Below are 57671 nucleotides of genomic sequence, written 5' to 3'. Positions count from 1 at the left end.
CGAAGGCCTTCCCGATCATCCCCTGCAACTTGTGCGGTTCGCAGGAGAACATGCAGCGCAAGGTGGTCAAACGCATGCTCGCCGATTGGGAGAAATCCCATCCGGGTCGCAGCGAGACCATGTTCCGCGCGCTGGGCAACATTGCGCCCACACAGCTGATGGATCGCAACCTGTTCGATTTCGCGGGACTTGGCGCCCGCGAAGGCGCGGTACGCGCCGACACCCATGCATGGCTCGGCGGTAGCGATACCGCTGACGATAACGACTGACCCTTTCCCTTCCACCGTTTCAAGGCCTGACGATCATGACCCTGTTCTCCGCTGTCGAACTCGCCCCGCGCGATCCGATCCTTGGCCTTAACGAAGCCTTTGGCGCCGATACCCGCGCGGACAAAGTGAACCTGGGCGTGGGCGTGTACTACGACGCCAATGGCCACGTGCCGCTGCTGCGCGCCGTGCGTGAAGCTGAGAAAGCGCGCCTGGAAGCGCAGCTGCCGCGCGGTTACCTGCCCATCGATGGCATCGCCCTGTACGACAGCGCCGTGCAGAAGCTGCTGTTCGGCGCCGAATCGCCGCTGCTGGCCGATCGCCGCGTGGTCACCGCGCAGGCGCTTGGCGGCACGGGCGCACTGAAGGTCGGCGCCGATTTCCTCAAGCGCCTGAACCCGGATGTGCCGGTCGCGATCAGCAACCCCAGCTGGGAGAACCACCGCGCGCTGTTCGAATCGGCAGGCTTCAACGTCGTCGATTACCCCTACTACGATGCCGCCACGCACGGCGTGGATGTGGAAGGCATGCTGGCTGGCCTGGCGAAGCTGCCGAAGGGCTCGGTCGTGGTGCTGCACGCGTGCTGCCACAACCCGACGGGCGTGGACCTGGCCGAAGCCGACTGGAAGCGCGTGATCGAAGCCGTGCGCACGCATGGCCTCGTGCCCTTCCTCGATATCGCCTACCAGGGTTTTGGTGACGGCATCGAAGCCGACGCCGTGGCGGTGCGCCTGTTCGCGCAGGCCGATGTACCGTTCTTTGTTGCCAGCTCGTTCTCGAAGTCGTTCTCGCTGTACGGCGAGCGCGTCGGTGCACTGTCGATCGTCACCGGCTCGCACGACGAAGCCGTGCGCGTGCAGTCGCAGCTCAAGCGCGTCATCCGCACCAACTACTCGAACCCGCCGACCCATGGCGCGGCCGTCGTCTCAGCGGTGTTGAACCACGAGGCGCTTCGTGCGACGTGGGAAACCGAGCTAGGCGAAATGCGTGAGCGCATCCGCGCCATGCGTCGTGGCCTCGTGGAGCGCCTCGCCAAGGCAGGCGATTTCGGTTTCATTCAACAGCAGCGCGGCATGTTCTCCTACTCCGGGCTTAGCAGCGCACAGGTCGATCGCCTGCGCGAAGAGTTTGGTATCTATGCCGTGGGCACGGGCCGCATCTGCGTCGCCGCGCTGAACGACAAGAACATCGATCGCGTCGCCGACGCGATCGCGAAGGTCGTCTGAGTTATCCCACGTGTTATCGCCGGCGGGCGCATGGCGCCCGCCACGGCTCATCCTTTGCATGAGAATCACCGATAGATGTTCTTTCGCAACCTGACGCTTTTTCGTTTTTCCGAATCCGTCGCTACCGATCTTGACCGCCTGGACGAAGCGTTGCCCGAGCATCGCCTGCGCCCGGTCGGGCCCATGGAGCTTTCCGCCCGCGGTTTCGTCTCGCCGCTGGGCCGCAACGAGGAGGGCCTCACCCACAACGTGGCCCGCAACACCATGGTCACCGTGGGCAGCGAAGATAAGCTCCTCCCGTCGTCGGTCATCAATGACGAGGTGGCCAACCGCGTGCAGAAGATCGCCGAGGAAGAAGGCCGCAAGGTGGGTGGACGCGAGCGCAAGAAGATCAAGGACGACGTGATGAACGAACTCGTCCCGCGCGCATTCGTGCGTAGCTCGCGCATGAAGGCCTACGCTGATAAGAAAAACGGCTGGTTCGTGCTGGATACCTCCAGTCGCAAATCCGCTGAGAACACCCTTAGCCAGGTGCGTGAGGCGCTGGGCAGCTTTCCGGCGGTGCCGCTGGCGCCCGAGGAATCGCCCCGGATCCTCATGACCCATTGGGTGGCCACGGGCGAACTTCCGGGTGGCCTGGCCCTGGGTGACGAGTGCGAGCTGCGTGATCCGGCCACGGCCTCGGGCGCCATTGCCCGTTGCCGCCGCCAGGATCTCGATACGGATGAGATTCGCGAGCACCTGCGCACCGGGAAACAGGTGTTCCAGCTTGGTTTGGTGTTCGATGACCGCATCTCTTTCGTGCTTGGCGAAGACCTGATCCTGCGTAAAATCAAGTTCACGGACGTGGTGCTGGATGAACAGGCGGATAGCCACGAGAATGCCGCCGCCGAAATGGACGCCACCTTCGCCCTGATGGCGCTGGAATACGAGCGCCTGCTGGGCAAGCTCGAAGAGTGGTTCAAGCTGCCGCGCCCGGAGTGATCCGCCGGGCCGGTCGCATCGGTTGATACCGCGGGATGGGATGTTTGTCGGGATCGGTTCGGGACTGGCAACATGACATTGGAACAAGGCGACTGGCTGGAACTCTCCACCCCGACCGGGGGCACCATCCGCGTGCTCAAGTCGGCGCATCCGCGCGCGCGCCGGCTTCGCCTGACGGTGACACCGAAGGGCGCACGCCTGACCTATCCCAACGGTACGCATGTGGCGCAGATGACGGCCTTCCTGCGCCACCACGCCGATTGGCTGGAACAGAAGCTCGGCGAATTCCACATGGATGCCGAGCCGCTGCCCGCGCTGCGCGTGGGTGTGCCAACCACGTTCCCGTTTCGGGGCGAAGAGATTACGCTTGATTGGGCAGAAGGCCCGTATCCGCGCGTGCAGCATGACGAGGGCAGCATCACGCTGATCATCCCCGGCCCACATCATCGTGAGCTGCTGGTGGCACGTGGCCTGCTTGCCACGTTCTTCGAGGCGCAGATTCGCCGCGATGTGTCGCGCTGGTTGCCGGGCTACATTCCGCAGATCAACGCGGCGCCTACGGCCTTGCGCATCCGGCCGCTAAAGAGTTTGTGGGGCAGCCTGGACACGCGCGATCGCATCAACCTGGATCTCGCGCTGGCGCTCGCGCCGCCGGCCGCGTTGCGCTATGTGTTGGTGCATGAGCTCTGCCACCTTAAGGTGCGCAACCATTCGCCGAAGTTCTGGCATTGGGTGGAGAGCATCCTGCCGGAGCATAAGGAGCAGCGTACGTGGCTGCGTGCGCACGGCAGTGCGCTGAAGGCGCAACTGGATCGGCTTATTGCTGATGTAGCGGATTGAGGGTAGCTGTCGCTTCTTCGCTTCGTCGGCTTATCGCGCGCAAGCGCGCCCCTACAAGTTCACAGCGTCCGTGGCCGTCACAGCGTCAGTGGTCGTCACAGCGTCAGTGGCCGTCACAGCGTCCGTGACCGTCACGGCAGAATTGTAGGAGCGCGCTTGCGCGCGAAAAACCAACAGGGCGGTGATGCCGCCTGCTTAATGCGCCAGCGCAAACCCGGTAATGATCCGCGCCGTTTCTTCCGGCTTCTCCAGCATCGGCATGTGATTGCAACCGTTCATCACGGTCGCGCCGATCGAGGGGGAGCTCTTCAGGCCATCGCGCAGCGTATCCAGCGCCGATACATCGATGATCTTGTCATCGTGGCACCAGATGCCGAGCACCGGCATTTGCAGCTTGCCGATCACCGGATCCAGTGCGTACGCCTGCTCGGGCTGCTTGAGCTCGGCGAACGTACGCTCGATGAACGCGCGATCCTTTTCGTTGCGATTGATCAGTGCATCTTCAATACGGCCAGGCAGGTGCGGCGGCTTGATGAAGATGCGTGCCAGCAAGGCTTCCAGCTGCTCGCGATCGCTATAGATGAACGGGTTCTTGCCGGCTTTCACGTCGCGGACGAAATCGTTGTCCTTGAACGTCAGGCCCAGCGAGCTCATCAGGCCGAGTGCGGCGACGCGCTCCGGGTGGTCGGCGGCATACACACCGGCGATCGCGCCGCCCATGGACTGGCCGACCAGCAGGAAATGCTGCAGGCCGGTGGCCTTGGCGAAATCCTCCAGCCGCGCGGCCTGAGCCGGGATGCCGTAATCGCCATTATCGTTGCGCGAGGACTCACCCCAGCCGGGCAGATCGGGAATCACGACGTGGAAATGGTCGGTGAGGCCCTTGGCCATCTCCAGCCAGGTTTCCTTGTTGGCCGCGAATCCGTGCAACAGCACGATCGTCGGGCCCTGGCCGCCTTCGTAATACGACCACGTGGTATCGCCGGCAACGACGGTTTGTTTATCGACATGAGCCTGCATGGCCATGCGCGCCGCATCTGCCCTTACAAGCAGTTGCGGCGCGACAAAGTAGACCAGGCCCGCACCGACACCGAGCACCACGGCCACCACCACGAGGAACTTCAGCCGGCGCAGCAGCAGGCGCTGCCACAGCGGGCGGGCGGTAGTGGCATTCACGGGAGCAGGGGACTTAGCCATATCACTTCTTCTTCGACTTGCCGGCGAGGATGCCTTCCACCGCCTGCTGGGTCATCGGATGGTAGCCAGCCTTCGCCTTCGCATAGGTTTCCTTCGCGAACGCCAGGCCTTCCGGCGTGCGCGCGAAGGCCTTGTACACCGGGGTGGTGAGGTACAGGCGGCCGATACGGGTCATGTGCTCGGCGGCCGCCGTCCACACATCCTTGTCGCCGGCGGCGATGGCGTGCGCGTACCAGCGCATGCCGATTTCCGCATTCGGCGTACCGGTGAGGTGCCAGGCGCTATCAAGGGCCTTCATCTTGTCCAGCGGCGGCACATCCGGCATGCGATCCAGGAAGTACATCCACTCCTGGGTGTTCCATGTCTTTGCATCGAGCTTCGTGGCATCAAGCTTGCCGGCGAGGAATTCGCCGCGCTGCTTGTCGATGCTGTCGAAGCGTGCCGACGTCGGCAGCGGCGCATCCTTCGGGATGCCCGGCTGCCAGATCCATGCGCGTGCTTCCGCCTCGGTCATCTTGCCCGGGTACTTATCGAGCAGGTTGGCCTTGAGGTAGACGAACATCGTGTCGGTATCGATGCTCTGGAACGCGAAGTGGGCAAAGTAGCCCTTGAGGTACGCATCGAACGTTTCGCGGCCGAAGCGCTGCTCCAGCGTGCGCAAGAACCACGATCCCTTGTCATAGGCCACCGACGAGAGCGAATCATCCGCGCCCACGCCACGCGCATCCGGGGTCAGCTTCTGCGTGTTCGCCGGCATGTCGCCGATCGTCTTCTGCAGCTCGCGCGCCGAGAGGAGGGCTTCTTCGTCCGCCAGCGACTTGCCGTACACGGCCTCGGTGATGCGGCCCTGCACGTAGGTGGTGAAGCCTTCGTTGAGCCAGATATCGCGCCAGGCGGCACTGGTCACCAGGTTGCCCGACCAGGAGTGAGCGAGCTCATGCGACACCAGCGAGACCAGGCTCTTGTCGCCGACCAGCACGGTGGGCGTCGCGAACGTCATGTTCGGGTTTTCCATACCGCCGAATGGGAACGAAGGCGGCAGCACAAGGATGTCGTAACGACCCCAGGCATACGGGCCATACAGCTGCTCGGTCGTAGCGATGAGCTTCTCGGTGTCTTCGAACTCGTGCGCGGCCTTGCCAACGACGCTCGGTTCCGCATACACGGCGCTTCGCGGGCCGGTTTCCTTTACCGCGATATCGCCGGCGGCGATCGCCAGCAGGTACGACGGGATCGGGTGCGGCTGGTCAAACGTGAAATCGCCATCGAGCGGGTGCTTCGCATCGTTGATCGCGCTCATCACCACGCGCACATCCTTCGGCGCGGTCACGTGCGCATCGTAGGTGAAGCGAATGGCGGGCGAATCCTGTAGCGGCACCCACGAACGGGCGTGGATGGATTCGGATTGCGAGAACATGAAGGGCTGCTTCTTGTCCGCGGTCTGCTCCGGTGTAAGCCACTGCAGGCCCGAGGCCTCGGGCACCGTGGTGTACGTGATGCGAACGCTGCCCGGGTGGGCCGGCGCCTGGATGGTGAGCTTGGAGCCCAGCTCCTTGTCACGCGGGGCGAGTGCGAACTTCAGCGGCGAGGCCTTGCCGCCGGCGTCCACGGCATCGACGCTGGCGATTTTCAGGTCGCGGGTATCGAGCACGAGATCGTTGCTCTTGCCGGCCTTCCAGTCGAGCTTGAGCGTGGCGTTACCGGCCAGTTCGCGCTTCGCGAAATCAACCTTCAGGTCGAGGTCTAGGTGGGTGACCTTGACCACGTCCGGTTGGGCGTAGGAATGCGGATCGGCCGCGAAGGCCACGACGGGGAAGGCCATGGTCAGGGCCGCGAAAGGAAGCAGGCGCATGAAGCGATTTCCGTGGGAGGGAAGCCCCCAGTATGCCACTGCTGGCCCCGGGGGCTTCCCCGGCCTTATGGCACGGCTGGCTGGCCCACGGTGAACTGGCCTGGGCGCAGAACCAGAAAGGTCCCTCCCTCTCCGGCTGATCGCAGGAGGTAGCGGGGGTCCGCAGTGGTGTCGTCAACGAACACATGCACCGCGGGGCCCCGGCCCGCGGTGCCGCGCAGGCGCTCCAGGTGGACGTGTACCCAGCGCGGCGGCGCCACACCCAGCCGCGCCTGTCGAAGGGCCGGGTCAAGCGGCGACGCAACGAGGCCCGAGATGCCCGAGCCACGCACGCGCACGACGGGCAGGTAAACCGTGGGGTGATCCAGCGCGCCGACAAACCCGGGTGGGTAGTACCAGACGGAGTCCGGCCATTGTTCGGGGGGGAGCAGTCGCCACGGTGGCCGTACGATCAGGGGTGGCGCCACGCGGGGCGGAGGTGCCACCCGCGGTGCGCGGCGCGCCGCTTCCAGCGCATCGTTCCACGCGTTCCAGCGGGTGGGTCCCACGGGTAAGGCCAGTCCGTCTGCCATCAATACGTCAATATGCAGGTCATCCGCGGCCTGCCCACCGAGACGTTGCCTGAGTGTTCGCAGGAACTGGCCACGCTGGTTGGCCGTCAGCCCGGCCAGATCCGCCTCGGCCACGTTACGGACGGTGGGCCCCCGGCCAGGAGATGGTAACTCAAGGGTGCGTCGCCCCCCTCGCAACCCCACATCGGTACGAAGCCGCCAGCCATCGGGCGCCCAGCGGATGGCTGGCCCGGTATACACGCTATCCGCGGCGCCCTGCCGGGCCAGCCGCCACGTGGCATTGGTGGCATCAAAGCGCACCTCGTAAGGCACTCCCGACGAGACGATGTATCGGCGGTTTCCGACGCTGTGCACGCCGCGGACATCGGGGCGCACACCCAAAAGGTTCGCGTTTGCCGCGGTGTAGCGCGTATCAAGGCGGGCGGGCGGCCGCGCCAACGGCTCGGCCATGCCCAGCGTGGATGCATGGCCGGAACGCCGCAGATAGAACATGGGGCGTACCATCCCGTGTGCTACTGGCGCCAGGTCCAGCAGGTTTACGTAGGCTTCCGTGGCATCGACGAAGGCCCGGGCATAATCCCCTGCGCGCAGCGCATCCTCCACGCGCCACAGGGCGCGCATGCCACGGCCAACACCCTCGAATACTTCCCTTACGATGCGCGGTCCCGGAGACAGGGCGTCGTTGATAACGCCGGCGAACCATCGCGTACGGGCTGCCTGGTGCTCGCGCAGGCTTCCTGCCAGTTCAGACATATCAAGCACCATGCGCGAGACGACGGACGCATAAGTAGCCTCGAATGCATTGCCCCGGACCTCCCGCTCACCGAACGCCTCAGCAGTCGCGGTAAATGTTCGGCCGTCTGAATTGCCAACGATCCAACTCGTGCGTCGACTCCGCTCGGGGATCGAAAAATGCCGAGCTCCATGGATATCAGTGGTGGCGTGCGACGCGGGCAAACGATCAAGTAGCCACGATTCAAAACGAGGGTTATACAAAAACTCGCGCGCGGCTGCGGCCGCATCTTCGAACTCACGGACGCTACGGCCATCGGGCGCATCTGGCGTGTACAGAACCACGCGCGCTGCGCTACCTCGATTTCGTGCGCCAACTGCCAGCAGGTCGCCAACGACCGCGCCGCGATACGTGAACTGATGCACGACGATGTCGTGTCCCTCGATCGTTTGTCTTTCCGCCGCGGCGGGCGCATCGAGCACGGCGCGCATCCATCGGAAGCCACGTTCGTTATGGTCGTCAAGGAAGCCGGACGGATCGTTAGCAAGGTAATAGTCAAGCCGGGCATCGGCAACGGCAAGGGCCATGCGTGCGCGCATGAGGCGTGCGGCGACATGGCGCCGCACGCGCCCTTGCTGGCGTGAATCGAAGGCTCTTAGCAAGCTGTCACGGTACGCAAGCACCGCGTCAGCGTCGTTCATGTTATCGGGCGGCATGATGGCATCGGCCACACCGTTCGCTTCGAGCTCTCGGAGGCCTTCGACGCTTTCCGTACGGACCTCGCTGGCGGCACGTAACCAATAATCACGTACAGGCGCAGGGACGCCGGCGAGTCTAGACGAAAGGTGCGCGGCCAGCAGACGCCGCTGCCGGTCCATATGCATCGCCTCGATATCCAGTTTGCCATGCAGGTCGAGCGCGGCACGCACTGCATCGGCCACACTGGCGGGCGTGTCGCCCCGTGCGAGCCCATCCCATGCATCGCTGACCTGCGCACGCTGCATCAATGCAATACGCCGCGCCATGCCCGCGAAGATATCGGTCCCGGCGGGTTGCGAGTCGACGAATGACGCCGCCCTCACCATGCGATCCACCTCCGCGACACGCAGCCCCGGCAGCGTGTCGCGGAGCAAAAGTTCGTGCCGTGTACGGTCTTCCAGTTCCTCGTGCAGGCTCTCAAGTGATTCGTAGCGTTCCCAGCCGCGATCCGGCATGAACAGAAGTGCCGGGCCATTTGCCTGGGTGTCCGCGAGGATCAGGGCGCCCGGGTAGGGCTCGCCACTGAACAATACATCGCGCAGCAGCGTACCCGGCGGTGCCACATGCCCCTGCATTCGCACTACGGCGGTGATCTTTTCGACATCCTCGTGTCCAAGGGTGCCGTCAAGTCCGCGTAGCATCGCATCGTCGCGCATCGTCGTGGCGATACGCGTGGCGATGGCCTGCTCCAGGGAGCTGGAGCCAGTACCATCGACGCGCTCCAACCACCACGAATCCACCTGGGCAGTGAACGCGTGAAGGTCCTGGGTAGAAAGCTGGTCGGGTACCAGCGGGGCACGCGCCTGCATGGCCGCGATCCACGCGCGGGTCTGCTCCAGGCGATGGATGACATCGGCGGCATTCTCCGCCAGAGGTTGTGACTGCGCCGGTGGTGTTTGTGGGGGGTAAGTATCCATTGGCTCTCCTTGCCACTGGTGTGTTCAGGGTTGCTGCGCGGATGTGCGCGTGTACGCGACCGGCAAGCGAAGGTCGTTTCCCCACGTGTGCAGTGTGTAGGCGTACTCGCCGTCAGGTAGCAAGCGGCGAGCGAGCGCATGATTGGGCCGGCGGAATGCATCGACCATGTAGCGGGTATCGACCTGCACCCAGTGGGCGAGCGGGTCGCGCCCCGCCAGTCGGTGTGCTGGTGTTACGCCCAGCACTTCATCCAGCCGGGCCGCCGGCGTGCCGGGAGGCAACGTCGTCGCCTGGAAATTGTGCGCGGCGTGCAATGAGCCATCGTTACCGCCGCGCACGACCAGCTCGTTGCCCTCGCGCCCCATGCGGCGAACTGGCGGATGATCGACATAAATCCACAACTGCCGCGGCCACTCATCGGGCTCAAGCACCTCGGCCTCGCCGCGCAAGGCGGCGTTATACGTGCGGGGTGCAGCACCGGGCACGGTATCGGCCGCGTCACCATGGGCACGTGCCGCCGCTACGGCTTCATCCCACCGCCTGTGCTGGTCAGGCGAGAGGGCATCGGCAGCGGCTGTTGGCGTATCGCGACTTGAAGATATCGCAGGATCCTGACCGTCATCGCCACGCCAGCGATGGTGGTCCGCAGATGGCAATCGATGGCCATCACGTGCCCACCCACGTTCGGCCAGGACCTGCCCGCGTTCGGTGGTTTCGGGGAAACGTGCTTCCAGTTCATGCATGAACTGCCGGCGTTGCGCGGCGCTGAGTGCGCGAAGATCCGCCGCAACCCCGTCCTCATAGAGGATGGCGCTGCGCGAGGGCATCTCCAGGCGCACATGTAACGAGTCGTTGCTCCCGCGGCGAGTGAGCAGGTTCGCCCCCGGGTTATCGCGCAACACGGCTTCGAATTCAGCGCGTCGCGGTTCAAGTTCGGCGGGAAGGCGCACCGCCAGTGGCGGCTCTAGTGGGCCCGCGGCCGGGCCAGGCGGGTTGGCGGCACCTTGCACCTGTGGCGCGCCGCCTGCCTCGTCGCCCAGATGCAACAGGCGCCGGAAACGATCGCGCAAGCGGCGGCCGGCACCGCCGGCGAGCCCTACGTTGTTGTATACCCACAGGCCAGCATCACCGTGCCTGATCGCCGGTCCCCATGCCACGGCACTACCATTCTGGGGTTGCAGCCGCCAGGTATCGAATGCCTCGTCATAGCGAACCGGATATACCTTGCCGTCCTGACGGATGTAGCGGCGCCCCGCCACGGTATAGACGTCGTTCGCATCCGGCACGCCGCGCAACACCACGCCGGATGCCTCGAAGCGAGATTCGAACGTCTGCGCCGGCATGGCAAGTTCAAAGGTAGCGCGTCGCGGTGGCTTGCCCATGGAGGGGCGGATCAATGGCGCGCGAGCTTTTCCAGCCAGCCACGGAGGCGTGACGATATCGAGGGCGCTGGTGTATGCCTCCGTGAACGCGAGGTAGGCTTCGATGTGATCACCGGCCTTCACGTTTTCGTAGAAGCGATCCAGCGCCTGGCGTGCTCGCATCGGCGCGCGCAGCGTTTCCCAGGCGGCATCCGCCAGGAGCCCGCCGAGCGGGTGGGTGGCGACAGCATTGAACGCCCAGCGGCGCGCATCTCGCTGGAGCGAATGTGCATCGTGGACTCGTTGATCTACCTTGGCATCATAGCCGGCGGCAATGAAGTCGCCACGCAGGTCACGCTCTTCGAAAGGTTCGGCGGTTTGCGTGTACGGATCCGTGCTTGCGCTGCCAAGCACCCAATGGGCCAGGCGGTCACCGGCGAAGCGACGTGTCACGCCGTTTGCATCATGCTCCGCGAAGGCGGCCGGCAGGCGATCAAGCAAGTACTCACGGAACGCGGGTGCATAAAGGAATTCGCGAGCCGCAGCCTGTCGGTCATCGAATTCCCGGAATGCCCGCCCATCGGGTGCATCCGGGGTATAGAGAACAACCGTCGGTACGCTGAGTGGCTGGCGAACACCGAACAGGAAGACATCGCGAACGGGTATTCCTTTGTAGGTGAGCTGCCTTACCACGATCTCGTGGTTTTCCACTTTCGCGGGTTGGGTGCCGCTCCGCGCGTCGAGCGCGGCGCTTACCCAACGGAAGCCGCGTTCCGCGTGGTCGTCGCGGAATGTGCGAGGCTCGCCAGCGAGGTAATACGAGAGCCTGGCCTCGGCAGCGTCCGCCCGCATCCGCGCGGCGTCCACTTCGACATCGATGGCTTTCGCCAGGCTGCCGCGCGGCTTATCCCGCAGGCTTTCCTCAAGATGCTTACGGTAGCGGTCGGGTACGTTCGCTTCGCGTATCAGCGTCGTGATCGAGGTGGTGGAAAGCGGCGTCGATACCGCTTCGCCGTCACTGCGCGACATGCGTAGCCGAACAGGATCGACCGCCGTCAGGCCGCGCCATGCAAGCTCGCGTAGTGTCTGGCGTATCGTGGTCTCACCGCCGACAAGCTCTTTCAGGTGCTCGTAGGAGCCTGGTGTGGTGTCGTGGGTGATCTCGACGACCAGATCGGCCGGGGTGTCTTTCACATCCAGCGCGTGCAACCGCGTTGAAAGCTCGCGATCGGTGAAAGTGCTCACGGATTCGATACCGGCCGCGCCGACGGCCGTACGTAGCGCGGCAGCATCCAGGGTCAGGCGAGCGTAATGATCCCAGGCATCGCGCCACCCGCGAGCGACGGCGGGGGGGGCGCGATCGAGCCGCTCCGCCTGCGCCAGGTGGTGAAGCCGACTCTCTCGGGCCTGCAGGATCTGCGGCACGCCAATGCGCTGGGCGAGGTCAAGGTACGCCTGGGCGCGGTCGGCGAAGCGCGATAGGGCCTCCGGGAGGTCCGCGTCCAGCGTGTAATCATCCCAGGCTTGCGACAGCTGCTCCCGCTGCACTGCGAGCACGCGTTCGGCCAGCGCTGTGAAGGTGTCGGCGTCCACTCTCCTCAGGCCCACCGCATCGTTTTGGCGCGCCTGGACAAACTCATCCGGCGGCAAACCATACACGGCATCCGCGCTGATGGCCTGCTCAAAGAATCGGCGTCGCGTGTCCTCGGTCAACACGTCCAGCGACGGGTATGTCTCCCATCCGAGGCCCGGAAGAAAGAGCAGGTAATGGCCCGGCGTGTCATCGGCATGCGCCACAAGTGCCGCGCCGAGCGCGTGGTCGCCAAGCATCACTTCGTACCGATGCACGTCGGGAGCCGCCGTCGTGCCCGCCCTTTCCGTCGCTCGCCGGGCGACGCTGGCATCTGCCGGGTCGAGCGTCCCGTCGACGGCTCTCAGTGCGGCCTCGTCGCGCATGACATCGGCAATGGCCTGGCCAAGCTCGGCCTTGCGACCGGACCAGAAATGGTCGGTTTCGGCCATGAAGGCATTCAGCGAGCCAGGGACCTCACCGGGTTGGCGGGGCGCAAGCGCACGCCATTCGACCAGCTTGTTATGGGTGGATGCCAGGCGGCGCAATGCACCGCCAGCAATATCCGCTTCGCGCGTGACACCGTGCTGGCCCGTGGCCGGCATGTCGGGGGGAAGCATATCCATGCGTTGTGCTCCTTCAGAAAATTACCGGGGTTCACGGCCGAGCGGCACGGCTTGCTGATTGGTGCCAAGGCGCAGGAAGTTCTCTCCCGCGAGTGGGCGCAGGTAGTAGCGCGTCCCGGTCGCGCCTTCGATGGCGATGAGTTCCGCGCTCGGGCCACTTATCCCGTTCGCGAGCAAGCCGCGTGGCTGGATGCGTACGCCGAACGTCGACCACCGCGCGAGGCTGCGATTGCCCATGGCGGCACGGATATCGCTGATCGGCGCATTTGGCCGTACGGTGGTGACCGGTATGGCGACCAGATCCTGGCCCAACCGCTCGCCGTGCAGGTGCGCCCAGTCCGTGTTGTAGCCACCGAGGCCCAGTTGGCGCTGGAACGCGCTCGTGCCGTACGGCAGGCTGCCGTAGTAGTACAGTTCATCGGGCACGAGCGAAGGCTGGATCCGGCGAAATGGCGGTGAAAGTACCGGTAGAGGCGGCACCACTGGGCGTGCCACCACCAGGCTTTCGGCAACGGTCTGCGGCGGCCCCGCCCAATGCGTGCGCCAGTCAGCGTAACCCTGGGCGGACATGGCGTTTGACCTAGCCTCGATCCAGCGTGCCCGCTGGATCAGGTTGATCTGTGCGTTGGACGGCACGCCAAGGGTCTCGGCTTCCATCGTGCGGGTCACAAGTTCGCGTTCAAAAGGGTCCGGGAACGCGCGTTCGACGGCGTCCACGTAGTGGCTGAACCAGTCGTCCGCCGTGGAATGTCGCCATGAGGTGCTGCGAACGGCTCTTCCCGAGCCCCCGCGCAGGCCGATGACGTTGTAGGCCCACGCGGCGGACTCAGTGCGCTGGATGGCGGGGCCCCACGAAAGGTCGTTACCTCCGTGCGGCTTCAGGCGCCACGTGTCGAAGGTGGTATCGCGCCGTACGGCGTAAAGCTTTCCGTTCTGCTCGATATAGCGCTGGCCTTCGATCACGAAAAAGCCATCGGCATCGGGCGTGCCGCGGCGAACGACGCCTGCCGCTTCGTAGCGCGGCTCGAAGGTTGTTGTATGCACTTTTGCCGGCGCGCCACTAACCAGTCGTGCGCCTTGGCGAAAGTTGGCGGCAACAACGGCACGCGCTGAGCCACCGATCACGCCTGGTGCGGCGGCGCCGAGGGAGGCGACGTAGAAATCAGTGAAATCGAGGTAGGCCTGGGTGGTATCGCCGGACTTGATGCTGTCGTACAGGCGCCATGACGCCTGGGCAGCATGCATCGGCGCATTGGCAAGCCCTTTCACCGCACTCGCAACGAGGTTATTCAGCAACAGCCGGCGCGGCCAGTCGATAAGCCACGCCCAGTTGGCATCGCTTGCACTTCGGCTGAAGGCAACGACGTCGCGAAGTGCAAGTTGAACGCCGGTCTCATAACTCGCATCGAGAAAGTTGCCGTCGACACGGCGCTCGTCGAACGGTTCGGCGGTCCATGTGTAGTCAGCGCCGCCTTCGCTACCGAACACCCAGTGCGCAACACGGCCGCCTGCGAACTGGCGTTCGCTACGTCCTGGTGTTGCCGTCGCGTAATCCACGGGCAGGCGGTCCAGCAGGTATTCGCGGAACGCTGGCTGGTAGATGAAGCGGCGCGCGGCGTCGGCTCGGTCGTCGAACTCGCGGAACGTGATGCCATCGGGTGCGTCGGGCGTGTAATAGACCACTGTGGGCACGGCGCCTGATTGCCTCACGGTAAACACCAGGATGTCCTTCAACGGGGTGCCACGGTAGGTAAGCTGGCTCACGACCACGTCGTGCCCATCGATCTTGCGTCGCTCAACCGTGCCCGGCGAATCGAGGGCGGCCTTGACCCAATGAAACCCGCGTTCGGCGTGATCGTCGCGGAATGAGCGGGGCTCGTTGCGCAGGTAGTACGACAGCCGCGCATCGGCCGCCTGCAGGTGGATACGGGCAGCGAGGGCTACCATCGCGGCTTCCTTTCGGGCTGCCGCACCTTCTCCATCGCGATATACCGTGGTGAGGTACGTCTGGTACCCGGTGGCGAGGTCAAGCTCGCGTACGAGCGAGCGAAGCGCGCTGTCATCCAGTGCGGCGATCGGGGCACCCTCCCCATCGAATGCTGACAGATGTACCGGATCGAAAGCGGCGACGTTCTGGTACGCAAGGTCGAGCAGTGCGATGCGCGCAGGAGCGGTGCCCTCGAAAAGGGTCTGGAGTGACTGCGCGCGTGCCGCGGCATCGCGGTTGTAGTCGAGCTGAACGTGGATGTCGGCGGGGTCCAGGGTTACGCCAAGCGTGGTCAGGCGGGCCGCCACGGCATCTGACGCATAGTTCGCGAGCGACTTCACGGGCACGTCGTGCGGCGCGAAAGCATCCAGCGCCGTCGCATACGCATCGGCCGCAGCGCGCCAGCCGGTGGCAACATGATCCGGCACACCAGCCAGGCGTTCCTCGCTAAGGGTTTCGACCAGCCTGGCGTGCCGCGTGGACAGCAGGCTGGCCATATCGAGCGCGGGAATCGTGGCGAGGAGGCTGGTGAGCGTATCGGCGAGCACCGTGTCGCGCTCAGCCCGGTCCTCCGCGACGGCCCAGCCGAGCCACGCTTCCTCAAGCTTTTCGCGGTGCACGGCGATCGCACGATCGACGTATCCGGCGAGTGCATCGCCTGCGGTCAGGCGTGAAGAGATACCTTCCGTGCCGACATTGCCCAGGGCGCGGCGCCCTGTGCCGGGCAAAGAGCCGCCTTCGCCCAGGTGGCGGCGGATGCGATGCTCCACCGCAGCGTGCAGCGCATCCAGATCCGGGAAGGCCTCCCAGCCCCTGTCAGCCGTAAAGAGCAGCGCGGCGCCGTCCGGGCTGCCGTCGGTGACCGCCAGGGCGCCGGCGAGCACGACGGGGCCGAACAGCAGCTCGCGTATGACCGGGCCGGAAGGCTCGGCGGTGTCGGGCCGCGCGATGGCTGCTCGCGCCATGGCCACGCTGCCTGTGGCGAGCGTGCGGTCGTCCTGGCCCAACTGCGCGAGATCGCGCATGGCGTCGGCGACGCGGACGGCGAGTTCGGCACGACGCGGCGGATTCCAGAACCGGTCGAAAGCCGCCAGGAAGGCTTCGCGTCGTTCACGGTCCGGCGCTTCGGGTGCAACCGGCAGGGTAGCGGCTTGTGCGGCCAGCCAGTCACTCGTGGCGGTGAGCCGGCCGTATGCGGCTGCGGCCGCCGCGTGGGCAGGTACTTCGATGGCAGGCGGCGCCTGCGGCGGGGTCATGTCCATGACAGTCCTTTGCGTGGGAAATCCTTCCGCAAAAGTGTATGGACGAGGAACCTTAGCGTATGTCGGGGTGCCTCAACTACTTCGTGTAGGCGAAGCACCCGGAGCTATGTCAGCTGAGTTCCCGCGCCTGGGCTAGGGCGTCGCCTTACAGCTTGTAACCGCGATGGATGGCGACAATGCCGTTGGTGAGGTTGCGAACCTCGACGTGACCAAAGCCAGCGGCAAGCATCATGTCCTTCAGGGTCGCCTGGTCCGGGTGTTTGCGGATTGATTCGGCGAGGTACCTATAGCTGTCCGAATCGTTTGCGAACAGGCGCCCAAGGCGCGGCAGGATCTGGAACGAATGGATGTCGTACAGCTTCGAAAGCAGCGGGCTCTGTACCTTCGAGAACTCGAGTACCAGCAAGCGTCCGCCCGGCTTGAGGATGCGCTGCATGTCGGCAAGCGCCTTGTCCTTGTCGGTGACGTTGCGCAGGCCAAAGGCGATGGTAACCGCGTCGAAGCTGTTGTCCGGGAAAGGTAGGGCCTCGGCGTTCATCTGCGCCCAGCGCAGGCCGGATACAAGCCCGCGATCCGTCAGGCGGTCGCGACCCACGCCCAGCATCGCGGCGTTGATATCACCGACCACTACCTCGCCCTCGTCGCCAACCACAGGCTTGAGCAGCGCAGCGATGTCGCCGGTGCCACCGGCGAGGTCGAGCACGCGATCGCCGCGGCGCACGCCACTGACGGCGACGAAGTGACGCTTCCACAGCCGGTGCACGCCGAACGACATCAGGTCGTTCATCAGGTCGTAGTTGCCGGCCACCGAGGTGAATACCTGGCCGACGAGCTTCTGCTTGTCGCCGACGGGCACGTCGCGAAAGCCGAAATGGGTGGTCTTGTTTTCCATGCCGCGCTGTACCTCAGTGTTCTTCGTGGTGGCGCTGCTTTTCGTTCGCCACATGGCGATCGTGCAGCGACTCTGCCGTGGTTTCGCCGGGATCGCTCGGCGGGCGGGCGTCCAGGTCGCGTTCGTTGTCGCCGCCCGGGGTGATCTTCAGGATCGAGTGGCGGACTTCGCGAGCCAGGATGACACGCGCATCGCGCACCATGTCTTCCAGGGCATCGCTGAAATCAAGCTTGCCGTTTGCATCGGTCCATACGACCTTGGCTTCGCGCAACTTCTGGATGAAGCCGCGGAACAGGGCTTTGTCGAAGAACTCCGGCGCAGAGAGTTCGTTGAGCATCCCAAGGCGCTGCGCGGTAAGCGTACAGGCGGTCTCGAGCTCACCGGACGACATGGTGTGCGGGCCGTTCTTCACCAGCGCCGCGATAGCGATGTAGTAGCGTTCGAACGCCTGAAGCATGCTGCGGGCGATGACGCGGAGCTGGTAGGCGCCATCGTCCTGGCCAGGCCCACGCTCAAGCACGCGCCCTTCGGACGAGGACTCGAGGATGCCGCGGCGGACGAAGAACTCGATGGTGTCCTGCACCTGCTTCGCGAAGCCTTCGTCATCCCATGGCAGGAACAGCTCACCCTGGATGAACGGGTAGATGATCTTGCCCAGGCGCAGCACCGAGGAGCGCGACATGCGCCGGTTGTTAAGGAAGCACGCGGCCACCCACGCGGCCGCGGCGTTCAGGTGCAGCACGTTATTGCGGAAGTAGGACAACAGCACCGCCTGCTCACCCTCGGTGACCAGCACGTCGCCAAGTGGATGGCGTACGCGGCGGATCCAGCCCATCTGTTCACCGTAGGCAATGATGCCCTGCGGGTTCATGGGCGTGATGGTCACGCGATCGGAGTAGGGCAGCTCCTGGAACAACGCCTTGGTCAGCTCCAGCTGCGCCAGCAGATCGTTCTCCGCCATCGCGTGCTTGGGCGTGGCCAGCAGCGCCAGCGCCAGCAGGTTGATGGGGTTCACGTCCGCCGCGCGGTTGATGTTGATCTGGATTTTCTCGGCCAGGTCATCCACGACGCGGTTGAGCCATTCCGGCTTGGTGTCCGGATCGGTGGTGGTCTCGCGCCAGTTGGATGCCACGTCGTCGAGCATGGGCGTCAGCAGGATCGGTTCGCCGAAATTCAACGTGACGTGCCCGTAGCGCTGGCGCAGGACCTTAAGGCCACGGATGAGGCCAAGGAGCGATTCCTTCTCCTTCGGCTTACCCGACAGCTCGCCGACGTACGACTTGCCTTCCATCAGTTTTTCGTAGCCGATGTACACCGGCTGGAACATCACCGGACGGCGCGGTGCGCGCAGGAAGGCACGCACCGTCATCACCAGCATGCCCGCGCGTGGTGCAAGCAGGCGGCCGGTGCGAGAACGGCCACCCTCGATGAAGTACTCGAGCGGTACGCCACGATCCACCAGCTGCGCCAGGTACTCGTTGAACACCACCGAGTACAGCGCATTGCCCTTGAAGCTGCGGCGCAGGAAGAACGCGCCACCGCGGCGAAGGATAGGGCCAACCACCGGCAGGTTGAGGTTGACGCCCGCGGCGATGTGCGGCGGCACCACGCCCGAGTGGTGCAGCTGGTACGAGAGCAGCAGGTAATCGGTGTGGCTGCGATGGCACGGCACGTACACCACCTCGTGGCCAGGCGCAGCGGCGCGGGCCTTGTCGAAGTGATGCATGGCAATGCCGTCGTACAGCTTGTTCCAGAAGTTCGACAGCAGGAACGACGTGGAGCGCACGACTGGGTGCGAGTAATCGGCCGAGATTTCCAGCGCCAGATCGCGCGCGCGGCGTTCCGCCTTGGCCTGGCTGATGTTTTCCTTGCTGGCCGTGGCGGCGATGGCATCGCGCACGGGCTGCGCGTTCAATACCGAATCCACCACCGTGCGCCGATGCGAGAGATCGGGGCCGATCACCGCGGCGCGGATGCGGCGGAAGTGCGTGCGCAGGACGCGGGCGATCTTCCGGGTGAGCCGCTCGTTGGTGAGGCCCTGCGATTCGGACAGCACGTTACGCAGTGATACTGGTTCGGAGAAGTGCACGACGGTGTCGCGGCCGTTCAGCAGCAGGGCTAGCATGCGGCGGAAACGGCCGACCACCAGCCAGTTCTCAGCGAACAGCACGCTGAACCAGCCGCTCTCGCGGTTGGGTGCACGCCCCACGTAGATCGATACCGGAATGACCTGGATATCGCGGGAGGGATCGTCCTCGATGGCACGGATGAGCTGGCCGATAGGCTCCTTGGGGCCGCGCGAATCAGTGCGGCCAAACAGCCAGCCGTGCTGGCGGCTGAGCGAGAACACCGAGCGCCGGCGGCGGCCCGGGAGCTCCAGCAGCTGCATGGGGCTGGGCAGGCCGGCCTCACGGCAGGCACGTTCGAGAATCAGGGCATCGGAGGTGCCATCACGCTCAATGGCGTAGCACACGGCGGCACCGCTCTTGAGCAGGCTGGCAGGCTCCGCCGGCTCGCGCTTGATGCGAACCCACGGCTCAAGCAAGCGCCCCAGCAGTTTGAACCACCAGGGGGAGCGGGCGACCTGGGCGTGCGAATCCGCACTCATGGGTAATTCGGACATCGTGCGATTGTACGGCTTTAGCGGGTCTTCGCGGCCGCCACGGGGGCCGTGGGGTCGCGTGGCGGGGGTGCGGCCGTGGTCGCGGGTGCCGGTGGCGGCACGCTCGTAGCAGGCGCGGGGTTCAGTTTCACGTGCTGGTTGCGCACGCTCTGCAGCAGGTCGCTGTCGTACCAGCGGCCATCCAGCAGGACCAGGGTGGCGTCGGTCTGGATGGGCTTATCCAGCAGCGTGTAGGTGATTTTGACGTGGGCGGTGCCGCCGGTGTTCTCCAACGTATCGATACTGATTGATTCGAAGGTCTTGTCCAGCGACAGGCCATAGACATTGAACAGGTTTTTCAGCCCGAGCCACATGGCGGAATACGAGGCCATGGACTGCGCGAAATCCATGGAGTGAAGGGCTTCGGGCGTGGTGAGGTGTGCCTTGCGTGCGGTATCCGCCAGCACGGCGACAGCCTGCTTTGCCTTGTCCTGGTCACCCCACGGCACGGTCTGCGCCCATGGCGCGATGACGTTCACCGCTTCGCGCAGCTGCCGCTTCTGGGGAATGGTGAGGTCCTTGGCCTGGTCGATAGCGGTAAGCGCCATGGATTGCGCCACGCCGGTCACCAGAGGCATCTGCTCCTTGTATTCGCGATCGAAGCGAACCAGTGTCGGGCGCAGGTCGGCATACAGCTTCTTCTCCGCATCGGGCTCGGTCAGGCGCTTCACGCCGTTGGCGAACTTCGCCCGGTCGTCATCGTTGATGGGTTCTTCGGCCGCGTTGCGCTTGGGCCAGTCAGCTTTCAGCGCGGCGAAATCGGCCGGGGGCAGGGCGTGCTGCCAGAACATATCGAACTTGCCATCGCGGATGAGTTCGAGCGAATCGCGCACGGCGTCTTCCGGCGAGCCGCCGCCCGGGGTGCCCGGGGCTTCCTTATGCCGGTTGCAGCCTGCGACCAGGATCAGCGCCAGCGCCGATACCAGCACCCAGGCCTTGGGGATGATGCGCTTCATGGGTAGGTCGTCCGACACCGGCGGGGGAGGCGAGCGTACGAGGGGCGCGGGCGGCCCACAAGTGGCCCCGGATAAAGAAAAACCCCGCTGACGCAACGTCTCGCGGGGTTATCCGGCCCGAAGCCGGTAAGGGAAATGGCCTTGCCTGCTTTGCTTTACGCACCGCAGGTTTCGGCGAGACAAATGATAGTTGGACGACATTGCTAAAGCAATATGTCATCAAACTATGCTTAAACCATTGATTTAATTGGTTCGGAGTGCGTCGATCTTCTTCTGGCGACGCTCACCACGGGGGAGAGTGTAGTCGTTATCGAACAGGGCGGGTTCCCAACTGCCGTAGGTCGGGTTAGGCAGCACGAACCAGCGCTCGCCGATCCAGGCGGTGTACGGGGCCATGGCCTTGGCCCGGCCTTCGGCCGTGTTGCCGTAGACGTTGGCGAAATCGCCGATCTGGTCGCCGAACTGCATCAGCACGCGGTACTTGCTCGCGATGAGCTGGCGACGGCAGCCCTTTTCGCTACCCGACTGCTCGCAACCTTCAACAAACGTGCCCAGGCCCAGGAACGATTCCTTGCCAGCCACCGGGAAGCCGGCCTTGCGCAGGTTTTCCAGGGTGGCGTCGTTGAGGTCCTTGGCGCGGTTGGAGATGAAGATCACGGCGATGCCGTGCTCGGACGCGAACTTCGTAAAGGCCACCGCGCCGGGCAGCGGCTTCGCCACGCCTTCCTGGCACCATGCGGCCCATTCGGCTTCGTTGTACTCGCCGCCCGAGCGGATCAGGCGGGCCTGGTAGGGCGAGTTGTCCAGCGCGGTTTCATCCACGTCCAGCACCACTGCGGGCTTCAGGCCCTTCAGCGATTCGTGCGCCGCGCGGTCATCCTTGGCCAGGGCATCCCAGCCGGCATCGGCCTTTGCCTTGAGAAGTTTCTCCTGCGCGTCGCGGAACGTCTGCAGGTAGATGAAGTCGTGCTCGTTCGAGGTCTGCGACCAGAGGACGGCATTGAGGTTATCGTCCGCGGCAGGCCCCTTCGCGACCGGCTCAGCGGCTGGCGCGGCCTGCGGCGCGGGCGTGCTTGCCGCCGGGGCATGCGGTGCCGATGCACAGCCGGCCAGGGCGAAGGCGAGTGCGGCCGCCAGGGCGGCCGGGGTGAACTTCATCATGGGATTCCCTTGGAAAAACGGGCGCCTGTGCCCGAGGGCCGGCGATTGTGGCGGCAGTTTACGACAGGGTGACGACGGCGGCACAGCTATAGCGCCTGCCCCCCGTGTCCTGACAGACTGCGCCCTCACACACGACGAGCCTGTCCATGGATGCCGAAACCCGGACCCGCGCCGTGCGCACCGCCAGCTACATCCTCGCTGGCGTCGCCCTTCTGCTGGTGATGTTCCTGCGCCTGCTGCCCGCCCTGCTTGCGGGCCTGCTGGTCTACGAGGTGGTGGTATCCGTGGCGCCGTTGATGGGGCGCCGCCTGTCGGGCGAGCGCGCCCGTATCCTGGCTGTGGCGCTGGTGGGCGTGGTTGTGGTCGGGCTGCTCACCCTACTGATCCTGGGTGCGATCAGCTTCTTCCGCACGGAGATCGGCAACCCCGCCGACCTGTGGCAGAACAAGCTGATGCCGATGGTGGAGCGTGCCCGCCAGCAGTTACCGCCCACCATCGTGGGCATGCTCCCCGATAGTGTCGATGCCCTGCGGGTGACTGCACTGGATTGGGTCCGCTCGCACGCGGTCGCCCTGCAACTGGCCGGCAAGGAAGCGGCGCGCGTACTGGTACATATCCTGCTCGGCCTTATCCTGGGCGCGTTCGTTGCGCTAAGCCGCGCCCGCCCCACCCACCAGATCGGCCCGTTTGCTTCGGAACTGGGCCTGCGTTGCGCGCGCCTGGCTGATGCCTTCCACAATATCGTCTTCGCGCAGATCAAGATCTCACTGGTCAACACGGCTTTTACCGCCATCTTCCTGGTCGTGGTGCTCCCCCTTTTCGGCCAGCACCTGCCGCTGACCAAGACGTTGATCGTCATCACCTTCATCGTCGGGCTCCTGCCGGTTATCGGTAACCTGCTCTCCAACACGGCCATCACCATCGTCGGCCTGTCGGTCGGCCTGTATGTCGGCCTGGGCGCCCTGGCGTTCCTTATCCTCATCCACAAGCTGGAATACTTCCTCAACGCGCGCATCGTCGGCGGCCAGATCCGTGCCCGGGCGTGGGAGCTGCTGGTAGCCATGCTGGTCTTTGAGGCAGCCTTCGGCTTGCCCGGGCTGGTCGCCGCACCCATCTTCTACGCCTACATCAAGGCTGAACTGGAAGCCGAGCGCTTGATCTAGCGTTCATCGCCCGGCTGCTGGAATCCGCCCACCTTTGAAGGAGTTCCAGCATGGTCAGCGTGCCGGGCGATTCCCGCGCTATTCGCGTCGCCACCTATATCCTCGCCGCGCTCGCGCTGTGGGGCATCCTCATGTTGCACCTCATCTCGGCGCTGCTGGCAGGGCTGCTGGTCTATGAGGTGGTCGAGGGCATGACACCCCTCATCCGCCGTGCGATCCCCGGGGAACGGGCGCGCCTGATCGCCGTGGGTGTCGTCACCGTCGTGGTGGTGGGGGTGATCGTGCTGCTGGTGGTGTCCGGGCTCAGCTTCTATCGCCACGACCTGGGCGACCCGCAACAGCTATGGGACGAAAAACTGTTGCCCTTGCTGGATAAGGCGCACGAGCAACTGCCAGCGTGGATCACCTCGAACCTGCCGGACAGCTTCGCTGACTTCCGTTCACAGGGCGTAGGTTGGGCACACGAGCATTCGGGCGACCTGCGCCTGATGGGCACGACGGCGGCGCGCGTCTTCGCACACATCCTTATCGGCCTCGTGCTGGGCGCGATTGTCGCGGTATCCCATGGCAGCGGCGGCCGGCCGACCCGCCCGCTGGCTTTCGAACTTTCGATCCGCGCGACGCGCCTGGCCGATGCGTTCCACAACATCATTTTTGCCCAGCTGAAGATCTCCGCGATCAACACCACGCTTGCCGCGCTGTTCCTGCTGGTGGCGCTGCCCATCGCCGGCGTTCACGTGCCGCTGGCTAAGACCCTGGTCATTGTCACGTTCGTGGTCGGCCTGCTGCCGGTCGTGGGTAACCTCATTTCCAATACCCTGGTCACCATCGCCGCGCTATCGGTGAGCCTGTGGGTAGGCGTGGCCGCACTGGGCTTCCTGGTGGTCGTGCACAAGCTGGAATACTTCCTCAACGCACGCATCGTTGGCGGGCAGATCCGCGCGCGCACGTGGGAGTTGCTTGTCGCGATGCTTGTCTTCGAAGCGGCTTTCGGCATCGGTGGCCTGGTGGCGGGCCCGATCTACTACGCGTACCTGAAGAGCGAGCTGGAAGCTGAAAACCTGATCTAGGACAGCCCCTGTTGGAGCGCGCTTGCGCGCGATGGGTGCTTGCCGCAAGGCCCGCTCGCGCGCAAGCGCGCTCCTACAGGAGTGAATGTCGTCACCCGTTGCCGGCCAGCATCGCGCGGATGCGTGCCATGTGCGATTCGGCGGTTTCCTTCTTCACCTCGGCATCGGCTTCCGGATCCTGCCCGTCCCAATGCAGGTCGTCGTCCGGCAACTCGTCGAGGAAGCGGCTGGGATCGTTATTGAGCACTTCGCCGTACTTGCGTGAGCGCGCGGCGAACGAGAGCGTCAGCATTTCCTTCGCGCGGGTAATACCCACGTACATCAGGCGGCGCTCTTCATCCAGGCGGCCTTCGTCGATCGCACCTTCGTGCGGCAGCGTGCCGTCCTCACAGCCCACGATGAAAACAAAGCGGAACTCCAGGCCCTTGGCAGAGTGCAGGGTCATCATGCGCAGCGCGTTGCCCGGGTCGTCGCGATCGGCGTGGCTGAGGAGCGCGAGCTGCTGGGCGATATCGCCCGTGCGCCCACCATCGCGGCCCATGGCGCGGAACCAGTCGATCAGCTCGCGCAGGTTGGCCAGGCGCCGCTCGCGCAAGGCGTCATCGGTGGTCGTCGCAGCGATATGCGCACCGTAGCCGGTCTTCTCGATCACGGTGTTGACCAGGTCGGCCGCGCTTTCGTGAACGGCGTGGCTGCGCAGTTCATCCATCAGGCGGGCGAAGCCAGCGAGCGCCGAGGCAGGCCGCGCGGAAATGTTCTTCAGCGCACTATCGCTGCGTGCGGCATCGAGCAGCGAGGCGTTGCGCGCCTGCGCCATCTCACCCAGCTTTTCCAGCGAGGTCGAACCGATCTCACGCTTGGGGACGTTCACGATGCGCAGGAACGCCGCGTCATCGGTGGGGTTCGTCAGCAGGCGCAGGTAACTCAGGATGTCCTTCACTTCCTGGCGATCGAGGAAGGAAAGGGCGCCGCTGAGGTGGTATGGCACACGTGCAAGGCGCAGCGCTTTCTCGAGCGGCCGTGCCTGGAAGTTGCCACGGTAAAGGATGCAGAAATCATCCCAGCGGCAGCCCTTGTCCTTGAAGCGCTCGTGCAGGCTCGCGGCGATGGCGGCAACTTTCTCCGCTTCGTGGTCGTTGTCCTTGCACTCGATGACGCGGATGGGCGGCCCTTCGATATGGTCGCTCCACAGCTTCTTTTCGTGCACGTGCGGGTTGTTCGCGATCAGCTTGTTCGCCGCACGCAGGATGCGCTTGGCACAGCGGTAGTTCTGCTCGAGCTTGATCACCTTCAGGTGCGGATAGTCACGGCCGAGCTGGTCGATGTTCTCGGGATTCGCGCCACGCCACGCGTAGATACTCTGGTCATCATCGCCCACGCAGGTGAAGCGCGCCTTGGGTCCGGCGATCGCCTTCAGCAGGCGGTACTGCGCGTCGTTGGTGTCCTGGTATTCGTCCACCAGCAGGTAGCGCAGGCGCTCCTGCCAGATCGCACGGGCGTCGTCATCCGCTTCAAGGATGGTGAGGGGCAGGCGGATCAGGTCGTCGAAATCCACCGCGTTGAACGCGGCCAGGCGCTTCTGGTACAGGTCGTAGATCGTCGCCGCTTCCATCTCGCGCGCCGTGCGGGCGGCAGCCATCGCCTGATCGGGCGTGAGGCCGCCGTTCTTGGCCTGGCCCACCAGGTTGCGGATGCCCTGGATCACCTCGGGCTTCACGCCCTTGGGCGAGAGCTCCTTGATCATGTTGGCGCTGTCGTCCGCATCCAGCACCGAGAAGCCGCGGCGCAGCTGCGCGCGCTCGTGCTCGATCTGGAGGAACTTGAGACCCAGCGCGTGGAACGTGCACACGGTAAGGGCGCGGGCCGATTCGTCGGAAATCAGCTTGCCCACGCGCTCACGCATCTCCTTCGCCGCCTTGTTGGTAAAGGTGATCGCAGCGATCTTCTCGGCGGCCAGGTGGCGGCGTGAGATCAGGTGGGAGATCTTCTCCGTGATCACGCGGGTCTTGCCGGAGCCGGCGCCAGCGAGCACAAGGAGGGGGCCGTCGCAGTACTCGACAGCCGCGTGTTGTTGCGGATTCAGCATCGGGATCGGCCGGGAAAGGGCGGGCGAACGAAGGGGCCGATGGTAGCAGGAGCGCCCCCGGGGCGCCCGGGCCCTCCCGGGGCCGGCTGGCCCAGGCGGGGGCCGGATTCGCTAACATGTCCGGTCCAGACCAGGAACGCGCATGGCCAAGCTGTACTTCTATTACTCGGCAATGAATGCCGGCAAGACCACGACCCTGCTGCAGAGCGCCCATAACTACCATGAGCGCGGCATGCGGACGCTGATCCTCACCCCGGCGCTGGATAACCGCTATGGGGAAGGCATCGTGGCCTCGCGCATCGGCCTGCAGGCCCGCGCCATGCGTTTCGCGGGCGACGAGGATATTTTCAGCATCGTAGAGCAGGACCTTGCCAAACGCGGCGCCCTGCACTGCGTGCTGGTGGATGAGGCCCAGTTCCTGAGCAAGAACCAGGTGTGGCAACTCTCGGACGTGGTCGATCGGCTGAACATCCCGGTGCTGGCCTATGGCCTGCGCACCGATTTCCGCGGGGAGCTGTTCGAAGGCAGCCGCTACCTGCTGGCCTGGGCCGATAACCTGGACGAGATCAAGACGATCTGCCACTCCGGCAAGAAGGCCACCATGGTGGTCCGCGTGGATGAACACGGCCGTGCGGTGACCCAGGGTCCGCAGGTTGAGATCGGTGGCAACGACCGCTATGTCTCCGTGAGCCGCGCGGAGTTCAAGAGCATCACCGCGGGCGAAGGCCGCATCGAGCTGCAGCAACCCGTGCTGCCGCTGGGCGAAAGCGAAACCACCGAAGGACACAACGCGTGACCGAGACGACGCCCACCGCCGCCGCATGGCCGCGCCCCCATTGGCACCCCAGCGATGAGCAAGGCGTGCTGCTGTTCTTCGTGTTCGGCAGCTTTGCCGAGGATGTGGCCATCCCCGCCATGAAATATGGCAGCCCCGGCTTGCCCGAAGGCGTGGAAATGCAGCGCATGCAGAACATCGTGCTGGCGCGCTGGGAGGGCTATCCGCTGGCGGGCGCGCTGGGCGAACTGCTGAAGGAAGATAGCCCCGAGGCGTTCAAGGCCGCGAAGGATGCGCCGCACGTCATGGTGATCCGCGGTCGTTTTCCCGATCGCGATAGCCTGGATTACCTGCGCGATACGCTCGGCGTCGTCGCTGCGCTCACCGATGTGGGCGGCAAGGTCGTGGTGGATCCGCAGATCCTCACGCTTTTCAGTGCAGAGGACTGGCGCGAGCACTATCTTGTCCAGGGCGGCGCACCCACGCGCAACCATGTACTCATCCTGTGCAGCCCCGAGGAAACCAAGGGCCGCTCGTGGATCCGTACACGCGGCATGCGCAAGTTCGGCCGTCCGGATGTGAGCATTACCAACGTGCCCGACCGCGAAATCGATCGCGCTGGCGCGCTGGCCGAGCGCTTTGTCGACCTTGGCGCGCTGGGCGCTCACTTTGAGAACGGCCAGGAAATCGAGGTCGATGGCGTGGCCGGTGGTCTCACCGTGGCGTTGAGCGGCGATGAGACCGATCCGCGCTTCAACAATTCCCACGCGGCCATGCGCTGGACTGATTGATCAACGCGGTGGCGGCTCGAACGCGACGTGGGTGATCCCACGCGACGGGCCGCCATCACGGATCTCCGCCATCACGTGGTCATCCGCTTGTGGCGTATCGAACCGCGCGACGAGTGCCCGCTCTCCCGCGAGATCATGGCGCACATCCACCGTCATACGCGGCGCCCGGCGTGAGATGCCATCGCTCAGGGTAATGCGCGTGCCCGCGGGCACGTCGCGAATCACCGCTGAGCGCACGCGCCGCGGCGGGCACCGGTCAAGATCGTTCTCGTCGAGATCCACTGTGCGGCGGCCCCCTGCCGCTACGGCGCAGAGACGTTCGCCCGCTCCATCCACGCCATCGAAGAACTCGATCGTGCCCAGGTTCAACGCCGCCACCACGCTGCCGACCTGCCCCGCTTCCACGAAATCCACGGCGACATAGTTTGGTTTGCGACCCGCCTCTGGGGCGCATGCGTCGTCTATCCGCGCGCGCAGCGTGTCGTAGCGGTTATCGAACCAGGAGTGGCCGCCCAGCGGCACGCCATGGAAATGGTTCATGACAAACAAGCGTGGCCATGCCTGGTCGCCCGATGTGATGGACGCGCCAAGCGATTGGCCTTCCCAACGTGAGCGGCAGCTCGTGTCGTGTTCGGCGATGCTTGCGCCAAGGCTCCACTCATTCTCCGAGGTGTAAGCCCGGTCAAACAGTACGTGAGCGAGGCCTGCAGCGGTTTCTATCGCGCCCGCATTGCGATAGTGCTGGCTGAGGATCACCAGGCGCTGGCCGGCATCGGCCATTTGCCGCAAGGTTGGCCAGGTGGCGGTATCCCAGCTGGCCGGGTTGAACGTTAGCGCTACGGCATCGGGTGCGTGCGCGAGCTCGGCGGCGAGGGCCTCGCGGCTGACCGGATCTTCCAGGTGCAGCGTGACGACGGTATGGGACACACTGCGTACGTAGGGGAGAATCTCATCGTTGAGCACGTCCGCGAACGTGGGTTCCAGGCCCACGCATGTGCCGTGGCAGAGCCTCACCCGGCCCGCGCTCTCATGCAGGTCCAGCATGAGCCCGCGCACGCCGGATTGCAGTTGCCGGCGGATCGCGAGGGTCTGGTTTGGGAACAGGCCGGGCGAGTTGACGAAAGCGTTGTGTGCGGTGAGCCAGGTGTACTCGTGGAATGGCCGGTCGACATCAACGGCAAACGGCACATCGGCATAGGCCGAGGGCGAAGCGCAAACCAGCGCCGCCAGTAGTAGCTTTTTCATACGCATCCTTGCGTGGGGTGGGGAGCGCTCAGCCTAGATGCGAATCCGCCGCGATGAGAAGTCAGTGATGGATGACGCTCGTGTAGGCGCTTACCTCTGGCAGCCCGGACACCAGAACGACGCGCGCTGTCCGAGTGTGACGACACGGATAGGTGTGCCACATACCTTGCATGGCTCGCCGGCGCGCCCGTAGGCGAAGAGTTCCTGGAAGAAATATCCCGGCGCGCCATCGGGCGCCAGAAAATCGCGAAGCGTCGTGCCGCCGCGCGTGATCGCGTAAGCGAGGATGCGTTTTATTTCCGCAGCAAGGCGCACATAGCGCTCGTATGACACCTTGCCCGCCGCGCGCCGTGGATCGATGCCCGCGGCGAACAACGCCTCGCTGGCGTAGATGTTGCCGACGCCCACCACCACGGCGTTATCCATGATGAAGGTTTTCACTGCGGCGCTGCGGCCGCGTGACAGTTCGAACAGGCGTTCGCCGTCGAACGCATCGGTCAGTGGTTCGGGCCCAATGCCTTCCAACAACTCGTGCGTCTCACCCGGCATCTGCCACAGGAGTGCACCGAAGCGGCGGGGGTCGGTGAAGCGCAGGACCTTGCCGGTGTCGAAGGCGATATCGACATGATCGTGCTTGGCGATGGGGGTGTCGGCAGGTAAGACGCGCAGCATGCCGGACATGCCCAGGTGCAACAGGGCGGTGCCCGCGCCCGTCTTCAGCAGCAGGTATTTGGCGCGGCGATCAACGCTGTCCACCACCTGGCCAGGCAGAAGGCTGGAAACCTCCGGCGGGATGGGCCAGCGCAGGTCGGGGCGGCGCAGCACGACGCCCGTCACGCGGTGGCCCTCGATATGCGGGGCGATACCGCGGCGGGTGGTTTCTACTTCGGGCAGCTCAGGCATGGGAGCAATGTGGGGTGCGGCGGCATCGCGCGCAAGCGCCGTTTCACATGGGTTGGGTCGGCAGGGCCTGGGTTCGTGGCGCGCGGGGCATGGCCTGGGCCGGAATGAAGGCGATGCGGTCGCCCACGCGTGCGTAGCGCTGGCGGCCCAGGGCGGCCAGGTCGCCGTATTCGATACGTGTGCCATCCAGGGTCAGCACGGCGAGCGGCGGCGCCAGGCCGAGCTTGGCGGGGTCGAAGTCGCCAGCGGGTTTCCATTCGGTCACCGGCGTCTGCGCAAGCTGCGCCAGGTCCGCCGGGCGCCCCTGGTCGTTGCCGTTCCAGCTGTCGCCTTGCCGTTCGAAGTGCTGCGCAGGCAGGCCCTTCATCGTAATGTCGATGCGCCGCACGGTCGCCGGATCAACGGAGGTAAGCGTATGTGCGAGTACGTCCGCATCATCGGTGCGCAGCTGCCACGCGACGGCGCCAATGAGTGCAAGCACGATCGCCATCCCGATGATCCGGCTACGCATGCTCAACGCCTCCGGCGACGCCAGGCGACGAAGCCGCCCGTTGCCAGGAGGAGGACGGGCAGGGCGAAAAGGAAGCCGAAGGTGATGCCGTTCAGGCCGTCCTGCGATACCGTCACCACGCGATCCGGCGCGCCGCGTGCAGGCAGGTCTACCAGCACGTCATCGCCCAGAAGCCAGTTGAAGATACGTTCGCCAAGGGCGCGATTGCCGCCGTTGCCAACGTAGGTGTTGGAAAGGAAATCACCGTCGCCGATCACGACGGCGCGCTGTTCGCTCTTGGCCGGGCTGGGCGAGAGCCGGTTGAGCGCGAAGCCGAAATCCAGCGGTCCCTTCAGTTCGCCCGCCTCTGGGTGGAAGGCGATCGTCGAGGGCTTGTCGTTGTCGATACCGCCGAACGCGGTCCAGCTGCGCTCACCGGAGCGCAGGAAGGGCACCACCGCCCAATCGTGGTCGGAGACCTGCGCGAGCGCCGATGCCTGGGGGAATAGCGTCGTGTCACGGAACGCGCGGGTGATCGCATGGAAGGGGTAGTCCGCCGCGACGACCAGCCGGGGATCCTGCACGTTCAGCGTGCTGCCCTGGCCATCGACCAGGACGCCCGGAAGGACGCGTACGCCCAGCACATCGGCCAGCGCACCTGTGCCAAGGTCTTCGTTGCCCGGCTCGGTGAGCCACAGCAGGTTGCCGCCGCCGTGCACGTAATCGACCAGGGCGCCTGCGGCCTGGGGCGTCAGTGCTGCCGTCGGGCTTGCGAGCACCACCACGTCGGTGTGTTCGGGCACGCCCTGCGTCTGGCTGAAATTCAGCGGCACGGCGCGCACGCCACGGCGCTCCATCTGGCGCATGAACGTGCCCAGGTCCGCGTTCGCGATGCCATCGGCCTGGCGTTCGCCATCGCCGGTGACAAACGCGATGATGCGCTCGCCGCCGCGTGCGAGACGTTCCAGCGCGTTCGACAGGTTGCGCTCGTTGATCGGGCTCTCCACGCGTTCCTCGCGGCCCTTGTAGTGCACGATCAAGGCGCCATCGCCGCTGATGCCCAACTGGCGCGAAGCGGCAGGATCCTTGTCGGGGTCGACGAACGAGAGCTTCAGGTCATGCTTCTCGCGGCTATAGCGCTCGATGACGGCGGCGGTCTGTTCGCGCAGGGGCCCGGTGGGTGAGAGATAGCCGATGACATCCACATCGCCGGGCAGCTTGGAGAGCACGGCAACGCTTTCGGGTGCAAGGCTGGCGCGCGCACCGCGCGTCCAGTCGGCCGTCCAAACATGGCGCGAACTCAGGAAGCCGATGCAGCCGGCGGCCACAAACAGCCCGATGACGACGAGCCAACGATCAAGGCGGCGCATTACTGGCGCTCCCGGTCAGCGCCAAGGCGGCGTGTGGCGAGGATGAGCGGCAGCGCGATCGCCAGTGCGAACCAGATCAGGTCCTCTGATGTCACCAGGCCGCGCAGCAGGTTCTGCAGGTGGGTCGCCATGGTCAGCCAGTTGAGGAAGCCACCGCTCACGCCGGCGGCCTGCGCACCGCGATCGATCGTCCACAGCGCAAGCGTGATGATGAGCGCCATGGCAGCGGCGATGGCCGGGAACGCCGTGGCGGCCGAGCAGGCCAGGCCAATCGCGGCGAGCGTGGCCAGGATGAGTGCGGTGCCAAGGGTGGCGGCGGCCAGCTTGCCCCAGTCTGCGGTGGCGCTGAAGCCGACCACGAGTGGCATCGCCAGCGTAACGAGCAGCCACAGGCCCAGCCAGGCAAGCACGGCGAGGTACTTGCCGGCCACGATGCGCCACGGCGCCAGCCCGGTTGAAGCCAGCAAGGCCAGGGTGCCGGTGCGGCGTTCCCCGGCGAGCAGCGACATGGTCATCAGCGGCACGACCAGGAAGGAAAGTTTTACCAGTTCGGCCAGCAACGGAATGGCGACAAGATCGGTGAACCCCGGCGCGTCGGCAACGGCGGCGAGCTTCACCTGCATACCGAGGAACTGGCCCAGGCCGAGAACGAAGGTCCAGGCCAGCCATGCCATGGTGAGCGCGGCCAGCGCCCAGGCGAGGGGGCGTACTGCCAGGCGGCGCAGTTCAAGGCGGGTAACGGCGGCGAGGCTCATGCGGCCGCTCCCGTGGCGATGGTGAAGAAGGTGGCCTCGAGCGTCTTGCCAGCGGTCTCGCCGCCGAGTGGCGCGTCGTAGCGCAGGCGGCCTTCGTGAAGGATCGCCACGCGGTCGCATACGGCGGTTACTTCGGCGAGCACGTGGGTCGAAAGGATGACGGCCGTGCCCGCGGCGGCGCGTTCGCGGATCAGCTTGCGTAGTTCGCCCACCTGCACCGGATCCAGGGCGTTGGCCGGCTCATCCAGGATGAGCAGGGCCGGCTCGTGGACCAGGGCGCAGGCCAGGCCGAGGCGCTGGCGCTGCCCCTGGGAGAGCACCCCGGCGAGGCGGCGGCGCAACTCACCCAGTTGCAGGCGCTCCATGATGCGGTCGGTAGCCACGCGGGCATCCCGGCGCGAGGCGCCGCGTAGCGTCGCGAAGGCCTGCAGGTGTTCTTCCACAGTGAGCTCAGGCCACAGCGGCGCGCTCTCCGGCAGCCAGCCCAGCAGGCGCCGGGCAATGCCAGGTTCGGACACGAAGTCGCAGCCATCGAGCCGGATCGTGCCCTGGTCAGGCTTGAGGGCGCCCGCCAGCATCTGCAACGTGGTCGATTTCCCGGCGCCATTGACGCCCAGCAGGCCGAGCACTTCGCCACGGTTCAGCGAAAAACTGACCTCCGTCACCGCGGCGCGCCCGGCCCGGCGGCGCGAAACGCCGGCGACATTCAGCAAAGCGGTATCGATCATGCGGCTAAATCGCCCAATGTCGCGCAAAGCGCGGGAACCTGCGGGCATCGTGCCGGCTGGTCTTCACGTGGCTGAACAAGGGGGGTCGCAGTCATCCGGCGATTGTGCGGAAAGCGGCGCAATTCCCACAACCATGGGCTTCACAATTTGCCGCGATCCGTGCTGGTGGGTATGGAATGCCGCATATAGACTGCACAACTGTACATCCCCTTCACTACCCAAGCGGTAACGACTCGATGTTCGACACGGTGCTCGACTTCCTGGCCAACGGCCTTACCCGCGCGACATGGGGTGAGATGGTGGTCTACATGCTCGTGGTCACCCAGCTCACCATCTTCACGGTGACGCTGTACTACCACCGCAGCGCCACTCACCGCGGCGTGGATTTCCACTGGACCCTCAACGGCTTCTTCCGTTTCTGGGGCTGGCTCACCACCGGCATGGTGGTGAAGGAATGGGTGGCTATCCATCGCAAGCATCATGCGAAGGTCGAGACCGAGGAGGATCCGCACAGCCCGCAGATCTTCGGCATCAAGAAGGTCTTCCTCGATGGCGTGTCGCTGTACCGCGAGGCCAGCTACAACAAGGCCGACATGGAGAAGTATGGCCGCGGTACGCCGGATGACTGGTTCGAACGCAATGTGTTCGGCAAGCATCCGTACTGGGGCCCCGTGCTCATGGCCGTCATCAACGTCTCGCTGTTCGGCGTGATCGGCATGGCGCTGTGGGCTATCCAGATGCTGTGGATCCCGTTCTGGGCCGCCGGTTTCGTCAATGGCATCGGCCACTGGTGGGGTTACCGCAATTTCGAAAGCAGTGACACGGCCACCAACATCTCGCCGTGGGGCTTCTGGATCGGCGGCGAAGAGCTGCACAACAACCACCATGCGTTCCCGAGCTCGGCGAAGTTCGCCCTGCGCAAGTGGGAGTTCGATATTGGTTGGGCAGCGATCTGCACGCTGCGCGCCGTGCGCCTGGCCAAGGTGCTCCGCGTGGCGCCCACGCTGAACATCCGCCCGAACGTGCACCTGCCCGATGCGGAAACGCTGAAGGGCGTGCTCACCCTGCGTTTCCAGGCCACCACCGACTACTACCGCAACGTCATCCTGCCGACCATGCGCGAAGAAGTGGAACAGGCGGGTGACCGCATGAAGGCCATTCCGCGCCGGCTGCGCCGCGCGCTGGCCGATGGTGGCCGCTGGCTCGACAACGATGCGCGCGAGCGCATGCACGCGGCGCTGGCCAACCGCCCGGCCCTGCAGACCGTGTGCGATTTCCGCGCCCGCCTGGTGGCGCTGATGGAAGAGCGTGGCGCCGACAAGGCGCTCAACGCCCTGCAGCAGTGGATCCACGAGGCGGAAGAAAGTGGCATCCGTTCGCTGCAGCAGTTCGCCCAGCGGCTGAAGGGCTACTCCGCGGTCGGCGCGTAACGCCCGCTCGTCGGGCTACGCAAAAAGGCCCGCCATCTGGCGGGCTTTTTTTGTGCGATGACATCCAGAACGGGGGGCGAAAAAAAACCCGCCTTTCGGCGGGTTTTCTCAAGATCATTACTTGATCTTGCCTTCCTTGTAGATCACATGCTTGCGGATGACGGGATCGTACTTCTTGATCTCCATCTTTTCCGGCGTGTTCTTCTTGTTCTTGTCCGTGGTGTAGAAGTGCCCGGTACCCGCAGAGGAGATCAGGCGAATCTTATCGCGCTTGCCAGCCATTGTCGGACTCCTTAGATCTTCTCGCCACGGGCACGGAGGTCGGCCAGCACGGCTTCGATGCCGTTCTTGTCGATGGTGCGCAGGGCGTGGTTAGAAACGCGCAGCTTGACCCAACGGCCTTCGCTGGCGACCCAGAAGCGACGCTCGTGCAGGTTCGGCAACCAGCGGCGACGGGTCTTGTTGTTCGCGTGCGAGACGTTGTTACCGGTCTGCACACCCTTATTGGTGACTTGGCATCTACGGGCCATGTGGCCTCCTTATAGATTCTGTTTGACCGCCCTTTGGCCAGGGTGGCGACGGCCCAGCAGCACGGCCCGTGGGAACAGGGGTGCCACGCGATGGCTGGAGCTGGAGCGTTTCCGCCAGTTCGAGGCCCACATCGCGTGATGGACCTGCCCGACAAAGCGGGTTGGCATAAGGAAGCCGGGCATTCTCCCAGATAACTCCCCCTTCACGCAAGCCGGATGTGCGCTTGCCCGGGTTGTGTGAAACAATCCCGGCTTTCGCGCCGCTGGCGTGAATCCATACCCAACGACGCAATTTTGAGGACCACACCCATGGCAGAGTTCAACGCCAACGGCCAGGCCGGCCAGCCCCAGCTCGTTCTGCAGAAGATCTACGTGAAGGATGCTTCCTTCGAGGCGCCCAACGCCCCGCAGATCTTCCAGGAAATGGGTGAGACCGAGGCCCAGCCCCAGGTCCAGCTGAACCTGGGCCACAAGGCCGTGGACCTCGGCAACGACCTGTTCGAAGTGGTCCTGTCGCTCACCCTGACCTGCGCCCTGGGCGAGCGCACCGCCTACCTGGCGGAAGTGCACCAGGCAGGCATCTTCGGCATCGCCGGCTTCACCGACGAAGACCGTGACGGCATCCTGGGCTCGTACTGCCCGAACCTGCTGTTCCCGTACGGCCGCCAGATGGTCTCGGCCATGATCCAGGAAGGTGGCTTCCCGCCGTTCCTCCTGCAGCCGATCAACTTCGATGCCCTGTACGCCGAGCAGCAGCGCCAGCAGGTCGAAGGCGCCGGTACCCATTCGCTCAACAGCTAAGCCGTGACCGCTCCTTCCCGACCCACCGTCGCCGTCCTCGGCGCCGGGTCCTGGGGCACCGCGCTGGCCGCGTTGCTGGCGCGTAATGACGTCCCCACGCGCCTGTGGGGGCGTGACGCCAGCGCCCTGGCCGAGATGGCCGCGGCGCGGCGAAACCTGCGTTACCTGCCCGATCTGGATCTCCCGCCGGAGCTCACCTACGAGGCCGACCTCGCCACCATCCTGCGTGGCGCGGCGATCGTGCTCATCGTGGTGCCCAGCCACGCGTTCGCCTCGGTGCTGGACGAGATCATCCCGATGCTCGACCCGGGTGCCCGCATCTCGTGGGCTACCAAGGGCTTCGAGACCGGTACCGGGCGTTTCCTGCACGAACTGGTCAACGAAAAACTGCCCGGCCATCCGGCCGCGGTCGTTACCGGGCCGTCGTTCGCCCGCGAAGTAACGGCGGGCCTGCCGAGCGCGGTGACGGTACATGCCACGGATGAGGCGTTTGGCAAGGAGCTGGCGGTATTGCTGCACGCTCCGAATTTCCGTGCGTACACCGGCCACGACATCCTGGGTGCCGAGCTGGGTGGCGCCATGAAGAATGTGCTGGCGGTGGCCACTGGCGTGGCCGATGGCATGGAGCTGGGCCTGAACGCCCGGGCCGGCCTGATCACCCGCGGCATGAACGAGATGCTTCGCCTTGGCGTAGCCCTCGGCGCCCGCGCCGAAACCCTCATGGGCCTGGCGGGCCTGGGCGACCTGGTGCTCACCTGCACCGGCGATCTGTCCCGTAACCGCCGCCTGGGCCTGGCCCTTGGCAAGGGCATTCCTTTGCAGGAAGCCATTCGCCAGATCGGGCAGGTGGTTGAGAGCGTGGTCACCGCCGATGAAGTGGACCGCCTGGCGGTGGCCCACGGCCTGGATCTGCCCATCTCGGCGGCCGTCAGGGATGTGCTGCACGGCAAGGTCACCCCGGAGGAAGGCGTGCGCCGCCTGATGGGGCGTGAGCAGAAGGCTGAATACCCGGTCGACCTGTTCGCTGGCCGGCGGGGCTAGGCACCCGCCAGCCTCGCCCTTCGCTGAACCGGGCCGGTCCCGGGTAAAAAGTCCTACGGGCACATCACGGTCCCTTTGCTAAGCTTCCTGTTTTGGTCGCGCAGGCGAGACCGACACGGATGCATCAACCGGACGAAAAGCGCAGGCGAAACGGCCCGGCAGGCGACCTCCCGGTGGCCTGGCAGCGGGCCATGGGTGGCATTGCGCCGGCTGCGGCAGCGGCTACGCCCTCCACGGATCGCACGGTGCTGGGCTTCTTCCTCGAAGGGGTCAACGACGACCACGAGCCGGCCGCCCGGCTGGACGTGGCCCCTGTACTGCTCACTCTGGGTGAGGATGGACGGTTCTCGCGGCCGTTGCCGCTGGACAGCCGACACCTTCCGGAGTCGGTTCTCACTGTGACTGAGAAACGCCTGGCCGCCACCGTGCTGGGCCTGCCGCAGACATTGCGCAAGAGCCGCAGCTACGCACGTTTTGCCGGCCCCCTCGGCGATCAGTTGCTGACCGAAGTATTGGATTCAGCCCCTTGCTTCTTCGGCGGCGTGGCCGGCCTGCGCTTGTCGCGCGGCGCCCCACACGCACTGCGCTGGCGCTGGAGCGTTGAAAAGGACGGCGGCCAGAAACTGCTCCCGGATGTTCCCTCGAGCCAGCGGCTCTTCCGGGTCGGCACACTGTGGTTCCTGGATGCGGAGCACGCCGAAGTGGGCCCGCTGGAAGGGGATCCCGCCGAAAGCGCCTGGCTGGATCTCCCGCCGCTGCCACCCGAGAGCACCGGCACCTTCGTCTCGGGCATGGGTGGGGCAGGTGTGGGCGCACGCGTTCCAGCGCCCCAGGTATTTGGCGAGATGCGCCGCGCCGAGGTGTCGCCGCGCCCCGTGCTGACCCTGCACGCGCTGACCCGTCACGCCCGCCTCGCTGCGGGCACGCCGCCACTGGCCTACGGCCGGCTCTCCTTCGATTACGCCGGCGAGCGCCTGCCTGGCCGTGGTGGCGAGCCCCTGGTGCGCCGCGTACGTAACGGCGTGCTGCTGGAAATCACCCGCCGCCGCGCCGAAGAACTCGCGAGCATGGAAACCCTGGAGACCGCGGGCCTCAACCCGGCGGTGGATACCGAGGGTTTGCCGTGGGACATGGCCGATACGCTGCCCGATGATGCCTGGCTGTTCCCGGGCAAGGGCTACGCCGGTGCCCTCGAAGTCAACACGCCGGCGCGCTGGCTGGCGCTGCGGCCGAAACTTGAAGCCGATGGCTTCATGCTCGATTACGCGCCCAGCTTCCCGTTCGAAGTACTGGAAGGCCCGGTGCACTGGTATGGCCAGGCCCGCGAAGACGATGCCGATCGTGCCTTCGACCTGGAAATCGGTATCGAGGTGGAAGGCCGCCGCGTGAACCTGCTGCCCGCCGTGGCGCAAGCGCTGGCCGAACACCAGCTCAGCCTCAGCCCCATGCCGGGCGAGGCTGAAGATTCCGTCTGGTACGCGCCGGTCGACGATCGCCGCCGTGTGCCGGTTCGCCTGAAGGAGCTCCGCGACCTGCTTGCGCCGCTGGCCGAATACCTTGAGAAGCCGCGCCAGCAGTTGCACCTGCCGCGGGTGCAGGCCGGCCGTCTTGAAGAGCTTGCGCAGGCACTGCCCAGCGGTGGTTCGTTCGAAGCGCCCGAACGCCTGCGTGGGTTCACCAAGCGCCTGCGCGAAGCCGCGGAACGCGCGAGCGATGCCGTGCCCGAGCTACTGCAGGCGGAGCTGCGCGGTTACCAGCGCGATGGCCTGCGCTGGATGAATGCGCTGGCCGAAGCCGGGACCGGTGGTGTGCTTGCCGATGACATGGGCCTGGGCAAAACGCTGCAGCTCATCACGCACCTGCTCGCACTGAAAGAAAGCGGGCAGCTCGATGCACCGGCACTCGTTGTCGTGCCCACCAGCCTGGTGCCCAACTGGGTTTCGGAAGTAGCGCGTTTTGCACCGAGCTTGCGCCTGCTTGCATTGCACGGTCCGCAGCGCGCGGAAACCTTCACCCGCATGGCGGAGAACGACGTCATCCTCACCACGTACGCGCTGTTGCCGCGTGATGTGGAAGCGTTGAAGAAACAGCCGTTCTCGCTCGTGGTACTCGATGAAGCGCAGCAGGTAAAGAACCCGCGTACGCAAGCGCGTCGTGCATTACTCGCACTGAAGATCCCGCGCTGCCTGTGCCTGACCGGCACGCCGCTGGAAAATCATCTGGGCGAGCTCTGGTCTCAGATCGACCTCGCCGTGCCGGGACTGCTCGGTGATGAAGGCGCGTTCCGCCGTCACTACCGTGCGCCGATCGAGAAGCACCAGGACACCGCGGTGCAGGAGCGCCTCAACCGGCGCATCGCCCCATTCATCCTGCGCCGTACGAAAGCGCAGGTGGCTTCCGAGCTGCCGGCCAAGACCGAAATCACCCGCCGCGTCGTCATGGAATCGCGCCAGCGCGATCTGTACGAAAGCCTACGCCTGTCGCTGGCTGAGGAATTGCGAGAGGTGATCGCGCAACGCGGCATCGCCCACAGCGGCATCGTCGTGCTCGATGCGCTGCTGAAGCTGCGCCAGGTCTGCTGCGATCCACGCCTGGTGAAACTGGAAGCCGCGCGTGGTGTACGCGAATCGGCCAAGTTCGAACTGCTGATGGACATGCTGCCGGCGCTGCTGGCCGAAGGCCGCCGTGTCCTGCTCTTCAGCCAGTTCACCGAGATGCTCAAGCTCATCGCCAGCGAACTCGATCGCCGCCGCCTGAGCTACGTTACGCTCACCGGCGAAACGCGCGACCGCGCCGAGCCCGTGCAGCGGTTCCAGGATGGCGAAGTACCGCTGTTCCTGCTGTCGCTGAAAGCGGGTGGCGTGGGCCTCAACCTCACCGCCGCGGATACCGTCATCCACTACGACCCGTGGTGGAACCCGGCCGCCGAAGCGCAGGCCAGTGATCGGGCCCACCGCATCGGCCAGGACAAGCCGGTGTTCGTCTACCGCCTGATCACGGCTGGCACGGTCGAAGAGCGCATCGAAGAACTCAAGGCCCGCAAGGCCGAACTCGCCGATGCGGTGCTCGAAGGCGGCGGCAGCCGCGAACGCCTGAGCTTCGACGAAAGCGACCTGGATGCGCTGCTCGCCCCGGCGAGCTGAAAGGCGTTAAACGAAAAGAGGCCGTGCACCACATCTGGCTTGATGTGGTGCACGGCCTCGTCAGCATAGATCGCCGCTGAAGGTTTGCGCACAAGGTTCGCTCCTACAAGGTCATGGAACGTTACCCATGCTCTTGTTGGAGCGCGCCTGCGCGCGATTGGCGTAGCAGGCTAGCTTAGCGGCGCAGCGGCGTGCCGCCGGCCTCGACGATCGCCAGCGCCGCACCACCGATGAGGCCCGGTTCCGGGTTCATGATGGCCTGGGTGGGCACGGCTTCCATGGTGTCGCGGAAGCGGCCCTTGGCTTCGAAGCGCTCGCGGAAGTGCTTCTGGATCCACGGCAGCAGGATCGGGGTCATGCCGCCGGTGAGGTACACGCCATCCCACGCGCCCAGCGTCAGCACCAGGTCGCCCGCGACGCTGCCAAAGATGCCGGCGAACGTTTCCACGGCGCGCTGGCACATGGTGCACGTACCGTCGGTGGCGCGCTTGGTGATGATTTCCGGCGTAATGCCTTCTTCCGGCTTCTGGCCGGAGATTTCGCAGATCGCTTCGTACAGGTTCTGCAGGCCGCCGCCGCTGATCAGGCGCTCGTTCGAGACGCGGCCGTAGCGCAGGTTCAGTACCTTCAGGATCTCGATATCTTCGGCGCTGTGCGCGGCGAAGCCGGCGTGGCCGCCTTCGGTCTGCAGCACGCTGACCTTGTCGCCACGGATGAGCAGGCCGCCCACGCCAAGGCCGGTGCCCGGGCCGACGACCACGAAGGTCTGCTCTTCCTTGGCGCCGATGCGCGGCACGGCGGGGTTGCCGACGCGGGTGAGCTCGGTGTTTCCGTGCTCATCGACGACCTTGTCCGGGCTCATCAGCATCACGGCCATGGACTGCGCGGCGAAATCGTTCACCAGGTGAACCCACTCGAGGTCCAGGTCGGCGGCAAGCTTGTGTGCGGAGATGGCCCAGGGGTTGTTGGTGACCTTGACCGTCTCACCGTTATCGATACGGCCGGCGGCGGCGATGATGGCGCGCTGCGCCTCATGCCCGGTTTCCTTGAAGTACTGCTTCGCGGCATCGGCCAGCGAGGCGTAATCCTTGACGTGGTAGCGCCGGATGCTTTCCTGGATAAGCGGCTGATCGGCATCGGGATGGGCGATGCCAAACCGGACATTCGTGCCGCCGAGGTCGGCGAGCAGGGTCGGCGCCGCGGCGCTAACGTTAGCCATGATGGGAAACCTGTCGTGTCACGGAAGCCCGCAAGGGTGCCTCTTGCGGGGGCTGTCGTCTAGTGACGGTTTGCTCTTCACTCCGTTGACACGGCCGGGGAGTCCTGTTGGGGCCGTGGATCCGACACTTTGACGTAAACGATTACGTTGGCAGAATACTCCATCGCCCGGGTCGATGGCACGCCTTCGCCTGCCCGCCGGGATTTGGAGAGTTCTGATGGCAGCAGTCCGCCTCGACAAGGTGCGTAAGGTTTACCCCAACGGCCATGTCGCCCTGAAAGAAGCGAGCTTCGAGATCGCCGATGGCGAGCTGCTCGTGCTGGTGGGCCCCTCGGGGTGCGGCAAGACCACGCTGCTGCGCATGATCGCCGGCCTGGAATCCATTTCCGGCGGGACGATGAGCATCGGCGATCGCGTCGTGAACGACGTGGCGCCGAAGGATCGCGATATCGCGATGGTGTTCCAGAACTACGCGCTGTACCCGCACATGACCGTGCGTGAAAACCTGGGTTTTGGCCTGCGCCTGCGTGGCGTGGACAAGGCCGAGGTGGACAAACGGGTCGCCGTGGCCTCCGACATGCTCGGCCTGAACGAACGCCTGGATCATCGCCCCGCGGCGCTCTCGGGTGGCCAGCGCCAGCGCGTCGCGCTCGGCCGCGCGCTGGTCCGCGATCCGTCGGTGTTCCTGCTGGACGAGCCGCTCTCCAACCTCGATGCGAAGCTGCGCCTCTCCACGCGAGTGGAAATTGCGCGCATCCATCGCCGTGTTGGCGCAACGATGGTGTACGTCACCCACGACCAGATCGAGGCGATGACCCTGGGCCAGCGCATCGTCGTGCTGAATGGGGGTGTCATCCAGCAGCTCGATACGCCGATGAACCTCTACAACAAGCCGGCCAATCTGTTCGTCGCGGGCTTCCTCGGCAGCCCGGCGATGAACCTGTTTCACGGCACGCTGCGCCGCGAGGATGGCCTGCGCCTGGTGATGCCCGAAGGCAGCATCACGCTTGGCATGGATGCGCCGGCGCTGGCGCCGTATATCGACAAGCCGCTCATCGTCGGCCTGCGCCCGGAGGATCTGCTCACAGTGGCCGATCACGCCGGTATCGACGAGCGCCTTCGCGCCCACGTGGAAGTCGTCGAGCCGGTGGGAAACGAGGTGTTCCTCAACATGCGCCACGCCGGCGACGAACTCGTCTCCCGCGTACCGCCGCACTCGTCGATCCAGCCTGGCACGGACGTCGGCTTGGGCTTCCATGCGGAGCGGCTGCACTTCTTCGATCCGGAAAGCACGGACCGCATCGAAGTGTGAGTATCGTCTCATATTGCGAATGCGAGCCATTCTCAATAAGCTAGGCGGCGACCGCCCATGAAGAGGCGGCGAACTACTCCCCGATAACCCCGGCCGCCAGCCCGGAGGCTCGTTCCTCCTTCGCAAGCTCCCGATACGCACCGCCCAAGGGGTGGTGCGCCTAGCGAAGGACGATCCACGTGTTCACAACCCGGAAAAACCTCCTCGCCGCCGCCGTGGGCGCGGCGCTGCTCTGCGCCGCATCCGCGCATGCCGCCGATGCGCCTGCCGCGCCCATCGCCGCCACCACGACGGATGACCTGCCGCGCATCACCGTTACCGCGATCGGCTCGTCGCTGCGCTTTGACGTGCCTGCCACCGTCACCGTCATCGATCGGCAGAAGATGGATCGCCACCTCGTGGCGAACATCCGTGACCTGGTGAAGTACGAGCCGGGTGTCTCCGTGGTCGGTACCGCCGGCCGCTGGGGGCTGGACAGCTACAACATCCGCGGCCTGGACGGTAACCGCGTATCCATTCTTACCGACGGGGTGCCCGCCTCCAGCTCGTTCGGCTTTTCGACCACGGGCATGCGCGCAGGCCGTAGCTTTGTCGACCCCGACACGCTCAAGGCGGTGGAAATTACACGCGGCCCGGCCTCCGCGCTGAACCCCTCCGATTCACTCGGCGGCACCGTGCGCTATACCACCAAGGATCCGGCGGATTACCTGAAGGACGGCAAGGACACCTACGTTTCCGTGCGTGAGCGCTATGACAGCGCCGACCGTTCACTGGGCACCTCGCTTACGCTGGCCGGCGGCCGCCCGGACAACGGCCTGGTGATCGTCGCGAACCACGTGGAAGGCCACGACCTGGGCAACAAGGGCGACGTCGCCACGCAAGACTACACGCGCACCCGCCCCGATCCGCTCACCCAGAACACCACCAGCATCCTCGCCAAGTACGTGCATGTGGCCGCCAGCGGCCGCGAAGACCGCATCACTGCGGACTTCTACCGCAACAATGTCGATACCAACGTCCTCAGCGCCGTTGGCCAATCCGGCACGACGAAGCTGCTGACCGATACCGCCAACGATCGCGCGACTCGCCAGCGCGTGTCCGTGGGCCAGCGTTTCCCGACTATCGACTTAGGTGTTGCCGATACGCTCGAGTGGGATGCGTACTGGCAAAAATCCGAAACCGAATCGCAGACCCGCACGCTCGCCAACGTGCCGTCGCGTGCGGCGACCTACGATCGCCTGTACCTGAGCGACTTGCAGGAAAAGCTCTTCGGCGGCCACCTGACCCTGGGTAAGACGATCGATTCGGGCAGTGTGCAGCAGCACATCACTTACGGCGTGGAGGCCTCGCGCACTACGCCTACCGGCCAGCTCGGCGGGCAGGGCACCAACATCGCGACGGGCATCACCTCGAGCAGCTCGCCGTACATGCCTGAAACCTACCCGCTGCGCTTCTTCCCGCGCAACGATACCGACCGCTATGCGGTATTCGCGCAGGACGATATCTCGCTCGTGGATGGCCGCTTGCACATCACGCCGGGCGTGCGCTGGGATCACTACGCGTTCAAGCCCGACCAGAACGATCCTTACTACCAGAGCTCTTTCGTGCAGGAAGGCCTCGACGACGTGAAGAAGAACCGTTTCTCGCCCAAGCTGGGCGTGACCTGGGCGGTGAACGACAACATCGAGCTGTTTGGTAACTACAGCCAGGGCTTCCGCCCGCCGCTCTACAACGAGCTGGCTGTGGCGTGGGGCACCGCCCGCCTTTACGGCATTGTGCCCAATGCGAACCTGAAGCCGGAAACCAGCAAGGGTATCGAACTCGGGGTGCGCGGCAACGGTGAGTTGGGTTACTTCAGCGCCAGCGCTTACTACAACCGCTATCGCAACTTCATCTACGGCGGCTATACGCTGCCGCGTAGTGAATGGCCACAGTGGGCGATCAACCAGAACCTGCTGATCGTGATGCAGTCGGTGAACTTCCCGAAGGCCACGATCAAAGGCGTGGAAGCATCCGGCGGCCTGATGCTGGGTGCACTGAACGATGCACTCGCGGGCTGGCGCGTCGAAGGCAACCTCGCTGCCTCCAAGGGCGACAAGAAGACCTACGAGGGTGGCTGGTCACCGCTTAACAGCGTGGATCCGCTCACCGCCACGTTGGGAATCGCGTACGACGCGAAGACCTGGGGCGCCGAACTGATCGGCAAGGGTGTACAGCGTAAGTCACGCCTGGATGACGACACCACGTTCCGTGCGCCGGGCTACGCCACGCTCGACCTGTACGCGCATTGGAAACCCTGGGAGCCGTTCGAGCTGATGGCGGGCGTGACCAATATCGCTGATCGCAAGTACTGGGACTGGGGTTCGCTGCACGGCGGTGTGCTTACCAATGTCGCCACGGGCGGCGGCATCGACGACACCCAGGCGCGAAACGCCCAGATCGAACGCCTGACCATGCCCGGCCGCGCCCTCGTCGTCTCGGCCCGCTACACCTTCTGAAGGAGGCCTTGCCATGCAAGAGTTACAGACCGCCGTCGCGCCGCGTATCGATATCCCGGCGCTGCTCAATGGCTACCGGCGCCTGCGTGAAACCGAACCTGGCCTGCGTGCGCGCGATGCCGCGCAACGCCTGGGTGTCAGCGAAGGTGCACTCGTCGCCAGTCGGGTGGGCGATGGCGTGGTTCGCCTGGAAGGCGAGTTGCCCGCGCTGATACGCGAGCTTCCTGCCCTTGGCCGGGTCATGGCGCTTACGCGCAATGAATACTGCGTGCACGAGAAGAAGGGGCAATACGACCACATCGATGTCGGTGGCGTGATGGGCATCGTGCTTGCCGAGGATATCGACCTGCGGCTGTTCCTTCGGCACTGGCGTTTCGGCTTTGCCGTGAAGGAGGCCTCGCGCGGCCGCGAGCTGGAAAGCCTGCAGTTCTTCGATGGCGACGGCAAGGCGGTGCACAAGATCTATCTTACGGAAGAGACCGATCGTACGGCCTGGCGCGCCTTGTTGAATCGCTATACGGCGGCGGTGCAATCGCCCCTGATCGATATCGTGAACGTGGACGAGCCGCTGCCCGAGCGCCTGGCCGATGATGCGGTCGATGTGGATTCGTTGCGCGACCATTGGCGCGCGCTGCGCGATCCGCACGACTTTTTCGCCATGCTGAAAAAGCATAAGGTGACGCGTACCCAGGCCCTTCGGCTCGTCGGAGACGAATTCGCGACGCGGGTGGATGATGGTGCGATTCGCACCGTGCTGGACGGCGCTGCCGCGTCAGGTGCACCGCTCATGGTGTTCGTGGGATCCCCCGGCGTGGTGCAGATCCACACTGGGCCGGTGAGCAACATCGTGATGGCGGGCCCATGGATCAACGTCATGGACCCGGGCTTCAACCTGCACCTGCGCACGGATGCGATCGTCAGCAGCTGGATCGTGCGCAAGCCGGTACCCGAGGGGGTTGTCACGTCGCTGGAACTCTATGCGGCCGATGGCACGCAGATCGTGCAGATCTTCGGCAAGCGCAAGCCGGGTGTGCCCGAGCGCGAGGACTGGCGCGCACTTCTTGCTACCGCGGAGGTGGTCGCATGAACGCGCGTCGCACCTTGCTTGCCCTGGCGCTCGCCGCGCTACCGGGTCTCGCGACCGCCGCCACACGCATCGTATCGCTTGGCGGCGATGTGACCGAAACGATTTACGCGATCCACGCACAGGACCAACTCGCTGCTGTCGACAGCACCAGCACGTGGCCGGAGGCGGCGCACACGCTGCCGGATGTGGGCTACGTGCGCCAGCTCAGCGCCGAGGGCGTGCTTGCGCTGCGGCCGGATCTGATCCTGGCGACGCATGACGCGGGGCCGCCGACCGCGATGGAGCAGATCCGTGGCGCGGGCGTGCGCATCGAAACGCTGCCGCCCTCGCGCTCGCCGGAAGATATCGAAGCGAAGATCCGCCAGATCGGCGCGCTCACCGGCCACGCGAAGGAAGCGGACGCCCTTGCCAACGAGGTGGCTGCGCGTTTCGCTGCACTGGCTAAGTCAGTGGCGGCCATGCCCAACCATCCAAGGGCGGTCTATTTGATGTCAGCCGGGAACGGCAGCCCGATGGCTGCTGGCCACGACACGGCCGCCGATCGTGCCATCACCTTGGCGGGTGGTGTGAATGCCGCCGCGGATGTGCCTGGCTACAAAGCGGTCTCGCCCGAGGCGCTCGTGGCCATGAAGCCCGATGCCATCCTGCTGATGAAGGAGCAGGAGCCGACGGTCGGCGGTGTGGACGGTGTGCTGCGCATGCCGGGGGTTGCCGATACCCCTGCGGGCAAGGCGAAACGCATCTACTTCGTCGAGGGCCAGGCGTTGCTTGGTTTTGGCCCGCGCACGGCGGATAACGCCGCGGCGCTGCAGGCGCGCTGGGCGCACCCGTGAACAGCGTGGCCGCGTCCCTGCCGCGGCGCCACGCCAGCCGCCAGGCGTTGCTTGGCGCGCTGGCGTTGCTGCTTGTGGCGACGGCGACATGGAGCCTGACCCGCGGCGCCATGGTGATTTCGCCAGGCGATGTCGCTGGCGCGCTGGTGCGCTGGCTCAGCGGCGCAGCAGCGCGTGGCGATGACAGCATCATCCTCAGCTTGCGCCTGCCGCGGCTTTTGCTCGCCACCATGGTGGGTGCCGCACTGGCGACCGGTGGCAGCACCATGCAGGGGTTATTCCGCAATCCGCTCGCGGATCCGGGACTCATTGGCGTCTCCGCGGGTGCCGCCGTCGGTGCTGTCGGTGCCATCGTGCTTGGCGGGCAGTCGGGCTCGTGGCGGGTCGCCGCATTCGCGTTTGTGGGCGGGCTCGTTGCGACCACGCTGGTGTTCCTCATCGGCCGCCGTCGGCCCGGGGTCGCCAATCTCCTGCTTGCGGGCGTGGCGATCAACGCGATCGCGATGGCCGGCGTCGGCCTGCTTACCTACCTGGCCAACGAGAATCAGCTGCGCGATCTCACGTTCTGGTCGCTTGGCAGCCTTGGTGGTGCGAGCTGGTCGCGGCTGGCCATCGTGGCGCCGTGGATCGTGTTGCCACTGCTCTTGCTCCCGCGCGCGGCGGCGGCGCTGAACGCGCTACTGCTTGGCGAAGGTGAAGCGGCACTGCTGGGCTTCCGTCCCGAACGCTTGCAACCGTTGCTCGTTGCCCTCGTCGCGCTCGCGGTCGGCGCATCCGTCGCGTTCACCGGCGTCATCGGTTTCATCGGCCTCGTCGTGCCGCATCTGCTGCGCATGACGTATGGGCCCGACCATCGTTTTCTTCTTCCGGCTTCTGCCTTGGGTGGTGCAACGCTGCTGGTAGCGGCCGATGCGCTGGCCCGCACCGTCGTCGCGCCGGGCGAATTGCCTATCGGCGTGCTCACGGCCCTGGTCGGCGGCCCCTTCTTCCTCTGGTTGCTGTTGCGCCGGCGCGACGGGGAGCCCGTGTCATGAGCGTGGCCATGGATGGCCAACTGGTTGCCAAGGACGTGTGCGTGGTCCGCCAGGGGCGGACGATCGTCGGGCACGTGTCGCTGGCGGCATCGCCAGGGCGGTTGCTCGTACTGGTGGGCCCGAATGGCGCGGGCAAGAGCACATTGCTCGGGACACTGGCCGGCCGTGTGCGACCGGATGCGGGGCAGGTGAGCTTGCACGGACGTTCCCTGGCCGCCTGGGATCCACGCGAGCTAGCCCAGCACCGCGCGATGCTGTCCCAGCGCGTGGACCTGGCTTTCGGCTTCACGGCGCGGGAGGTCGTCATGCTTGGCCGCAGCCCGCACGTGCCGGATGCTGAGCGTGATGAGCGCATCGCTACCGCTGCCCTGCGCGCGGCGCATGCGTGGGAGCTACGCGATCGCCGCTACACCGCCCTCTCTGGCGGGGAGCAGCAGCGCGTGCAACTCGCCAGGGTATTGGCTCAGGTATGGGAGGGTGGACGCGCGGGCGGGTGGCTTCTCCTGGATGAGCCGGAGGCCGGCCTGGATATCGCCCATCAGCACTTCATCCTGCGTCGGGCGCGTGCCTGCGCGGCGCTCGGCCTGGGCGTGATCGCCGTGCTGCATGACCTGAACCTTGCCGCGCGCTATGCGGATGAGGTGGCGGTCCTGGCATCAGGCGCCCTTCTTCGTCACGGGCTGCCCCAGGAGGCGCTGGATACGGCCCTGCTGTCCGATATCTACGGTATTCCGCTGGGGCGGGCCTTCGGCATCGACGTGGCCTGAAGGCGCCTGCGACGACCTGACGCCCCGCCGGGCACCCGGTGGGGCGTAAAATGGGCGGATCGCCACACGAACAGGCACGTCCCATGACCTTTCCTGCTGTCCGTATGCGCCGCATGCGCCGCGACGCCTTCTCCCGCGCACTGATGCGCGAAACCGTCCTCACCAGTGCCGACCTGATCATGGTCGCGTTCGTGGTGGATGGCGAGGGTGTCCGCCAGCCGGTGCCCTCCATGCCGGGCGTCGAGCGCCTGTCGATCGATGAGCTGGTGAAGCTGGGCGCCGAGTGCGTTGCGCTGGGTATTCCCGCGCTGGCGCTGTTCCCCTCGGTGGATGGCTCGGTGAAGACCGAGGACGCCCACGAGGCGTGGAACCCCGATGCCCTGTTCCAGCGCGCCACGCGCGAGTTGAAGAAGCGCTTTCCGGAGCTGGGCCTGATCGGCGATGTGGCGCTGGATCCGTACACGACGCACGGCCAGGATGGCCTGATCGACGCGGAAGGCTACGTCATGAACGAGCCCACCGTCGAAGCCCTGATCAAGATGTCGCTGGCCCAGGCCGAAGCCGGCATGGATTTCGTCGCCCCGTCGGACATGATGGATGGCCGGATTGGCGCCATTCGCGATGCCCTGGAGGCGGCCGGTTTTATCCATACCCGCATCCTTGCCTATTCGGCGAAGTACGCCTCGAGCTTCTACGGCCCGTTCCGCGATGCGGTGGGCTCGGCGGCCAACCTCGGCAAGGGCAACAAGCACACGTACCAGATGGATGTGGGTAACAGCGACGAGGCCCTGCGCGAGGTTGAGCTCGACCTTGCCGAAGGTGCCGACGCGGTGATGGTGAAACCGGGCCTGCCCTACCTCGATATCGTCCGCCGGGTGAAGGAGACCTTTGGTGCGCCCACGTTCGTGTACCAGGTGAGCGGCGAGTACGCCATGATCAAAGCGGCCGCGCAGAATGGCTGGCTCGACGAGAAGGCCGTGGTGCTCGAATCGCTCGTGGCGATGAAGCGCGCCGGTGCCGACGCAATCCTCACCTATTTCGCGATCGACGTCGCACGCTGGCTAAAAGGCTGAACCAGCGCACCGATAGGCAGGTGTTTCGTCCAAACCGCGCGGGCGTCCGCATGACATAATCCCGGGTAGTTTTTCGGGAGTCACGGGATGGACGGACATCATTTCCTCGAAACGGCGGTGGTCTTCCTGCTGGCGACGGTCATTGCCGTCCCGCTGACCAAGCGCTTCCGTCTCGGTGCCGTCCTTGGCTTCCTGCTCGCCGGCGTGGTCATCGGTCCCTCCGTGCTGGGCCTGATCAGTGATACCGAAGGCGTGGCCACCATTTCCGATTTCGGCGTGGTGCTGATGCTGTTCGTCATCGGCCTGGAGCTATCGCCGTCGCGCCTTTGGGTCATGCGCCGCGCCGTGTTCGGCAGTGGCACGCTGCAGGTCATTGTCTGCGCCCTCGCGCTGGGCGCCATGGGCTACTACCTGTTCGGGCTGACCTGGAAGGCCGCGGTGATCGTGGGCGGCAGCCTCGCTCTATCGTCCACGGCATTCGGGCTGCAGATCCTCGCTGAGCGCAAGGAAGCGGGCATGGCGTACGGCCGCCAGGCATTTGCCATCCTCCTGTTCCAGGACCTTGCCGCTATCCCGTTGATCGCGGCGGTGCCGCTGCTGGGCGGCGCGCTGGCGCGCGATACACACGCACCGGACATCATGAGCATCATGCGGGTGGTCGGCGCCATCATCGGCGTGATCATCGGCGGCCGCGTCGTGCTGCGCCACGTGTTCCGTTTCGTGGCCCGCGCCAAGAGCACCGAGGTTTCAACCGCCACGGCCTTGCTGGTGGTGATGGGCACGGCGTGGCTCATGGAGCTGGCCGGCATCTCCAGCACGCTGGGTGCCTTCCTGGCGGGCCTGCTACTGGCGGATTCCGAATACCGCCACGAGCTGGAATCCAACATCGAACCCTTCAAGGGGCTGTTGCTTGGCCTGTTCTTCATCAGCGTTGGCATGTCGGTAGACCTGCAGCTGCTGTATGCGAAGCCGCTGGTCGTCATCGGGATGGTCGCGGGTTTGCTGGCGATAAAGGCCATACTGATCATGCCGCTGGGCAAGTTGGTGGGTGGGCTGAACAACGCCGATTCCGTGCGGCTGGCCGCCATATTGGCCAGCGGCGGCGAATTTGCCTTTGTGGTGCTGAACCTCGCGCAGCAGCAACACATCATCACCGAACCCCAGCGTGGCCTGATGGTGATGACCATTTCGCTTTCGATGGCGTTGACGCCGCTGCTGGTGCTGCTAGCCGCTCGGCTGGTGCACGAACGCGCGCGCAAGCCGGATCGCGCATTCGACCAGATCGAGACCGATGCGCCGCGCGTCATCATCGCGGGCTTCGGTCGCATGGGCCAGATCGTCGCCCGCGTATTGCGCGCGCAGGGCATCCAGTTTGTCGCGCTGGAGAGCTCGGTGGAACAGGTGGAAACGTCACGTCGCTTCGGCGGTACGTCGTTGTTCTTCGGCGATCCCGGCCGACCGGAAATGCTGCGCGCGGCACAGGCGGATAAGGCCGAGGTGTTCGTGCTGGCCACGGATGACCCGGAGGCCAACCTGCGTACCGCCCGCCTGGTTCGCCGCCAGTTCCCGCATCTGAAGATCGTGGCGCGTGCCCGCAATCGCCAGCACGTGTTCCGCCTGATGGATATCGGCGTGGAAGATCCGGTGCGTGAGACGTTCTATTCCAGCCTCATGATGACGCGCCACGTGCTGGAGGCCCTGGATATGGCGCCCGAGGTGGTCGAGGCGCGCATCGCCCGTTTCCGCAAACTCGACGAACAAGTGTTGCGCTCGCAGTACCTGGTGTACGACGACGATGCGGCGCTGGTGCAGAGCTCGAAGGAAGCCCTGAACGACCTGCAGCACCTCTTCGAGGCGGATGCCGCCGAAGAACGCGAGCGCGCGGAAGACAAATAACACCAGCGCGCCCGTGTAGGAGCGCGCTCGCGCGCGATGCGCTCTCAGTCCGGCTGCGCGGGCTGCCGCAACGTCTGCCGCACACTTGGAATCGCGTTCGCCCGAACCCCGAGCTCGTGCGCGATATCCACGTACCCGATATGCCGTGCCACGTCGGCCGCCGTACGCCCGAAGGCGTCAGCGGCGTTTCGGTTCGCGCCACGGTGCAGAAGCACACGCGCAGGCGGAAGTAGCGCGTGCATGGCGCTCGCATGCAGGGCACTCACGCCGCGGTGGTCCGCATGCTCCATCTTCGCGCCAGCATCGAGCAGCACCGGCACCAGCGCACCAAGGTGCGTGGCATCCGCAGTCGCGCCCGGGCGCATATGCGAGCCGAGCAGCAGGAGTAGCGGCGTCGCGCCGTCCTTGTCGGCCTTGTTCACATCGGCGCCCTTGCCGATCACCATATCGAGCAGGCGCCGTGCGCGCAGGCTGTCGCTGCTGCCAAAGCAATACTGCGCAGCCGCATGCAGCGCGCTGTGGCCGTGCGCATCCTCTGCATTCGCATCGGCACCCGCGGCAAGGAGTCGTTCCACGATCTCGGGATAGCCGAGCGCGGCAGCGATCATCAAGGCTGTCGTTTCGCCGGGCAGGCGCTGGTCGACGGCGACGCCACGGGCGAGCAGGAGCTCGACCACCGCATCACGCCGCGCGTTGACGGCGGCGGCAAGCGGGGTGACACCGGATGCGGCACTGCAGGCCGGGTCGGCGCCCGCGTCCATAAGGTGGGCGACCACGTCGGCCTGGCCGGCGCCGGCGGCACGCAGCAGCGCCGTGGCTCCCTGGGCATCGCGCGTATCCACGCTGAAGCCGAGTTCGAGCAGGCGGTCGATGGCCTGCATGTCGCCGGCGGCCGCCGCCGCGGGGAGATCGGCGGCGTTCAACGGGCGACCGGGCAGGGACCACAATGGCCAGCTGAGCCAGCGTTCTGCATCGCCGTGGCCGATACCCAGGCCGTAGGGCGTTTCACCATTCACGTCCGCCGCTTCAGGGTCGGCTCCGTTCGCCACGAGCAGGCGAACCAGCGGAAGGGCGTCGCCACCGTGTTCCAGCGCGGCATGCAGCGGGGTACGGCCGCCAGCGTCACGTACGTTGGGATCCAGGCCACGCGCAAGCAGCGCGCCAAGCAGGCGTGCGCTGCCGGTCGCGGCAGCCATGTGCACGGGTGTGCGGCCGCGCGCATCGGCGCCGAACGGGTCGGCGCCCGCATCCAGCATGGCCAGGGTCAGCCGCTCATCGGCACCGTCGAGGCGGCAGATCGCCTGGCCAAGCAGCCCGGCGCCCGCCGGGCTCGCGCCCGCGCGCATGAGTTGCAGCAGGGCATCCGCCGACTGCGGCAGCTGTGGCAGCAGCGCATCGAAAAGGCGGCGTCCAAGCGTGTCGGCGGCTTCATCTGCGGGCGGCGCAAGGCGGCCCTCAGCGGGCAAGCCATGATCGAACAACCACGCGCGCGCCGCGTCGAAGCCAGGGCCGGCGAGGTCGATATACAGCGCCGCAAGCTCATGTACCGGCCATTCGCGCACCTTGGCCGCGAAGGTGGACGCGACCGCCCAGTGGCCGAAGCGAAGCGCATCGTGCAAGTGTAGCGGCGAATCCGCGCCGGCCTCAGGCAGTACCGATTCGCTCAATGACGTGGGCAGCGGCGTTTCCGGGTCGAGCAAGGCGACGAAATCCCAGCGGCCTCCGGCGGCGGCATGATCCAGCGGGCTTCGGCCATCCGCACCGGCTTCCTTCGGCTGCGCGCCCATGGCGAGCAGGGCGCGTACGGTGGCCGCCTGCGCGCGCGGCGACTGACAGGCAAGGGTAAGCGCGTCGCGGCCGTGGCCGTCCCGGGGCGAGGCATCGGCCTGGTTATCAGCCAGCATCTGCACGATGCCCGTGGCGCCTGTCCGTGAGGCTTCCATCAGCGCGGTAGTGCCATGGCGGTCGGCCAGGTTCGGATTGGCGTGGGCCTGCAGCAAGGCGCGGGCGATCTGTTCGTGGCCTTCGGCGGCAGCGGTGATGAGCGCGGTGCGGCCATGGGCGTTCGCCCCATTAACCGGCGCCTTGTAGCGCAGGAGCACCTTGACGCCCTCGGCATCATCGTCGGCGATGCCCGCGGCGGCGACCAGCGCGGGTTCCGCGCCGACCGGGGCCGGCTTCGCCCCGTTCTCGAGAAGGAAGCGCGCCAGCGCCCAGTTCGCGGCGCGGCAGGCGATGGCCAGCGGCGTGTCGCCAGCGGCATTCACGGCATCGACGGGCGCGCCGGCATCCAGCAGCATGGCGGCCACCATGGGCTCGGCGCTCATGACGGCGCCGTGCAGGGCGGTGTTGCCCTCGGCATCGGTCGCCGCCGCATTCGCGCCGTTGGCGAGCAGGGTGAGCACGGCATCGGGGCGCCCGTGCCAGCTGTCGCGGCAGGCCGCGAGCAGCGCCGTCACGCCCTGGTGCGGGCGGTTCACATCCGCGCCGCGCGCGATGAGTGCACGCAGGAGCCGCGTATCCGCCGAAAGCGCAGCGAGCGTCAGCACGGGGCGTTGGTCACGATCGCCGGGCTCGGCCTGCGTGTTCGGGTTGGCGCCGGCTTCGACCAGCGCGACGGCACGCGCAACGTCGGCGGCCCGGATGGCGGTCAGCAGGGCGCCATCGCGGATCTCGGGTTGCTGCTCTTCCGTGGAAAGCGCGGGGATGGGCGTCGGCGTGGGGACCCGGTGTGCATCGCTCAGCGCGGGCTCACGGCGGGTGTCGGCGCGCGCCGTGCGGATATGGCCGCGGCGATCGCACAACAGGGCACGCAGCGTGCGGTTGGCGATGAGCAGGGAGCACGCGGGCAGCACGACCACGCCATACAGCGCGAGTGCGGCGATGCGCATCTCGGAGGGGAACACGCCATACAGCCCGGAAAGCGCGACCGCGCAGAACGCCAGCACGAGGAGGCCGAGGGCCGCGGGCAGAAAGTGGGTGAAGAACCGCTCTTCGGCGGACAGGTGGCGGCCAAAGCTCAAGGAGCGGGCCATGGCCGTGAAAATCCACGAGCCGTCGCCGCTGCTCTCCGGGTAGGCGTCATCCCACAGGTACACCAGGCCGAACGCGGGCCACATGCGCCACAGCACGCCAAAGGCGACCACCAGCGAGGCAGCCAGGAGCAGCGCGGCACCCAGACTGGGTGCCTGGGTAAGCTTGAGCAGCGGCCAGGCCACCAGCACGAACACCACGAAGGTGTAGATCGTGAACATCACCACGTACGCCGAGCCGCGGCGGAGGGCGGTTCGCAGGTACGTTGGCTCCGGGTCGAAGCCGATGGCGTGGCACACGGCAGCCATACCCAGCGCATTGGCGAGCAGCAGCGGAATCAGGGCAAGCGGTGAGGCGGTAAGGCCAGCACACGCGACAGCGGCAAGGGCGGGCAGGAACCAGGGCAGCGCCTTGATCAGCGGCGGTCGACGTCGTTTGGGATTGGCCATGCGCGCGAGTATACGGACCGCGCCCGGGTTGCGCGGTAACCCCGCGTTAACCCGGGTTCGACGTTTCCCGCATGCGCGCTTTCGGCCGGATCAGGCCCGGACGAGCGATGCGTCGGGGTCGATCTCGCGATTCAGGTTGGGCTGGTTGCACACGCTGAGTGTTTCGTTCGGCGGAGCCTGCAGGTGCCAGCCCTGGCCGGCCAGCGAAGCGAGGACTTTCTCAGTGTCCTCGTTCGGCAGCTTGCGCTGGGGCGTCAGTTCCACCTCAAGCACGAAGCGCATTTCGCCGAGCAGGAGCACGAGCGGTTCAGGGAGCACATCGAAGCCCTCCCGGCGGGAGAGCCATACGTAAGTGTCGGGTTTGCGCAGGCTGGCGTAGACGTAGCAGTGCATGACGGCAGGTCTCGCGGCGGCGTGGTGGTCCAGTCTACCGGATCGGGCGCGTCACCGAGGGCTCAATCTGTGGCCTGTTTCAGGTTTGTTGCACCTGCACTTGCAAAAACTTCGTCAACTCGTCCAGAGTTCGACCCCAGATTGTTAAACGCGCGTATGAAAACGGCTAAGTTTTGCGTTTTCCGCCCCGTTCGATCCCCGTCAGAACAATAAGCAGGAGCCGCTCCGCATGCAGAAGAATCTTCACACCCGCCCGCTGGCCATCGCGGCCCTCTCGCTGGCCATTGCCGGCGCGATCGTGGCTCCGCAGGCCGCCCACGCCAGCGCGTTCCAGCTGAAGGAAAACAGCGCCAAGGCGCTTGGCCGCGCGTTCGCCGGCTCGGCTGCCGCGGGTGACGATGCCTCGGTCATCGTGAACAACCCGGCCGCCATGTCCATGCTGGAAGGCAACACCTTCCAGGCCGACGTGACCGGCATCAACTTCAGCACCAAGTTCCACGGCACCGCCACCGATGCCCAGGGTCGCCCGATCTCTGGCGGCAACGGCGGCGATGCAGGCACCACCATCCCGGTGCCGGCGTTCTACATCGCTTCGAAGGTCAGCGACCGCTGGCACATCGGCCTGGGCCTGACCGCCCCGTTCGGCTTCAAGACCGATTACGACGCCGACTGGAAGGGCCGTTACAACGCCATCAAGTCCGACTTCAAGTCGTACGACGCCACGCTGTCGGCCTCGTTCGACGTGACCGATGATTTCGCGATCGGCGCCAGCTTCATCGCGCAGAAGACGACCGCTGAGCTCACCAGCGCCGTCAACTACAACAGCGCCGCCCTGGGCGTGCTGCAGCAGGGTATCGCTGCCGGTGCCATCCCGGTGCAGGCTGCCGCCCAGTACGCCGGCCTCATCAACGCCGTCGTGCCGCGTGGCACCGATGGCATCGCCAAGATCAAGGGTGACGACTGGGCCTACGGCTGGCAGCTCGGCGGCCTGTGGAAGCTCACCGCGCAGGATCGCATCGCGCTGAACTACCGCAGCGCCATCAAGCACCACCTGGAAGGCACCGGTAACTTCACCGTGCCGGCCAATGTCAGCGGGCTGCTCTCCAACCCGGCTATCTCCAGCCTGTTCCAGGGCCAGCCGCCGTTCACGCACACCGACGGCACCGCCGGCTTCGAAACCCCGGCCGTGGCCACGGCCAGCTTCTGGCACCAGGACCAGAAGTTCGGCTTCGGTATCGATGCGTCGTGGACCAAGTGGGATTCGTTCAAGAACCTCACGGTGAACTACTCCAACCCGAACCAGCCGTCGACGACGGAAGTCTACGACTGGCGCAACACGTGGTTCGTGTCGGTCGGTGGCGAGTACTACGTCAACGACAAGTTCACCCTGCGTGGCGGTGTCGCTGTTGACACCACCCCGACCTACGCCGACACCCGCTCCCCGCGCGTGCCGGATTCGACCCGCAAGTGGCTCGCCTTCGGTATGGGCTACAAGGTGTCGGAGAAGTTCGAGATCAACGCCGGCTACGCTCACATCTTCGTGAACAAGGCGCACATGAACGGCGTCGAGAGCGCGACGGCTGATACCCTGGTCGGCGAGAACGACGACAAGGGCAACCTGCTCAGCCTGTCGGCCAAGTACCAGTTCTGATCGCCTACGCGAACAGGCACTGAAAAAAAACCTCCCCGGCAACGGGGAGGTTTTTTTATGCCCTCGTGTCGGACGGGGCCGCTGTAGGAGCGGGGGGGGGGGGGGGGGGGGGGGCGCGCGGGCCGCCGCGGGGGGGGGGGGGGGGGGGGCGGGCGGGGGGGGGGGGGGGGGGGGGGGGGGGGGGGGCGGGGGGGGGGCGCGCCCGGGGGGGGGGGCCCCCCAAACCCCTACAGAGGACCACAACGAACGACAGGCTCGAGCCGAGGTCGTGGCCGTAGGAA

Annotated in this window: 42 protein-coding genes (1 of these 42 running past the window's edge); 21 read left to right on the top strand and 21 right to left on the bottom strand. The window is 65.7% G+C overall.

Translation table 11 applies throughout. The features are described 5' to 3' along the window. The 4 genes from ttcA to ABIE56_RS21570 all read left to right on the top strand — a co-directional run. Positions 1-269, top strand: partial view of a tRNA 2-thiocytidine(32) synthetase TtcA gene (gene ttcA / locus ABIE56_RS21585; protein ID WP_429245867.1) — the end only. Its footprint begins 604 nt before the window's first position; the window shows 269 of its 873 coding nt (coding positions 605-873); its start codon lies beyond the left edge, outside the window; the stop codon is at positions 267-269. 35 nt (positions 270-304) lie between these two features. Next, the gene (locus tag ABIE56_RS21580) at positions 305-1492 is read left to right on the top strand and encodes an amino acid aminotransferase (RefSeq protein WP_429245866.1); all 1188 of its coding nucleotides are present in this window, start codon (positions 305-307) and stop codon (positions 1490-1492) included. Positions 1493-1567: 75 nt separating this feature from the next. Further along, on the top strand, positions 1568-2476 hold the full coding sequence (locus ABIE56_RS21575) for a recombination-associated protein RdgC (protein WP_247432161.1): 909 nt from the start codon (positions 1568-1570) through the stop codon (positions 2474-2476). A 72-nt stretch (positions 2477-2548) separates the two neighbouring features. Continuing rightward, the gene (locus ABIE56_RS21570) at positions 2549-3316 is read left to right on the top strand and encodes a M48 family metallopeptidase (protein WP_429245865.1); all 768 of its coding nucleotides are present in this window, start codon (positions 2549-2551) and stop codon (positions 3314-3316) included. A 195-nt stretch (positions 3317-3511) separates the two neighbouring features. Here ABIE56_RS21570 and ABIE56_RS21565 read toward each other — a convergent pair whose 3' ends face one another. The 9 genes from ABIE56_RS21565 to ABIE56_RS21525 form a co-directional block, all read right to left on the bottom strand. Then, on the bottom strand, positions 3512-4513 hold the full coding sequence (locus ABIE56_RS21565; RefSeq protein WP_429245864.1) for an alpha/beta fold hydrolase: 1002 nt from the start codon (positions 4511-4513) through the stop codon (positions 3512-3514). A 1-nt stretch (position 4514) separates the two neighbouring features. Continuing rightward, entirely contained in the window at positions 4515-6365 is a 1851-nt protein-coding gene (locus tag ABIE56_RS21560; protein WP_429245863.1) for a M1 family metallopeptidase, read from the bottom strand. Positions 6366-6430: 65 nt separating this feature from the next. Then, positions 6431-9346, bottom strand: coding sequence for a hypothetical protein (locus tag ABIE56_RS21555; RefSeq protein ID WP_429245862.1), 2916 nt, complete (start codon positions 9344-9346; stop codon positions 6431-6433). Positions 9347-9370: 24 nt separating this feature from the next. Beyond that, a complete protein-coding gene (locus ABIE56_RS21550; protein ID WP_429245861.1) occupies positions 9371-12904 on the bottom strand; it encodes a hypothetical protein in 3534 nt (1177 codons plus the stop codon). A 21-nt stretch (positions 12905-12925) separates the two neighbouring features. Then, the gene (locus ABIE56_RS21545; RefSeq protein ID WP_429245860.1) at positions 12926-16147 is read right to left on the bottom strand and encodes a dermonecrotic toxin domain-containing protein; all 3222 of its coding nucleotides are present in this window, start codon (positions 16145-16147) and stop codon (positions 12926-12928) included. 151 nt (positions 16148-16298) lie between these two features. Then, positions 16299-17045: a bifunctional demethylmenaquinone methyltransferase/2-methoxy-6-polyprenyl-1,4-benzoquinol methylase UbiE gene (ubiE, locus tag ABIE56_RS21540; protein WP_429245859.1), complete on the bottom strand. Its 747-nt coding sequence runs from the start codon at positions 17043-17045 to the stop codon at positions 16299-16301. Positions 17046-17058: 13 nt separating this feature from the next. Continuing rightward, on the bottom strand, positions 17059-19653 hold the full coding sequence (gene plsB, locus ABIE56_RS21535) for a glycerol-3-phosphate 1-O-acyltransferase PlsB (RefSeq protein ID WP_429245858.1): 2595 nt from the start codon (positions 19651-19653) through the stop codon (positions 17059-17061). A gap of 32 nt (positions 19654-19685) precedes the next feature. After that, positions 19686-20663, bottom strand: a complete 978-nt coding sequence (locus ABIE56_RS21530; RefSeq protein WP_429245857.1) for a hypothetical protein — start codon at positions 20661-20663, stop codon at positions 19686-19688. A 243-nt stretch (positions 20664-20906) separates the two neighbouring features. Next, complete coding sequence (locus ABIE56_RS21525) at positions 20907-21824, bottom strand: 5'-nucleotidase, lipoprotein e(P4) family (RefSeq protein ID WP_429245856.1); 918 nt, start codon at positions 21822-21824, stop codon at positions 20907-20909. A gap of 146 nt (positions 21825-21970) precedes the next feature. On the opposite strand from ABIE56_RS21525, the gene ABIE56_RS21520 reads away from it, so the two are divergent. Further along, entirely contained in the window at positions 21971-22987 is a 1017-nt protein-coding gene (locus ABIE56_RS21520; protein WP_429245855.1) for an AI-2E family transporter, read from the top strand. A gap of 50 nt (positions 22988-23037) precedes the next feature. Then, entirely contained in the window at positions 23038-24057 is a 1020-nt protein-coding gene (locus tag ABIE56_RS21515; RefSeq protein WP_429245854.1) for an AI-2E family transporter, read from the top strand. A 91-nt stretch (positions 24058-24148) separates the two neighbouring features. Here ABIE56_RS21515 and ABIE56_RS21510 read toward each other — a convergent pair whose 3' ends face one another. Then, positions 24149-26143 carry a UvrD-helicase domain-containing protein gene (locus tag ABIE56_RS21510; protein WP_429245853.1) on the bottom strand — a complete coding sequence of 665 codons (1995 nt, stop codon included), beginning with the start codon at positions 26141-26143 and terminating at the stop codon, positions 24149-24151. 142 nt (positions 26144-26285) lie between these two features. Here ABIE56_RS21510 and ABIE56_RS21505 point away from each other — a divergent pair, with 142 nt between their 5' ends. After that, on the top strand, positions 26286-26939 hold the full coding sequence (locus tag ABIE56_RS21505) for a thymidine kinase (protein WP_429245852.1): 654 nt from the start codon (positions 26286-26288) through the stop codon (positions 26937-26939). Further along, positions 26936-27709: a hypothetical protein gene (locus tag ABIE56_RS21500; RefSeq protein ID WP_429245851.1), complete on the top strand. Its 774-nt coding sequence runs from the start codon at positions 26936-26938 to the stop codon at positions 27707-27709. Before ABIE56_RS21505 ends, ABIE56_RS21500 begins: the two co-directional genes overlap by 4 nt. Here ABIE56_RS21500 and ABIE56_RS21495 read toward each other — a convergent pair whose 3' ends face one another. The 6 genes from ABIE56_RS21495 to ABIE56_RS21470 all read right to left on the bottom strand — a co-directional run bounded on the left by ABIE56_RS21495 (position 27710) and on the right by ABIE56_RS21470 (position 33200). Next, complete coding sequence (locus ABIE56_RS21495; protein ID WP_429245850.1) at positions 27710-28954, bottom strand: hypothetical protein; 1245 nt, start codon at positions 28952-28954, stop codon at positions 27710-27712. It lies immediately after the preceding gene. 90 nt (positions 28955-29044) lie between these two features. Next, positions 29045-29857, bottom strand: a complete 813-nt coding sequence (gene mutM / locus ABIE56_RS21490) for a bifunctional DNA-formamidopyrimidine glycosylase/DNA-(apurinic or apyrimidinic site) lyase (RefSeq protein ID WP_429245849.1) — start codon at positions 29855-29857, stop codon at positions 29045-29047. Positions 29858-29900: 43 nt separating this feature from the next. Continuing rightward, positions 29901-30368 (bottom strand): hypothetical protein, encoded by a 468-nt coding sequence (locus ABIE56_RS21485; RefSeq protein WP_429245848.1) that lies wholly within the window; start codon positions 30366-30368, stop codon positions 29901-29903. Between the two features lie 2 nt (positions 30369-30370). Next, a complete protein-coding gene (locus tag ABIE56_RS21480) occupies positions 30371-31717 on the bottom strand; it encodes a GldG family protein (RefSeq protein ID WP_429245847.1) in 1347 nt (448 codons plus the stop codon). Further along, complete coding sequence (locus ABIE56_RS21475) at positions 31717-32472, bottom strand: ABC transporter permease (RefSeq protein ID WP_429245846.1); 756 nt, start codon at positions 32470-32472, stop codon at positions 31717-31719. Before ABIE56_RS21475 ends, ABIE56_RS21480 begins: the two co-directional genes overlap by 1 nt. Beyond that, positions 32469-33200 (bottom strand): ABC transporter ATP-binding protein, encoded by a 732-nt coding sequence (locus tag ABIE56_RS21470; RefSeq protein WP_429245845.1) that lies wholly within the window; start codon positions 33198-33200, stop codon positions 32469-32471. Before ABIE56_RS21470 ends, ABIE56_RS21475 begins: the two co-directional genes overlap by 4 nt. 236 nt (positions 33201-33436) lie before the next feature. On the opposite strand from ABIE56_RS21470, the gene ABIE56_RS21465 reads away from it, so the two are divergent. Continuing rightward, on the top strand, positions 33437-34630 hold the full coding sequence (locus tag ABIE56_RS21465; RefSeq protein WP_429245844.1) for a DesA family fatty acid desaturase: 1194 nt from the start codon (positions 33437-33439) through the stop codon (positions 34628-34630). Positions 34631-34747: 117 nt separating this feature from the next. On the opposite strand, the gene rpmG is transcribed toward ABIE56_RS21465, so the two are convergent. Continuing rightward, a complete protein-coding gene (gene rpmG / locus ABIE56_RS21460) occupies positions 34748-34912 on the bottom strand; it encodes a 50S ribosomal protein L33 (protein ID WP_331642276.1) in 165 nt (54 codons plus the stop codon). 11 nt (positions 34913-34923) lie between these two features. Then, a complete protein-coding gene (gene rpmB / locus ABIE56_RS21455; RefSeq protein ID WP_139979130.1) occupies positions 34924-35160 on the bottom strand; it encodes a 50S ribosomal protein L28 in 237 nt (78 codons plus the stop codon). A gap of 309 nt (positions 35161-35469) precedes the next feature. On the opposite strand from rpmB, the gene secB reads away from it, so the two are divergent. The 3 genes from secB to ABIE56_RS21440 all read left to right on the top strand — a co-directional run bounded on the left by secB (position 35470) and on the right by ABIE56_RS21440 (position 40145). Further along, a complete protein-coding gene (gene secB / locus ABIE56_RS21450; RefSeq protein ID WP_247432222.1) occupies positions 35470-35961 on the top strand; it encodes a protein-export chaperone SecB in 492 nt (163 codons plus the stop codon). Between the two features lie 3 nt (positions 35962-35964). Next, on the top strand, positions 35965-37002 hold the full coding sequence (locus ABIE56_RS21445; RefSeq protein WP_429245843.1) for an NAD(P)H-dependent glycerol-3-phosphate dehydrogenase: 1038 nt from the start codon (positions 35965-35967) through the stop codon (positions 37000-37002). Between the two features lie 119 nt (positions 37003-37121). Next, a complete protein-coding gene (locus ABIE56_RS21440; protein WP_429245842.1) occupies positions 37122-40145 on the top strand; it encodes a DEAD/DEAH box helicase in 3024 nt (1007 codons plus the stop codon). 175 nt (positions 40146-40320) lie between these two features. Here ABIE56_RS21440 and glk read toward each other — a convergent pair whose 3' ends face one another. Beyond that, positions 40321-41364 carry a glucokinase gene (gene glk, locus ABIE56_RS21435; protein ID WP_429245841.1) on the bottom strand — a complete coding sequence of 348 codons (1044 nt, stop codon included), beginning with the start codon at positions 41362-41364 and terminating at the stop codon, positions 40321-40323. Between the two features lie 217 nt (positions 41365-41581). On the opposite strand from glk, the gene ABIE56_RS21430 reads away from it, so the two are divergent. From ABIE56_RS21430 to ABIE56_RS21395, 8 genes are all read left to right on the top strand, one after another. Further along, the gene (locus ABIE56_RS21430; protein WP_429245840.1) at positions 41582-42676 is read left to right on the top strand and encodes an ABC transporter ATP-binding protein; all 1095 of its coding nucleotides are present in this window, start codon (positions 41582-41584) and stop codon (positions 42674-42676) included. 179 nt (positions 42677-42855) lie between these two features. Beyond that, a complete protein-coding gene (locus tag ABIE56_RS21425) occupies positions 42856-45174 on the top strand; it encodes a TonB-dependent hemoglobin/transferrin/lactoferrin family receptor (protein ID WP_429245839.1) in 2319 nt (772 codons plus the stop codon). Between the two features lie 13 nt (positions 45175-45187). Further along, positions 45188-46261 carry a hemin-degrading factor gene (locus ABIE56_RS21420; protein WP_429245838.1) on the top strand — a complete coding sequence of 358 codons (1074 nt, stop codon included), beginning with the start codon at positions 45188-45190 and terminating at the stop codon, positions 46259-46261. Continuing rightward, positions 46258-47094: a heme/hemin ABC transporter substrate-binding protein gene (locus ABIE56_RS21415; RefSeq protein WP_429245837.1), complete on the top strand. Its 837-nt coding sequence runs from the start codon at positions 46258-46260 to the stop codon at positions 47092-47094. The genes ABIE56_RS21420 and ABIE56_RS21415 overlap by 4 nt, the downstream gene beginning before the upstream one ends. Beyond that, entirely contained in the window at positions 47091-48128 is a 1038-nt protein-coding gene (locus ABIE56_RS21410; protein WP_429245836.1) for a FecCD family ABC transporter permease, read from the top strand. Before ABIE56_RS21415 ends, ABIE56_RS21410 begins: the two co-directional genes overlap by 4 nt. Continuing rightward, entirely contained in the window at positions 48125-48895 is a 771-nt protein-coding gene (locus ABIE56_RS21405; protein ID WP_429245835.1) for a heme ABC transporter ATP-binding protein, read from the top strand. Before ABIE56_RS21410 ends, ABIE56_RS21405 begins: the two co-directional genes overlap by 4 nt. An 83-nt stretch (positions 48896-48978) precedes the next feature. Further along, a complete protein-coding gene (hemB, locus tag ABIE56_RS21400) occupies positions 48979-49968 on the top strand; it encodes a porphobilinogen synthase (protein WP_429245834.1) in 990 nt (329 codons plus the stop codon). 87 nt (positions 49969-50055) lie between these two features. Further along, a complete protein-coding gene (locus ABIE56_RS21395; protein ID WP_429245833.1) occupies positions 50056-51864 on the top strand; it encodes a monovalent cation:proton antiporter-2 (CPA2) family protein in 1809 nt (602 codons plus the stop codon). A 44-nt stretch (positions 51865-51908) separates the two neighbouring features. Here the strand turns inward: ABIE56_RS21395 and ABIE56_RS21390 are convergent, their stop codons facing one another. Then, positions 51909-55346 carry an ankyrin repeat domain-containing protein gene (locus tag ABIE56_RS21390; RefSeq protein ID WP_429245832.1) on the bottom strand — a complete coding sequence of 1146 codons (3438 nt, stop codon included), beginning with the start codon at positions 55344-55346 and terminating at the stop codon, positions 51909-51911. 90 nt (positions 55347-55436) lie between these two features. Next, the gene (locus tag ABIE56_RS21385; RefSeq protein ID WP_429245831.1) at positions 55437-55739 is read right to left on the bottom strand and encodes a YcgL domain-containing protein; all 303 of its coding nucleotides are present in this window, start codon (positions 55737-55739) and stop codon (positions 55437-55439) included. 229 nt (positions 55740-55968) lie between these two features. Between ABIE56_RS21385 and ABIE56_RS21380 the strand changes: the two genes are divergently transcribed. After that, positions 55969-57390, top strand: coding sequence for an OmpP1/FadL family transporter (locus ABIE56_RS21380; protein ID WP_429245830.1), 1422 nt, complete (start codon positions 55969-55971; stop codon positions 57388-57390). Positions 57391-57671 lie beyond the last annotated feature (281 nt).

Source organism: Luteibacter sp. 621 (assembly GCF_050435445.1).
Lineage (GTDB): Bacteria > Pseudomonadota > Gammaproteobacteria > Xanthomonadales > Rhodanobacteraceae > Luteibacter.
The sequence above is the reverse complement of the archived record's forward strand: the minus strand, read 5'-3'. Positions and strand labels throughout refer to the sequence as shown.

Coding starts and splice junctions, on each gene's coding strand:
- ABIE56_RS21495 (WP_429245850.1), bottom strand. CDS start 28,954: ATGAAAAAGCTACTACTGGCGGCGCTGGTTTGCGCTTCGCCCTCGGCC.
- ABIE56_RS21580 (WP_429245866.1), top strand. CDS start 305: ATGACCCTGTTCTCCGCTGTCGAACTCGCCCCGCGCGATCCGATCCTT.
- ABIE56_RS21570 (WP_429245865.1), top strand. CDS start 2,549: ATGACATTGGAACAAGGCGACTGGCTGGAACTCTCCACCCCGACCGGG.
- ABIE56_RS21385 (WP_429245831.1), bottom strand. CDS start 55,739: ATGCACTGCTACGTCTACGCCAGCCTGCGCAAACCCGACACTTACGTA.
- glk (WP_429245841.1), bottom strand. CDS start 41,364: ATGGCTAACGTTAGCGCCGCGGCGCCGACCCTGCTCGCCGACCTCGGC.
- ABIE56_RS21470 (WP_429245845.1), bottom strand. CDS start 33,200: ATGATCGATACCGCTTTGCTGAATGTCGCCGGCGTTTCGCGCCGCCGG.
- plsB (WP_429245858.1), bottom strand. CDS start 19,653: ATGAGTGCGGATTCGCACGCCCAGGTCGCCCGCTCCCCCTGGTGGTTC.
- ABIE56_RS21575 (WP_247432161.1), top strand. CDS start 1,568: ATGTTCTTTCGCAACCTGACGCTTTTTCGTTTTTCCGAATCCGTCGCT.
- ABIE56_RS21390 (WP_429245832.1), bottom strand. CDS start 55,346: ATGGCCAATCCCAAACGACGTCGACCGCCGCTGATCAAGGCGCTGCCC.
- ABIE56_RS21440 (WP_429245842.1), top strand. CDS start 37,122: ATGCATCAACCGGACGAAAAGCGCAGGCGAAACGGCCCGGCAGGCGAC.
- rpmG (WP_331642276.1), bottom strand. CDS start 34,912: ATGGCTGGCAAGCGCGATAAGATTCGCCTGATCTCCTCTGCGGGTACC.
- ABIE56_RS21545 (WP_429245860.1), bottom strand. CDS start 16,147: ATGACCCCGCCGCAGGCGCCGCCTGCCATCGAAGTACCTGCCCACGCG.
- ABIE56_RS21505 (WP_429245852.1), top strand. CDS start 26,286: ATGGCCAAGCTGTACTTCTATTACTCGGCAATGAATGCCGGCAAGACC.
- rpmB (WP_139979130.1), bottom strand. CDS start 35,160: ATGGCCCGTAGATGCCAAGTCACCAATAAGGGTGTGCAGACCGGTAAC.
- ABIE56_RS21550 (WP_429245861.1), bottom strand. CDS start 12,904: ATGGATATGCTTCCCCCCGACATGCCGGCCACGGGCCAGCACGGTGTC.
- ABIE56_RS21420 (WP_429245838.1), top strand. CDS start 45,188: ATGCAAGAGTTACAGACCGCCGTCGCGCCGCGTATCGATATCCCGGCG.
- ABIE56_RS21415 (WP_429245837.1), top strand. CDS start 46,258: ATGAACGCGCGTCGCACCTTGCTTGCCCTGGCGCTCGCCGCGCTACCG.
- ABIE56_RS21405 (WP_429245835.1), top strand. CDS start 48,125: ATGAGCGTGGCCATGGATGGCCAACTGGTTGCCAAGGACGTGTGCGTG.
- ABIE56_RS21560 (WP_429245863.1), bottom strand. CDS start 6,365: ATGCGCCTGCTTCCTTTCGCGGCCCTGACCATGGCCTTCCCCGTCGTG.
- ABIE56_RS21480 (WP_429245847.1), bottom strand. CDS start 31,717: ATGCGCCGCCTTGATCGTTGGCTCGTCGTCATCGGGCTGTTTGTGGCC.
- ABIE56_RS21515 (WP_429245854.1), top strand. CDS start 23,038: ATGGTCAGCGTGCCGGGCGATTCCCGCGCTATTCGCGTCGCCACCTAT.
- ABIE56_RS21520 (WP_429245855.1), top strand. CDS start 21,971: ATGGATGCCGAAACCCGGACCCGCGCCGTGCGCACCGCCAGCTACATC.
- ABIE56_RS21430 (WP_429245840.1), top strand. CDS start 41,582: ATGGCAGCAGTCCGCCTCGACAAGGTGCGTAAGGTTTACCCCAACGGC.
- ABIE56_RS21555 (WP_429245862.1), bottom strand. CDS start 9,346: ATGGATACTTACCCCCCACAAACACCACCGGCGCAGTCACAACCTCTG.
- ABIE56_RS21395 (WP_429245833.1), top strand. CDS start 50,056: ATGGACGGACATCATTTCCTCGAAACGGCGGTGGTCTTCCTGCTGGCG.
- ubiE (WP_429245859.1), bottom strand. CDS start 17,045: ATGGAAAACAAGACCACCCATTTCGGCTTTCGCGACGTGCCCGTCGGC.
- ABIE56_RS21380 (WP_429245830.1), top strand. CDS start 55,969: ATGCAGAAGAATCTTCACACCCGCCCGCTGGCCATCGCGGCCCTCTCG.
- ABIE56_RS21530 (WP_429245857.1), bottom strand. CDS start 20,663: ATGAAGCGCATCATCCCCAAGGCCTGGGTGCTGGTATCGGCGCTGGCG.
- ABIE56_RS21465 (WP_429245844.1), top strand. CDS start 33,437: ATGTTCGACACGGTGCTCGACTTCCTGGCCAACGGCCTTACCCGCGCG.
- ABIE56_RS21525 (WP_429245856.1), bottom strand. CDS start 21,824: ATGATGAAGTTCACCCCGGCCGCCCTGGCGGCCGCACTCGCCTTCGCC.
- ABIE56_RS21565 (WP_429245864.1), bottom strand. CDS start 4,513: ATGGCTAAGTCCCCTGCTCCCGTGAATGCCACTACCGCCCGCCCGCTG.
- ABIE56_RS21510 (WP_429245853.1), bottom strand. CDS start 26,143: ATGCTGAATCCGCAACAACACGCGGCTGTCGAGTACTGCGACGGCCCC.
- hemB (WP_429245834.1), top strand. CDS start 48,979: ATGACCTTTCCTGCTGTCCGTATGCGCCGCATGCGCCGCGACGCCTTC.
- mutM (WP_429245849.1), bottom strand. CDS start 29,857: ATGCCTGAGCTGCCCGAAGTAGAAACCACCCGCCGCGGTATCGCCCCG.
- ABIE56_RS21475 (WP_429245846.1), bottom strand. CDS start 32,472: ATGAGCCTCGCCGCCGTTACCCGCCTTGAACTGCGCCGCCTGGCAGTA.
- secB (WP_247432222.1), top strand. CDS start 35,470: ATGGCAGAGTTCAACGCCAACGGCCAGGCCGGCCAGCCCCAGCTCGTT.
- ABIE56_RS21485 (WP_429245848.1), bottom strand. CDS start 30,368: ATGCGTAGCCGGATCATCGGGATGGCGATCGTGCTTGCACTCATTGGC.